Genomic DNA, 57671 nt, shown 5'->3' with positions numbered 1-57671 from the left:
GGTTTTGGTAATACCTAGTTGTGCAAATTGTTCTTGAATCTTTTGAGCGGTGGCTAGCGTGTCGGTTAGTACCAATAAACAACCTCCTCGGCCACCACCAGTTAATTTTGCGCCTAGTGCGCCATGGTTGATAGCTGTTAAAACTGCTCGATCTAATAATTCATTACTTACTGATAAGTATCTAAGTACATAATGGCTATCAGTCATCACCTTTCCTAATAGCGCTGATTGATTATGTATAATAGCCTGTTGGGCATGCTTCGTATTACGACCTAGACGATTGAGTGCCATATCAACAGTGTCAGGATCGACTTTTTTTAATTCAGCAACAGCTTTTACCGCTTCACGGGTGCGCCCTTTAATTTGCGTATCGGCAACTAAAAGATAAGCGTCGATATTTAGTGGAAAGTGCTGATAGGGCTGTCCTTTTTCAAATAAAATAGGATTTGTTCCACTAGTTGCAGCAGCATCAATTCCACTTGGATTGTCATGAGCAATTTGTTCAGAGAAGTTGACATAGCTGGTCAAAGCTTCATCCGTTAAGGTTTGCTCTTGCCAATCAAAGAAGGCACGAGTGATCGCTACAGCAACAGCAGCTGAAGAACCCATCCCGCGCTCGGCAGGGATGGTGCTTTCAATTTTTAAGGCAAAATTTGGCGCTTGCAGGTCATTTTTCAGTTTTTGAATTAAGCGATAGACACTTTGCATTTGCTCTGTATGCGCTAATTGATCGAACTTTCCAGTAAAATATGCCGAATCAAGCGTATCTATTGTCGCTTTTTGCACAGTAGCCGTCACACCAACGCCATTAAAAGGAAACGCAATGGCTGGTTGACCATAAACGACGGCATGCTCACCAATTAAGATGATTTTTCCTGTTGCTTGACCAATCCCATGTTCTTTCATAAATTCCTCACAATCATTTTACTTTTAACTAAAAAGCTTCCTTGCATATTATAAGGAAAAAACTAAAAAGTTTAAATATTTCAGCTTTAATTTTTAGGAAAAAAAAACTTTTTCTACATTCTTTAGCAATTTTTTCTGTAACCGATTAAATGTAGTGATGCAATTTGAGAATACAAGAGGTGAAAGCTTTGATTATTATTTCGGGTGTAGATGGCAGTGGTAAGACGACACTAGCGAATCATTTAGCGATGCACTATCATAGTCCTGGTTACTTGAAATCGAAATTGTCGAATCAGTCAATGTTTGGGCTGAAGGAGGATCAGCTGGCCTTGCGGTATGCGCTAGATTTTTTACGCGAACGGATGAATTTATTGGAAGAGCGACTAGATCATCCTAGTGCTATTTTTGATGCTTCTGTTTATGAGGATTTGATTCGGCTAAAGTTAATGGCTGATTTAGGCTTTATTGCGTCAAAAGAGGTTGATCAGTACGCACAAAATATTCATTATCGTATCAAACAATTGCCTTTTCAACGCGCGCAAAATACCCAGCATTTATTCGTCTATCTAAATCTTTCATTTGAAGAAATGCTGTCGCGTAAGCTAGCCGAAAAGACGAATTATCATCATTTTTTACACACACCCATCCTTTATGAATATTATAAAGAATTGCATCGGCGCTATCAGCTATGGTTCGAGCGTTACAGTTGTCTGCCTAAATTTAGCGTAGAGGTGAATCAATATGATTTGCACGACCCAAAGGATATTCAAAAGCTTGCCCAAAAGCTTGCCCAAAAGATTCAGCAAATCCTAACGACAACAGAACCCATTCATTTGACTACTGAAAAGTTGATAGCAAATGTGGAACAAGGTATTTTTCAAATCAATTAAGCAAGTTAACGAACAAAATAAACGAAATATGCTTGACAAGTTAAAGAAAATACGATATGATGATTGAGTTGAGAAATGAAAGTAGAGGCACCCGCTTCTCGCCTAAGGGATTTTGTCGCTGGGCAGAATATGACTAGATCGCTATTGTATTTAGTAGCAATCAGTATGTGCGGGTTCAAGAATGAACTCGTTTTTTTGTGTGTTTCACTTTTCTTCTTGCAAATAAACCTGGAGGTGAATGACCATAGCAAAGGATATGATGGTAAACGACGGCATTCGTGCACGTGAATTACGTTTAATTGATCAAGACGGAGAACAACTTGGAGTGAAAACAAAGGCAGAAGCTTTAAAAATTGCTGAGCAAGCCAATCTTGATGTGGTGTTGGTAGCACCAAATGCAAAACCACCAGTTGCCCGTATTATGGATTATGGAAAATTCCGTTTTGAGCAACAAAAGAAAGAACGCGAAGCTCGTAAAAAACAAAAAGTGATCAATGTCAAAGAAGTACGTTTAAGTCCAACAATTGATTTAAATGACTTCAATACTAAATTACGTAGTGCACGTAAGTTTCTTGAAAAAGGAGACAAAGTTAAAGCGTCAATTCGTTTTAAAGGCCGTGCCATTACTCACAAAGAAATTGGTCAGAAGGTTTTGGATCGCTTGGCTGAAGAAACAAAAGATATTGCTAGTGTTGAACAACAAGCGAAGATGGATGGTCGAAGCATGTTCTTAGTGCTTGCACCAAAAAATGATAAATAATTCATTTTAAAGGCTCACTGAAATATCAGTTGATAGTCAGATAGTAAAGATTTTTGAGGAGGAAATTAGATATGCCTAAACAAAAAACACACCGCGGATTAGCAAAACGTGTAAAACGTACTGGTAAAGGCGGATTAAAGAGATTCCGTGCTTTCACAAGCCACCGTTTCCACGGCAAAACTAAAAAACAACGCCGTCAATTACGTAAGGCTAGCATGGTACACAAGAGCGATTTCAAACGCATTCGTCAACAATTATCACAAATGCGTTAATTCGTTAGCATACTGAACTGAAATTTTCAAAATTAAAGATACATTCTAGGAGGAATTAAACATGGCACGTGTTAAAGGTGGAACTGTAACTCGTAAACGTCGTAAAAGAATGCTAAAATTAGCAAAAGGATACTACGGTTCAAAACATACATTATTTAAAACAGCTAAAGAACAAGTAATGAATTCATACAACTACGCATATCGCGATCGTCGTCAGAAAAAACGCGATTTCCGTAAATTATGGATTGCACGTATCAACGCTGCAGCTCGTATGAATGGCTTAAGCTACTCAAAATTAATGCACGGTTTGAAGGTTGCTGAAATCGACATCAACCGTAAAATGTTAGCTGACCTTGCAGTAAGCGATGCAGCTGCATTCACTGCTTTAGCAGAAGAAGCTAAAAAAGCTTTAGCTAAATAATTAATCTACAATGATACACTCCAGCGTTTCTGGAGTGTTTTTTGTTGGAAATGAAAATGGAGAAAGCATTATGTTAGAAACAATTGTCTTGGTGCGTCACGGTGAATCTACCTTAAATTATATCAATAAACAAAATATTGGTAGGATTTTTATAGGACAGGCTGATACACCGTTAACTTACCAGGGAGTCCAACAGGCAATAGCTTGTACTTCATATTTTGACCATCAATCATTTGATGCCTATTATTCTTCTTGCTTAAGTCGAGCGATAGATACGGCGAAGTATGCGACAGCTAATCGTGTACCAATCATTCAGGATGAACGCATTAATGAACGGAGTCTTGGTAAATTTGAAGGAAGCTTACTTGCAGATTTACGTTTGCAATATCCTGATTTTGATTTTAATCAGCCGTTTAATTTAGATGAACAATTAAAAGCGATAGATGGTGAAAATTTATGTGATGTGTACAAAAGAGTGCAGAATTTTTGGACAGAGATATTATCAAGTTATAATCGTGTAGCTGTGTTCTCACATAGTATTTGGATTAAAATGACTTTAGCTTTTTTATTAAAGCAACCGATTAGTGAGGCTAAGCGTTTATCAATTCCCAATGGTCAAATACTTGAATTGAAATATATAGACGGCCATTGGCAATATAAGCGAAGCTAAAATGACTTTATCAGGAGGGAGAAATAATGGAATTTATTTTTAATTTGTTAGTGATACTTATTGCTTTGGAATTTTTGTATATTATGTATCTCGAAACTTTTGCAACGACTTCGGATAAGACGGCCCAAACATTTAAAATGACAATAAAAGAATTACAAAATAAAAATGTGCAAACATTATTTAAAAACCAAGGAATCTATAATGGCTTGATAGGTGTCGGTTTGTTGTATGCGCAATTTATTGCAGCAAATAGCTTGGAGCTGGTACGCTTTTTGCTTATCTATATTCTTTTGGTTGCTGCTTATGGAGCATACTCAAGTGATCGATCGATTCTTTTTAAGCAAGGTGGATTAGCGTTTATTGCCTTACTGCTAAGTTTTTTCCTGAACTAGTCAATCAATTAGACTAGCCAAGGTGTAAGAACTTTGCTATACTAAAGATTAGAAATTGTCTATTCAAGAGAAAGTAGCTTATGAGGCGCTTAAAAGCGAGTCTGGGAGGGTGTAAGCCAGATAAGAGGCTATAAGCAAAACGCGCTTGTGAAAATTAGACACGGCAGCTACCGTTATAGCTTTGAGTAGGTGCTCTTAATAGAGTACAAGTAGAGTGGTACCGCGGAAATTGGCTTTCGTCTCTAGTGAATCTGTTTCACTAGGGGCTTTTTTTATGTAAAAGGTTCCATTACAAGTATAGAAAAAATGATAAAGAAAAAAATATTGGAGGGAATCAGATGAACAATCAAGCAATTGTTGCAAAAGTTTTATTTGACGCATTGAACGAGCATTTAACGTATGAGCAAATCGAAAATTTATTAGAAAAACCGAAGCATGCTGATCATGGGGATGTTGCTTTTCCAGTCTTTTCATTGGCAAAGGTTTTTAGAAAGGCACCTCAACAAATCGCCCCAGAGGTTTTAGCTCAAATTGATACGACAGCGTTTGAAAAGGTAGAAGTAGTGGGGGCTTATTTGAACTTCTTTATGGATAAGGCCAAGGTTTCTAGTCAGGTGTTAGCCCAAGTAGCGAAGGAAAAGAACCATTACGGTGATCAAACAATCGGCGAAAATCGTCAAGTACCAATTGATATGTCTTCACCAAACATTGCTAAACCAATGTCAATGGGACATTTGCGTTCGACGGTGATCGGTAATTCGATTGGTTTCTTATTAGAAAAAGTTGGTTACAAGCCCGTGCGAATCAATCATTTAGGTGACTGGGGAACACAATTTGGTAAATTAATTGTTGCTTATAAGCTATGGGGGACTAAAGAAGCGGTGGAACAAGATCCAATCGCTGAGCTGCTGCGTTTATATGTGGACTTCCATGAAAAAGCTGAAGAGCAGCCAGAGCTAGAAGATCAAGCCCGTGCTTGGTTTAAAAAGCTAGAAGATGGCGATGAAGAGGCGCTTGATTTATGGCGCTGGTTTAGAGAAGAATCATTAAAAGAATTTACCGATATTTATGATTTATTAGAAGTGAAGTTTGATTCTTATAATGGTGAGGCTTTCTACAATGATAAGATGGCCGAAATCGTTACAATGTTAGAAGAAAAACATCTATTAAAAGAAGATAAGGGAGCTGAGATTGTTGATTTATCAGCTTATGATTTAAATCCAGCCTTAATTCGTAAATCAGATGGTGCAACGCTTTATATCACTCGTGACTTAGCGGCGGCTTTATATCGCAAGCGCACCTATGATTTTGCACAATCCATCTATGTAGTAGGTAACGAGCAAAGTAATCACTTCAAACAATTAAAGGCTGTCTTAAAAGAATTAGGCTTTGATTGGTCAGAAGATATGCATCATGTACCATTTGGCTTAATTACCCAAGGTGGTAAAAAATTATCTACTCGTAAAGGAAAAATCATCTTATTAGCCGATGTTTTAAATGAAGCAATCGGTTTAGCAGCAGCGCAAATTGCTGAGAAAAATCCAACTTTACCTAACCAAGAAGAAGTAGCTCGTCAGGTTGGGGTTGGTGCGGTTGTTTTCCATGATTTGAAAAATGATCGTCTAAATAATTTTGACTTTACTTTAGAAGAAGTTGTTCGTTTTGAAGGGGAAACTGGTCCATATGTTCAATATACCCATGCGCGTTGTATGAGTTTATTAAATAAGGCTGACTTTTCTATTGAGCAAGTGACCAACTTTGATTTAAATGATGAAGCTAGCTGGGAAGTGATTAAGTTCATCCAAAGCTATCCAGAGGTGGTTATGCAAGCTGCTAAGCTATATGAACCATCTGTTATTGCGAAGCATGCGATTAAATTAGCGCAAGCATTTAATAAATACTATGCGAATAGCAAGGTCTTGCAAGAAGATGATCAACGGGATGCACGTCTAGCCTTAGTTTACGCCGTAGCTGTCTTATTAAAAGAAGATTTACGTCTATTAGGCTTACATGCACCAGATCAAATGTAATGGCTCGTAGCAGGATTCGTCGATTTTAACTGGGAGGGATCAAATGAAAAAAGCCCAACGTCATGAAATAATTAAAGAATTACTGATGCAAAATACTATTCGTACTCAAGAAGAACTTTTACAGCTCTTAAAGATGAAAGGCATTAATGCAACACAAGCAACGATTTCACGTGATTTAAATGATTTACAGATTGTTAAAATTACGAATGAAGCTGGCGAAAAGCAGTTTGCGCTTTTCAATGAGGCGGATAATCGTTCTGAAGATGAGGATAATCACCATTTTCAGCAAATGATTCATGAAATGGTTACTAAGGTGGATCGGGTGCAATTTATGACGATTGTTCACACCTTAGCCGATAATGCGCAAATGATTAGTGCGCTGATTGATGAAATGGATTTGCCAGAAAAGGTTGCTACCTTAGCAGGCTTTGATACCTTGGTGATTATTTCCAAGGATGAAGCCGATGCCCAAAAAATCACTGATTTACTACAATCTTACTTGTTTTAGCTAGTCGATAGCCTAATGGAAGGAGCGATGTATTTGGTAACTTGCTAAATACATCACTCCTTGCTTTTTAGCCTTTGAAATCAGGCTGCTGATTTTATAAGAAAGCACAAAATTTTAAAGAATCTAGCAAGGAGAGACTTTTCATTTTTTCTAAAGACTACTATAATAAGAAAGAATATTTTAGAAAAGAGAGAAGTAATGGAAAAACAAAGTAGAATGGAAAATAGCAATGAAAGTCGCATCGACTATGGGGTCATTCTACCCGTATTTTTACTCTGCTTAATTGGCTTAGCAGCATTATATGTGGCCTTATCTCAAGATCCAGCTAAGCCTAATGTGGTCAGAGGAGTAGGTTTTCAAGCATTGTGGTATGGTGTGGGAATTGTAGCCATTACCATTATCATGCATCTTAAATCTAAGGTTTTATGGAAGCTTACCCCAGTAGTCTATCTAGGTGGCTTGTTGGTGATGGCTTTATTATTAAAATTTTATGATCGCTCGATTGCTGCGGTAACTGGTTCAAAAAACTGGTTTAGCTTTGGTTCGTTTACCTTGCAGCCAGCTGAGCTGATGAAGATTGCTTTTATTTTGATGTTGGCCTTAGTCGTGACTAAGCATAATAGTCTGACCAAAGTGCGCACCTTACAAACAGATGGCTTGTTAATTGCCAAAATGCTAGCAGTCACGCTACCGGTATTATTACTGATTATGCTACAAAAGGATTTTGGGACTATGCTGGTCTTTTTAGCGATTTTTGGCGGCATTTTCTTGATGTCGGGTATCTCTTGGAAAATTATTGCGCCAGTTTTTGCCTTATTTGTGCTAGTTGGGGCTACGTTGATTTTCTTAGTGTTATCAGATGCTGGTCGAGAAATCTTATATCATATCGGCTTTAAGCCTTACCAATTTGCCCGGATTGATTCTTGGTTAGATCCGTTTCATGATTTGCAGGGTTCCTCTAGACAGGTTGCCTCCTCAATTGCAGCAATCGCCTCAGGTGGCATGCTCGGTAAAGGATTTAATGTCAGCGATGTCTATGTTTCAGTCAGAGAATCCGATATGATTTTTTCAGTGATTGGTGAGAATTTTGGCTTTATTGGTAGTACCTTTGTGATTGTCTTATATTTTATTTTGATTTATCAAATGATTCGGGTTTGTTTTGATACAAACAATGAATTTTATGCCTATATTTCAACAGGGATTATCATGATGATTTTATTCCACGTATTTGAAAATATCGGTGCAAATATCGGACTGCTACCACTAACTGGTATTCCACTACCCTTTATTAGTCAAGGGGGATCGGCATTACTTAGCAATTTAATTGGGATTGGCTTAATTTTGTCGATGCGCTATCAGTCAACTAGTCATCATCAATTAACAATATAGGGGGGATAGCCGATGTATACAATGTATTGGTATCCAAAATGTACGACCTGTCAAAAGGCCAAGAAATATTTAGAAGCTCACGGAATCCAGGTGCAAACCATTGATATTAAACTAACCCCACCTGCTGCTAAACAGCTAAAAGACTGGATGACAACAGGGGAGTTTCCAATCAAACGATTTTTTAACACTAGTGGAATAAAGTATCGTGAGTTAAATCTAAAGGATCAAGTACCACAATTTGATATCAACCAAGCGGCCGATTTACTAGCTACAGATGGCATGTTAATCAAACGCCCACTTTTATTAAAGGGGGATAAGCTAGTTGCGATTGGCTTTAAAGAGGAAGACTACGAAAAGGTGTGTGAATAACATGGGAACAAATTATTTAAAACAAAAAAATGATTTATGGGTTTTGTATAATGGAAAAGAATACTGTGTAGGTCTAACCAAAAAAGCGCAAGATGATCTAGGTAAAATTACCTTTGCTACTTTGCCAAAGGTTGGTGAAAAAATTGAGCAAGGGCAAGCCATCCTAGAGGTTGAAGCGGAAAAAGCTGTGTGTGAATTCCCAAGTCCTATTTCAGGTGTGGTGTCTTCAATCAATGAGCAGCTAGCTGATTTCAATCATGAAGATGAAATGCAAGCCTGGGTACTAAGCTTTAAAGAAGTAGACCCAACTGAATTCGAAGCATTAGCTTAAAGTGATAAGCTCAAAGGGATAGAAGCGTTGCGTTCTATTCCTTTTTTTGTGGTATAATAGGCGAGAATTATTATTTAAGATTGGAGATTAAGTCATGACTTATCATATTTCACTTGCTGAAATCCATCAATTATTATTAGAAAATCATTTATTAAAAGAATTAATTGTAGATAAAAACTGGTACTATACCTATCCTGAGACATTACCGACGAAGGAATTTACGCAGCTTTCTTATGATTCCAGAGTGGCTGATGGTCAAACGCTCTTTTTTTGTAAAGGGCTTAATTTTAAAGCTGAGTTTTTAGCGCAAGCGACCACTTTAGGCGTGCAAGCGTACGTATCAGAGGTATATTATGAGGAGAATACTGCAATTGCCTTTATTGTGACGGATATTCGAGCGGCGATGGCAATTTTAGCGCAGCATTTTTATCAATATCCTCAAGATCGATTGGTGAAAATTGCCATCACTGGGACTAAAGGCAAAACAACCACCGCTTATTTTACGCATCAATTACTCAGTGCAGCTTTAGGCGAAAGGGTGGCTTTGTTTTCTTCAGAGGAAACGATTTTAGATGGTAAAACCCGTCAGTCTTCCAGCTTATCGACGCCAGAAGCCCTGGTATTATATGAACAAATGGCTAAAGCAGTAGAAAATAATGTCACGCATTTGGTAATGGAGGTCTCTTCGCAAGCTTATAAAACGAAGCGAGTCTATGGCTTGACCTTTGAGGTGGGGATCTTTTTAAATATTGGTCATGATCATATTAGTCCGATTGAGCATCCAACCTTTGAAGATTATCTATATTGTAAACGACAATTAATCATGCATAGTCAGCAAATGATTGTGCACCAAGACATTCCTTACTTTGATTTGCTCGCCCAAACTTGTCAGCAGGCGCAAGTTGCGATGCTGACTTTTGGCGTGAAGCAAGGAGATTATCGCATTACTGGTAATAGTCAACATTCCTTTCAGCTACAAAGACAGCAAACAAGCACGATAGAAAGCTTTGAGCTAGCCTTATTAGGTACCTTTAACTTTGATAATGCTACGGCGGCGCTTTTGGCTGCGCGAAGTGTTTGTCCGATTGATACACTCACTGCCCAAAAGGCGCTAAAGCAAACGGTTGTACCTGGTCGGATGAATCTATTTCATTTACCAAATGGCGCAGTTGTTTTAGTCGATTATGCACATAATTATTTAAGCCTACAAGCAGTGAGTCAATGCGCACGTCAACTGCGACCAAGTGGCCAATTAATCATTGTTACCGGTAGTGCAGGGGGCAAGGCTTTATCACGCCGTCCGGATATCGGCAGAGCCTTAACCGAGTTTGCGGATATTGCCATTTTAACAGCAGATGATCCTAATTTTGAAGAAGTCAGTGATATTATCGCCGAAATCAAAGCGGTCATGCCAGCTAATCAAATAGTTTATGAAATTGAGGACCGTCATGAAGCTATTACCAAAGCCCTTTCTTTAGCTAATAGCGAGGATGTAGTTATTTTAGCCGGAAAAGGTAACGAGCAAACGATGAAAATCAAAGGCAAAGCCGTACCTTACCAAAGCGACATTCAATTTGTCCAACACTGGCAACAAAAAGGTTGAGAACTAGCTTGCCCAGCTACGAGAAAATTCGAGTGCTCCACACCCCTAGCAAGAATCAAGAAAGTAAGGAAGGAATGATTGCTAGAGGTGTGGCAAATTTTGTGAGTAGCTAGCGAAACAGTTATGTGACTTATTGAGCAAGCTTTGTTCAAACTTCTAAAAAAATTCCCAAAGTACTGATTGCTATTCGGGTCATTTGCGATTAAAATAATACGGTAAGACAAAAAAATAAGTGGATGGAGATTGTGAATGAGCGCAGAATATAAACAACCCTCAGCTCTAACCAATGAGGAAAAAATGGCGCGTGGCTCAGCTTGGATGACACTAGGCAATGTGGGCTCACGCTTAATTGGTGTGATATATATTTTACCATGGTACGCTTGGATGGGTACACATGGCAAAGAGGCGAATGCCTTATTTAATATGGGGTATAATGTTTATGCCCTGTTTTTAATGATTTCAACGGCTGGGATTCCAGCAGCCATTGCTAAACAGGTGGCTTATTATAATTCCAAGCAGCAATATGCTCAAAGCCAACAGCTATTTAAAAAAGCTTTGCAGTTTATGGGGCTGATTGGTTTGATTTGTGCGGCTATTATGTATCTAGCCTCACCATTGTTGGCGCGACTATCCGGTGGCGGCACTGAATTAATTCCCGTGATGCATTCATTGAGTGCGGCTATTTTGATTTTCCCATGCATGAGCGTGATTCGTGGGTACTTCCAAGGAAATCAAAATATGCAACCCTATGCGATGTCACAGCTAGTGGAGCAGGTTATTCGAGTATTTTACATGCTGCTAGCGACCTTTATCATTATCAAAGTGATGAATGGTAGCTATTTGACAGCGGTTGTTCAATCAACCTTTGCCGCTTTTATCGGTGCGATTGCCTCTTTAGCAACTTTATTTTATTTTTTAAAAAAGGCGCAGCTGACCTTTGAAGTGCAAAAGGAAATGAGTGTACCTGGTGAAAAGCTAGATACGAAAGCTTTAATCATCGATACGATTAGACAGGCGATTCCATTTACCATTGTAGGAGCAGGCGTTACGATTTATAAATTAGTCGATCAAGGCACCTATGTACATATGATGCAAAGTTTTACTAGCTATAGTAAAAATCAATTAATTGAACAAATGGCAGTCTTTGGTGGTAATCCAGATAAGTTAACTATGGTAGTGATTGGTTTAGCGACTTCGATGGCATTTACGAGCTTACCATTAGTTACCGAAGCGATTACGCAAAAACGTTATCGTGACTTAGCGAAACTAATCAACAATAATTTCCAGCTTTATGCGTTATTGATGTTTCCAGCAACCTTTGGCATGATTTTATTAGCCTATCCTTTAAATACTTTCTTTTATGAGCCAGATGTGCTAGGAAGTAAAGTATTAGTCGTTGCCTGTCTATCTGGATTATTTGTTGGGTTGTTCATGCTGACTTCTTCAACCCTGCAAGGAATGTATTACAATCGCTCAGCCGTTCGTTTCTTTGTTGCCGGTTTGGTTGTCAAAATTATTTTGCAATATCCATGTATTTTACTTTTTCAAGTATATGGTCCGCTAATTTCAACAACGATTGGGATGGGCGCTTCTTGCTATTTAAATATTCGCAAATTACAACGAGTTTCTCGCTTTAATTGGCGTTTTACACTAAGAAGAATTTTATTGATTGCGATTTTAACTATTTGCATGTTAATCGTAGCTTTGATAGCCAAAGCAATCGGAGGTCTAATCTTTAGTCCAGAACACAAGATTACAGCCTTTTTACTGTCAGCCTTTGTTGCCGGCTTTGGCGGGATCACTTATATTTACTTGATTTTAAAAACCCGAATCGCTGAAAAATTATTAGGCTCTAGCATGGTGCGTTTACGTCAACGTTTAAAAATTAAATAGCTTTTTGTGATAGCAAATGGATGGGGGCTTCCTCCATCCATTTAACATATAAGGATGTGAAGTAGCTTGCCCAGACATGAGAAAATTCGAGTGTTACTCTCCATTGAGAAAATTAAAAGATGTTGAGATTTTCCCAATGGAGAGGCGAATTTTCGCTATGTCTAGCTACTGAACACAGATTGCATAAAGGATGTCTAACGACTCGCACAGCTACGAGAAAATTTGAGTGTTACTCGCCGTTTGAAAAATGGGCAATTTTAAAATTTTTTTTCAAACGACGAGGCAAATTTTCCGAGTAGCTAGTCGTTAGCCACAGATTAAATAAAGGATGTCTAGCAAGTTGGTTAACTACGAGCAAATGTGATTTAGTATGACAGACGCAATTACTAGAGCATTTAGTACATAGGCTTAAATTTAGGAGGGATGAAATATGCGGTTAGACAAGTTTTTAGCAGACATGAATTTTGGCTCAAGGAAGGAAGTCAAAGCATTCATCAAAAAGGGATTGGTCCGAGTTAATGGAGAGATTGTGAAAAGCGATAAATTTCAAGTTAATGAATTGAGTGATGAAGTCTATTTTGAAGAGGAGCAAGTTGTTTATCAAAAATACTTTTACTATTTAATGAATAAACCTCAAGGGGTCATTTCAGCTACGGTCGATGATTTTGAAGAAACCGTTTTAGACTTATTTAGCGATGAAGATTATCGGGAAGATTTATTTCCAATTGGCCGCTTGGATAAGGATACGGAAGGTTTGTTAGTGATTAGTAATGATGGTGCGCTAGCGCATCAGCTGCTTTCGCCTAAAAAGCATGTGCCTAAGGAGTATTATGTAGAAGTTGAGGGGCTTTTGACTACTCAAGATGTGCAGGCTTGTGCGACTGGTCTAAAAATCGATGGGGGTGAGATTTGCTTACCAGCGCAATTACAGGTCCTTTCGACTGATGAACAGGCTGAATGCTCAACGGCTTTGCTTGTTTTGCATGAAGGAAAGTTTCATCAAGTGAAACGAATGATGCAAGCGCTAGGCAAAGAGGTTACTTACCTTAAACGGGTGCGCATGGGGCAATTGCTATTAGATGAGCAATTAGCCTTAGGAGAATATCGGACCTTAACGCCTGAGGAAATCCGTCTTTTACAACAAAGAGAGGCATAAGTCCCTTTAGTCAATCATGACAAAATTTATCCATTTAGATTACAATTTAGTAACAATCTAGCCAACAGCTTTTGATTTAAAAAATCTATGTTATAATTACTCCTTGAAAGACTATTAGAAAAGAGGCTTACTCATTGAAATATAAGCAACTACTCGCTTCCTTATTAATTGGGGGCGCGATTTTGACTGCCGGAGTGAATGTGCATGCCAGCAGCATTGATGATCAAATTAAACAAAATCAGACCCAATTAACCCAAGTCAAGCAACAAGAGCAATCATTAACTGCGCAATTACAAGCAGTGATGAATAAAATTACTGAAAATAAAACAAAAGAAGAGAATTTTTCTAAGGCGCTTTTGAAGGAAAAGCTAGATTATCAAGCACTAAAAGATAGAATTAGTGCTTTAACCAAACGCTACGAAAAGAAAAAGCAATCAATAGAAGCAATTTCTAATCCAACGACTTATTTGGCTGAGACCAATAAGATTATTGACCTAAAAGATCAAATCAATAATCTAAAGGCGATTTTACCTAAGTATGAACCACAAATTGCTTCCTTTGAGGTGAGCGTTGCCTATTATCAACAACAACGTTTAGCTAGTGAAAATCAACGGAATCAGCTAGCGACTCAATTACAACAAGTCAGCCAGCAAGATGCCAGTCTGCAAAGCACCTTGCAAAAGCTTGATCAACAAAAAGCAGAAGCAGAAAAGCAACAAGCCAAACAAGCCCAAACGCAAGCGACAGGCTTTGCTTCTCCTTTAGCTACAAATTTAGTGGTTTCAAGTGGCTTTGGTCAGCGTGAGGATCCAAACGGTGTATCTGGTACCCAGCATGATGGGATTGATTTGGTCGGTCAGCTTGATCAATCGGTCTTTGCTGCTCGTGATGGGAAGGTTGTTATGACTGGAACAGATAAGAGTGCGGGAAATTATATCATTATTCAGCATGATAATGGCTTTTACTCTTATTACTTACATTTAAATCATATTTTAGTGAAGACGAATGATTCGGTCTTAGTGGGCCAAGAAATTGGAAAAATGGGGACAACCGGTAATTCTACGGGCGTACATTTGCATTTTGGCTTAGCGCATACCGCTAATTGGAAGGAATTTGTCGATCCTGCGCCTTATTTAAAAATTAGTTAGTGTAAAGCAAAAAACATTGATGTCAAAATCGACATCAATGTTTTTTTTTAGAACAACGCATGTTTAGACGTGATTTTTAGTGTTTCTTGGGTAAATGGATGCGTTAGATACATTTCTTGCGCGTGGAGCATTAACCGCTTGGCTGGAATTTTTTGATAAAGTGGATCACCGACAATCGGATGCTGAATACTCGCTAAATGCACCCGAATTTGATGAGTTCTTCCAGTATCTAAAACACAATAAAGCTCCGTCGTATTGGCTAAAACCTTCGCAATCTCGACATGCGTAATGGCTACTTGTCCACCTTTTGCATCAATAATGCGTTTGCGGCGATCGTGGCGATCACGACCGATTTTTTTAGTGATGGTTTGATTCTGTAGTAATTTTCCATGAACAATAGCTTGATAACGACGGTAAATTTGCTTTTGCTCAAGTAACCGACCTAAGATGGGTAAGACCAGGGGATTTTTAGCGAATAAAATTACGCCACTGGTTTCCTTATCTAAGCGATGGACGACATGAGGATAGCAGTCTTGCGCGCTCAGGTAGCTTGCGACATCATTCAGGAGCGTCGCTGTTTCATTGGGCTGATTGGGATGTGTTTTTATTCCAGCTGGTTTATCGACTATGAGTAGATGTTCATCTTCGTATAAGACTTGGACATTTTCAGCCTTACCAGGCGCAATCGCTTGAAACTGATAATCCTCCTCTTGTAAAATCAACGTAATTTCATCTCCCGCATGAACCTCTTGATGAAACATGGCGGTCTGTTGATTTAATAAGACATTTTTGCGTACACGTAAGAAATGACGAACCTTACGTGGAACTAACCAGCGACTTTCTAGTAATTCACGAATCGTACAGCTAGTAAAGCTTTTAGGTAGAGTAATTGTATATTTCATAGACACCTCGAATGAGCGAATTTATAGTATTTTTAAACTTTTTTTATCCTATTATTAATCAGGCAATGGTAAAATGACTAAGAGAATAGACTGGGTTCAATCTCCAGTGAACACATTGCAATGGAAAGGAATTAGCATGGATTTTAAACAAATTGTATCAAAAATTCAATCATTTTTACATACAAGCTATGAAAAAAGTCGTCCCTATCTTCAAAAACTCTCAGCTTGGCGCAAACGGATTTGGCGTAAGTATCATATCAATAAAATCTTAATTTTGGCTGTTTTGCTCTTAGTTTTAGTGACGAGCATTTATTTATTCTTTGTGGCTAAGAGTACCAAGGTGTCTGAATTAGAGGCAGGGCTGAAGGAGTCAACGATTATTTATGATTACAAGGGCGATGAGGCAGGCAGTCTGCATTCGCAAAAGGGCAATTATGTTGAGCTGTCTGCTATCTCACCTTATGTGGTAGATGCCTTGATTTCTACAGAAGACCGTAGATTCTATGAGCATCACGGCTTTGATATTAAAGGAATCGGCCGTGCCTTTGTCAGAATGCTTATTAATCGCTCAACAGAAGGTGGGGGTGGGAGTACCATCACGCAGCAATTAGCTAAAAATGCGTATCTTACGTTAGATCAAACCTTCAATCGAAAAGCAAAAGAGATATTTTTAGCAATCGAAATTGAAAAGAAATACAGTAAAGACGAAATTTTGACCATGTACTTGAATACCTCCTATTTTGGTAATGGGGTATGGGGGATTCAGGATGCTGCCAAAAAATATTTTGGTGTGGATGCCAAGGACTTAAATTTAGCTGAATCCGCTACTTTAGTCGGCATGCTAAAGGGACCGTCGATTTACAATCCGCTTGATCATCTAAAAAATGCGACTAATCGTCGAGATACGGTCTTACAGCTGATGGTAGATAATCAAAAAATTACGAAGGCAGCTGCACAACAGGCGCAACAAGTCAATTTGGCTGGATTATTAAATGATACGTATACCCAAGATGAATCCGATTATCAATATCCGTATTATTTTGATGCTGTAATCAATGAGGCAACGAGTAAGTATGGGCTTAAATTACAAGACATTATGAAAAACGGCTATAAAATTTATACCTATCTCGATCAAAATTATCAACGTCAAATGCAATCAGTCTATGATGAAAATGGCTATTTCCCAGAAAATGCGGAGGATGGCACGATGGTTCAATCGGCTTCAATCGCCGTAAATCCTAAAAATGGTGGCGTAGAGGCGGTAGTTGGTCGTAGAGGGGAATATACTTTCTTAGGCTATAATTTTGCCACCCAGATGAAACGCTCACCGGGCTCAACAATCAAACCGCTAAGTGTCTATGCAGCAGCTTTGGAATCAGGCTATCAGCCAAGTAGTATGCTAAAAGATGAACCATTAAGCTTTTATGATGCCAAAAACTATGATGGCACTTATGCAGGTGAGGTACCTATGTATCAAGCCGTTGCACAAAGCTTAAATCTGCCAGCAGTTTGGCTATTACATGAAATCGGCTTAGATAAAGGGTATAAAAAGGCAGAGGAATTTGGCTTATCCCTTGATGAAAAGGACCGATACTGGGGCTTAGCACTGGGAGGTTTACGTTACGGAGAAAGTCCTCAAACGATGGCGAATGCCTATGCTGTCTTTGCCAATGGAGGGACTTATTATGAAAGTCATTTTATCGCCAAGATTATAGATGCCACAGGAGCGGTTATTGTGGATAATACTGGAAAGAAAGGCACACGTATCTTATCAGAAAAAACCACTGATGAGATGAATAGTATTTTGCTAGGAACCTTTTCTAATGGAACAGCTGTCAATGCACAACCTTATGGCTATCAAGTCGCAGGCAAAACCGGAACTACAGAAACGAATTTTGATGCAAGTAAGGTCAATGATCAATGGATTGTCGGCTATACGCCAGATGTAGTGATTTCCACTTGGCTTGGTTATGAAGAAACGACCAATCAACATTATCTCACCTCAACAAGTGGCCAAGGAGTCGGACAGGTCTTTAAAGCCGAAGCACAGGGGATTTTACCCTATACGAAAAATACTAGCTTTAATGTGGTAGATGCCTATCAGACAGATGGTAAGGTGATGACTCCAGAACAAGCCAATAGCCAAAAGCAAACCACTGAGCAAGAGGTCAAAGATAAGGTAAATGATTTCGCTCAAAAAGCGAAAGAAGGCTTGGACGACTTTGGACAGAAGGTAAAAAATGGCTTTGATCAATTAGTTGGTGGCTTAATCGATAAAATAAAGGGACAATAAATGCGTAAATATGTTAAAATAATAGTCAAACAGATCAATCTACGGAGGAACTAGTATGATTAACATTTATGACACAGCGAATCAATTAGAGCGTGAATTACGCCAAACAGAACAATTCAAAGCTTTAAAAGCCGCTTTTGAAGAATTAAAGCAAAACGAAGCTGCCTATGCTCTGTTCAAAGAATTCCAAGCTTTCCAACAAGCGATGCAACAAAAAATGATGGCTGGCGAAGAAATGAGTGATGAGGATGCGACTAAAGCGCAAAATCTAACAGAAAAAATTCAACAAGAAGCCTTAGTTTCAGCCTTAATGATGAAGGAACAGGCTTTCAGTCAACTAATTAATGAGCTAAACCGAATTGTTTTAGCTCCAGTTAACGAATTATATCAATAGCCGATAATTCATTTGTAAACGAACGAGAATCCCTACAAACAATGATTCAAAATGTTTGTGGGGATTTTTTCATACCGACCAATATTGATTCAGGAAGGATTTTTGCCATTTCAGGAAGTTTTTTCCTCCTTTCCTTAAGCATCTATTATGATAAGAGCATATCAATCATTGGAAGGATGAAGAAAATGAAAAAAATGGATTTAAAATGGAAAAAAATACTCAGAGAAAGAATTAATAAGGGTTATTGGTGGGAAAGACATTAAAAGCTCGGGAATTTTTGTTTCAGATTTATCTCAATATGTCTTTTCACTATTAAAAAGATACTGGTAATCCTATATTGGAGGGATTAGTTTGATATTAATTAATACAGAAGCATATTTATTGAGGATGTTTATAAATAATTTTATATTCGTCTTCCTTTTTTATGCCATAAACAATAATATCAGACAAAAAAAATATTGGTTAATGTTATTAATGGTAATATTGAATTTTATATTAAATATATTTTTCGATATTACAGACATTATTCCTGTTATCTTTGGCTACTTTATATTACGGAGAGAAGAAAAAAATAATACATTGATAATCAATAAATTATTATTCTGTTTGCTTACTAGGGATTTAATATTTATTGTTAGCTCGACCATTAGTGCCAATATTGCAAATTTTGATGGGGTAAAAGGATATAGTTATATTTTTAGAGAATTGATACTAGAGTATATATTTGTAGTTATAGTTATTTTTATTTATCAAAAATTTAAAGTGAATAACTTTTTTCTACGTTATGGCTCAAAATTTACTGCTATTTTTATGATTTATATTTTCGTCATGGAGACATTCATAGCCTATACTGCTCATAAGCGAGAGATTTTCGATCAATTTGTATTTGGCATCCTGTTATTTTTAATTATTCAAACGTTATTTGTAACTGTCTTATTTATCTGGATGACCATAAAGCAAAAAGAAAAATATGAACAAAAGGTAAAAGATAAGGAACTGATTTATCTAAAAAAATATACCGATTCTTTAGAAAAAGATCAGGAACAATCAGCCAGATTTAGACATGATTATAAAAATTTACTTCTAAGCTTGAAGGAACGTGCTACCTTTCATCAAGATTTAGCATTGAAGGAACAAATAGAATCACTGGAACATTACTCCCAGCCTTATTTAACTGATAAATTTGCCTATCGTTATTTAAAAAATGTGAAAAATGAATATGTTAAAAGTTTATTATTATCAAAAATGTATGAGGCAAGCCAACAATATATTCACTGCACCTTTGAATGTCCAAATGAGATTCAAAAGATACCGATGGATATCTTTGATTTTATTCGTGTATTAGGTATTTTAATTGATAATGCTTTGGAGGCTGTGGTAGGAAGTGATGAGAAGGAGGTTTCTATTGCTATTTATCAAGATGAAACACAACTAGAATTTACGATTATCAATCGTTTTGATAATGAAGCGATCGCACTTGAAAAAATGACACAAAAAGGAGTAACCACTAAAGCAGGGCATCATGGCTTGGGATTATCAAATATCGAAGAAATCAATAAAAAGAATAAAAATATGTTTGTAAATTATCGTGTTGAGTCTAAGCAGTTTTTAGCTCAGGTGGTAGTCTTATTTTAGAAGGGAGATTGTATGAAATATCCGATTATATTATGTGAAGATCAGCTTTTACAGTTAAATCAGCTAGAAAGGATTATTAAGAATTTTATTCTATTTCATGATGAAATCTTTGAAATAGTCCTGACCTCGCAGACACCTACAGAAGTAGAAAAATATTTAAAGCAATTTCATCCTACACAAGGTATTTATTTTTTAGATATTGACTTAAATGCAGCAATGAATGGTATTGAACTGGCAGAGCTTGTAAGAAAATATGATGTGCAAGCAAAAATTATTTTTGTTACTACACATGATGAAATGTTACCTTTAACTATCCAAAGAAGAGTAGAGACCTTGGGATTTGTTCAAAAGGATCAGGAGTTAGATGCGTATAAAAGTGAAATTGCTGAGTTATTGTTATTAGCTAAGGAAAGAATAGATGCAACAAAAGTGGCTAAAAATCAAGCATTTATTTTTTCGATTGGTTCACAAGTCTTTACGATTGATTTGGCAGATATTTATTTTTTGGAACCCTCAGAGATGCCACATCGATTAGTCTTGTATACTAAGAATGGTCAGTATGAATTTTATGGTAAACTGAATGAATTTGAACAAAAATATCCAAGTTTAACTAGAATTAGTCGTTCGACTTTAGTCCAAGTAAATAATGCTAAGGAAATTGACTTTAAAAAGCGCATGATTTACTTTACACCAGATTTATGTAAAAAATTTTCATTAGGAAAAGCAAATAAAATTAAAGAAATCTTCAATACACATTTTTAGTGGATACTATCGAGAAATGAATTAGCATTTCACGATAGTATTTTTTTGTTTTCATAGAAAAAGGAGAATATGCTCGCTTTAAATGCTGAGAAATTATTAGAAAAAATTGCGTTTATTCATTTCAGGAATAAAAAACCTATACTTCAGGAATGTTTTAACCAAAAATTTTGTTAGTATGGCATAATGCTGATGTCAGGAAAAGAGAATTAATGCAAAAGTATAAAGAATTATCCGCATGTGAAAAAGCGCGGGATTATACCACTTAATAGGAGGAAAGCATAATGAATCGTAAGAGAAGTCATTTTTTAAAATATTTTCTAGAAATAATATTATTTATGAGTTCTCTGGGGCATTTTATCTTATATATTTTGAATGATGCTAACATATACAGAGCACCAAGCTGGATACTTTCTATCCCAGTCCCGTATATAGCCTCTATCTTGTTTTTTATTCTTTTAATCTCTAAAGAAAAGAAAGATTAAACCAACAATTGAAATATTATTCTACTACTTTGGATACTTTTGACATAAGAGAAGTCGAGTTTATTTTTAATAAAATTGGAATCTTTTTTACACCAACCATCTTGCACGTATTATGGAAAAGTGTAGCTAGTTGAGTTGAAGGAGAAGCTGAGGCGGCTAACCAGTTAAAAATAGTTTTGATGAATATTTAATCTCTTTACTAGTGGCATATAACCCATTTAGCAACAAAGAACATTTTTTATTTATTTGTTTTTTGATTTATTAATCCCTAATAATACGACAAAAGAAGTGTTATCGTAGAGACAGTAAAGTGATGGAGAAGCATTGGTTGGATAGATGTTGAAGTTATAAGGGTGATTGGTTGTTGATCGTGTGTTAATCGATGATGTTATGAAGAAAGGGAATGGATGATGAACTTTAAATTAGATTACAAAAAAATCATTAAAGATTTTTTATTGAATGCAGTGGTTTTTATTCTTTTTATCCCAACAATTCAATTTCATTCATTTTCTAGCCTATTGCTTGCTTTTCTTATATGGGAAATAGATTGCTTTGTTATGTCAATTATTTGTTTCCGTGGCCCAAAAGGATATAAAAAAGAAGAGGAGTAGAAAGTCCTTTATATTCATTTCTAAACTGTTTATTTAATCGTATGTTTTTATTACATATTTTGTACTTGGATTACCGTATTTGTAGCAGAAAAATATTCTGTCTGTGGTTTGATGGGATTTCTAGTTATTTATGGATTAAATAAAATAAAAGTTAGATAACTTACTAGTCAGACTGTAAGCAAGGCATTATCTATCTTGAGTAATAAAGATAGGTTTATCCATATCAAATGAAAGTATTTCAGTTATAAGTAAGTAGATCAAAATGAATAGCTTTAAAAGAACCAATAAATCAGAATGACAAAATATTAATGGCAGACAAAAAGATTTCATCCGAGGAATTCTTGACGGATTGCATTTAGCCGGATTTGTAAAACATAAAAAATAAAGAAAGATCCTGCAAAATGGAAAAATTCAAAAAATTAGAAGAAAAACAACTTTATTCTATCAGCGGAGGCTCTTGTCTAGCATATAAAGTAGGACAAGCTGTTGGATTTCTGTAAGGGATTATTTTCGGATAATACCTAATTGTATCTGAAATTAATATATATATTTAGGAGGAATTTTATGAATGTAACAAAATTTAAGCAGTTGAAAGATGTTGATTTAGACCAAATTAATGGAGAATTATTGATTACGGAAACAATGATTGCAGAAAGGATTGGAATTTTTGTTGGAACTTTTGGAGTGGGAGTAGTCATCGGACAAGCAACAAAAAAGGTAGGTAAATAATATTGACACCAAAAAAAATAGTCAATTTCGTATTAATTACTAATATATTTATTCACCCAATATATATTATATATAATGTTTTATATAATCATTCAGTAAATAAAAATTATCTATTATTTACGCTACTAACTATCTCGTCAAGCTTATTACTATATTGTTTTATTAATAAAAAAGAAAAGAAGAATGACTATGAAAAAAAATAGTTTTGAATCATTACCTCTGGATGAATTAAAAAAATTGACGGTGGAATTGTTTGGATACCAATTCTAATTGGCTTAGATAAGATTTTTATTTGTTCAGCAATTACTGGATTTACTATAATTGCAATGATTGATTTAACAAAATAGGAGGTACTTAACTATGAAATATTTATTTAATAATATTTTAAAATTTAATTGGGATTTTAATAAACCTGGCACCTATTTAAAGATTTTCATATTCTTTTTTATAGCATCTTTTATTTTTCAATTTATTAAATCTTTTTTATAGAATTAGAGAGATGCGATACCCCTTGTTATTAGTCGTTTACAGAAACTACTAGAAAAAATAGCGTTTATTCATTTCAGGAATAAAAAACTATATTTCAGGAATGATTTAACCAAAAATTTTGTGAGTATGGCATAATGCTGATGTCAGGAAAAGAGAGCTGGAGGAGAATTAATGAATAAGTATAAAGAATTAGGAAAGCACGAATTAAATGGAGATGAATTATAAATATGAATAATATATATAAAGAACTATTAATTGCGCTATTTTATTTAATATCCCTTATAGCTACTTTTTATTTTATAAAAGAGAAAGAAAAAAGGAAAATAACGATAGTGGCTTTGACGCTAATATATTTGATGAGATTTATATAAACTAATTTTGAAATATAATCTATAACATACTAATAACCAACTTTAAGTCTATCAATATTAGGGAAATAATCCAAAAGTTTCTTCGATAGCAAAAAACCGAGGAAATAAATATTTTTTTATTTTCATAGAAAAAGGAGAATATGCTCGCTTAAAATGCTGAGAATTTACTAGAAAATTTGCGTTTATTCATTTCAGGAATAAAAAACTGTATTTCAGGAATGATTTAACCAAAAATTTTGTGAGTATGGCATAATACTGATGTCAGGAAAAGAGAGTTGGCGGAGAATTAACGAAAAAGTATCAAGTATTATCAACGCATGAATTAAATGAAGTGATAGGAGGGACTACATTGGTGAATAAATTAGAAAAAATAGCAGCTGTCTTTTATCCATATAGATATTGGATATTCTTTTCAATACTATTCATCATCGGATTCTTTGGTGGAATAGCAGTAGGCTTAAATCATATTAATAAATAATTACTGGATATAATCCTATAATTGTAAAAATGAATAGGAGTATTTTATGATGAAATTTTTATTTGGTTTATTATATTTAGTGTTTGCCATCGTTATTTTAGTACAGACGGCAAGAACAGAAAAAAAGTTTCTATATCTTAATGAACACTTTGTAATTTTTAGCGCTTTAAGCCTTTCAAAGAATTCAATTAGAAATTGGTGTTCCGCGTTCTTTCTAATAGGATAATTTTTCAGCAGATTTGTATCTAAAAAATCATCCATTAGACTGATTTGGCTGGCTGTTGCAAGGTATATACTATCGATAACGATTACTTAAAGAAGGTGTCAAACATGAAAGCGATTTATAAAGATAGAGAAGTTGCAGAGGTTTGGGAAATTAGTCGAACCAGCGAACGACCTGATTGGGTGATTGAGGGCTTTAAAAAGAATTATCTAGTGTGGGTGGATAACAAGTTAAGAATTCTTTTAACAGGATTGAACCCATCAACTAAAGAAATGTTAAAGCTAGGCTCGATGGGTTCGGCTGGCGGTGGCGGCTTCCTTGGCTATGCGATGTATTCAATAGGCTATGAAGGAGACATTATTGACTTCACACATCGCCGCTTGATTTCAAAAAAGAGATTTTTAAAAGAATATACGTTAATTTCTTGAGATAAAGAACTGCTATCTGAATATTAGGGGGTAGCAGTTTATTTGCATTTATTTTTCTATGCGTTGGTGAATGATAGTTAGCTTGCGTGACTAGAGCGTGGTAGGTAAAATATAAAAAGCATTGTTTTCATTCATTGGATAACAGGATGCTACTTTTTATTGTTTATGCTATACGGATAATAATATGGCTTACTAATATTTTGTGCCGATTATTGTAAAGCGATAAATTCATTTGGAGGTAATTTATGGATAGGATTGATGTATTGCTTATTTCACCATTGGGCTGGAGTGAGCATATTTGGGATAAAATAAAGCCTGAATTTAGAGAAAAGAAAATAGAGTATCTGACATTTTTAGATGATTCTTTCTCAGAGATAAAACAAGCTAAAATTGAAGCTACATTAGACGAGAAATTTTCTCGTATGCATGAAGAAAGTATAATCATTGCTGCGTCATTTGGAACAGTAGTCATATTACAATTTTTAGCTACGCATCATGTTTTATGTAATAGGCTCATACTAATTGATGGCTTTGCTGCTTTACCAACTATAACTGAACTTAGCTATTTACAAAATCATCCACAGCCAACGAATTTTTCTAGTAAGGCTGCATATTATGAGTATATGTTGAGTACTGATGAGCAAAATGATGAACAATTACTAACAATTTTAAGTTATAATTTGCTTCCAAATAATCAGGGATATCGGACTGTTTTAAGCAATGAAAAGATGCTGAGCTATTTGGCAAGCTATTCTGGTGTATCAACAAAAAGTAATCTAGAAAATAGCTATGCTAAGATTAAAAAAACAACTATCTTTTCAAGTGAGCCTTTGCCAGTGGATTATCAAGCAATTTCTCTCTCAGATCATTTACTCATGCTAACCAAACCAGAAAAGCTACGGACTATTTTAGCCCAAAATGAGAAGTAATTTGGTTAGATATGAAAATATGGGTATTACCTGCACGAAGAGACTAGGCTAACTAAGAATTATCTTAATTGTAAAAATACTTTTCAACATACTTTATTACTAAAGGCTATCGTCGGGGATAGTTAAGAAAAAAGAATTTACCATTAGTCTGTAAATAATTCAGTTAGGTAAAAAAAGCATTGTGTTAGGTAAAAAAAGCGGAAAAAACAAGCGAACGGTTTATAATCAAACTGTAAGCTTAGCTTGAGAGGGTTATCGAAAGCCTTTGGGGTTAAAAACAGAGTTAGAAGGAATGAATAATGAAAATTAATGAAGCATTAAATATTCGTCAATACAAAATTATTTTGGCAGAGGATACTGAAAAGCTGCCTTTAGATGAATTAAAAGAATTGGGGACTTGGATCAATCCGTTACCCAAGCATTATGTGGTCATGCTACCATCCAATGATTTACCGATTGCTAAGCCGGAAATTTTTGAAAAAGTTTTTAGAGAAAAAACCGGTTTATCTAGTGAAAAAGCACAAATCGAGGCAACATATGGACCGTTTAACTTGCAACGTGCAGTAGAGAAGGAATGGATTTAATCTTGATGATAGTATCTGTTATATTACCAGTAAGTTTATTGCTAGGTTTTTCTATTGGCTATCATTATATTTGGTTGACTATATTTCAGGATATTTCTCAGGTGAAATTTTCAAAATTGACTAGATTTGAAATGATAGCTGTTTATACAATAGTTATTTATATGTTTCTTGATAGTGCTGAACCTAAGCTATTAGGTATTTGTTTATATCCGATTATTAGTTTTGCTTTTCAATTTAAGAAAGAATACCGAAATATCAATAACCTTTCAGCTAAAATTTTTGATTCTTTTTATAGTTATAATCTTGGCTTTTTAATATTTTGGCTCTATGGCTGGATAGTCAAAGCGATGTTGGTTAATCAGCTTTATCATTTTGCTAAACCAGTAGCTGTAGGTATCCTTATGCTTATCGCAGGTATACTGACTATTTTTACGCATAAATGGGTTATTTTTATGAATCCAGCAAAGTCCTATTTAAACTATCCTTTAATAAAAAATAATATTAAAGAAGTAAATATCATTTTATTGATTATTTATTTTGTGACCTTAGTGTCTTATCTGAATGAGGTTACTTCATTAAATAGTGAGGGGATCAGTGAATACGCAAAGTACACTATGTTCATTTTTATTCCCATTTTGCTTATTATATTTTTCTATCTAACCTTTAAATCTCAATTAGCAGCTAAAGAAGAAATTAATCAACTGCAAAAAACGCAATTGGATAACTTAGCTGTATATACAGAAGAAATTGAGAAGATGTACCAGACTTTGCGTGGCTTTCGTCATGACTACCAAAACATTTTGCTTAGTCTACAAGAAAGTATTGATACTAAGGATATTGAACAAATAGAACAGGTTTATCAAGAAATTTTAGCCTCAGAAAATGTTCGCTTGGTTAGACAAATTGAAGCAACCAATATTAATGAATTAGCTAATATTCGTGATTCGGCGATTAAAAGCGTGATGTTTTGGAAAATCACGCAAGCTAGAGATCGAAAAATTGCGGTAGAGGTTGAAATCAAGGAGAAAATTCCTGATTTACCTATGGCTAGTCTGCATTTCATTCGGATTTTCTCTATTTTGATTGATAATGCAATGGAAGAAGCTAAACGCACGGTCAATCCTAGAATTTCTATTGCTTTTTTTGTTAATCAAGGGGATATTGTTTTTGCTATTAGTAACAGTACGTTATTGACTTCAATGAATATTAGCCAATTGAAAAAGCCAGGTTATACAACTAAAGGTAGAAATCGTGGTGTAGGGCTAAGTAACGTAGATGAAATTCTAAAGCAATATGATTTTTGCTATTTAGAAACAGAATTAGCGAATGGTGTGTTTTTACAAACCTTGACGATGGAGGAATAACTAAAAATTCTGAGTATCACCTATAACAATAGACCTGTTGGGTATAAAATTTGGCTAAATAGGTAAAACGTCTTTCAAGGCTTCTATGATATGCTAAGCTTGATTTGTAGGTTAAATAACCCTAAGAATTTTAGAGCTATTTACCTACTGAGCTGAATGACTTTGTATAATTGGAGGCTGTTAATTTTGAAACAATTCAAAAAAATCTTGCTAATGGTAATGCTGATTATTTTATATACCTTTACCAATTTTGAAGTATATTTTAATCTCAGTGCCAAAGCCCTATTTACGCAGCAATGGAAATGGCTAATCATAGATAGCTTGTTTGCTGTACTTCTGTTTATATTAATGCAGATGATTTATAAAAAAATTAGCCAGAAAAATGAAGCAATACCGGTTAAAAATAAGCTTTTGTTAACGCTGATTTTTATGATATTAGCTTTAGGAATTAATTTTATGTTTAGCTATTTGCCGACAACGGCTAATCAGCAAGTGCTTGATACAGCAGCGACTAATACACCCATTTTAGCGGCGGTACAGGTGAGATTGTTTGCACCGATTTTAGAAGAGTTTATTTTTCGTGGGATATTTATGAATTTATTTTTTACTAAAAATACTAATTTTTCGGCATTTTGCAGCATTTTTATCTCGGGATTTCTATTTGGATTCTTACATACTTTTCATTTGGATCTAGCATTAATCATGTATAGCATTATTGGCTGGTTATTGGGAAGTGTTTATTATTATACCAAGGATATCAGGTGTCCAATAGTCATTCATTTACTTTTGAATAATATTTAATTATGAGGAGAAAGGCTATGTTAGAAGATTACAAAATTAAGCTAGAAAAGCAATGGCTAGCTTGGGCGTTAATTATGATTATGACTAGATTAGGTAATAATAGTCCATTAGAAAAATTATGTTTGGCAGTTGCCTCAATTGTCCTAATTGTAAATGTGGTGAGATATTATCGATTAAGTGCGAATCAAGGAAAAAATAAACATTAATTACCTAGTGTCTGTAGGATGAGTATAGAAGGGTAGAAGGAAGATGAAAGTATTTGTACTAGAAGACCATTTGCTGCAGCGCCGGCGAATAGTGCGAATTATAGAAGAATATGCTCAGCGAAAAAAGATAGCAATTGCTTCCTTAGTTGATACGGCAAAGGTAGAGGAGCTGTTACAAAATATTGATTCAGAGGACTTTAATCAAATTTATTTTCTAGATATCGACATCAAGAATGAAACTAAAAAAGGCTTGGAGATTGCACAAGAAATACGAAAGCTAGATAGTCGAGGAACGATTATTTTTGTGACTACACATTCAGAGTTTGCGCCGATTACTTATAAATATAAGGTTAGTGCGCTAGATTTTATTGATAAAAGTGATCCTGAAATGATTAAACGTGTGGAAGAGGCTTTGCAGTATGTTCATGATAAGTATGAAGAAGCTACAGTTAGCGATGACTTTACCTTAGTATTGCCTAAACGAATAATCAAGTTACCCTATAAGGATATTTATTATTTTGAAACAGTTGAAAATCATCGAATCAAGCTCATTGCTAAAAATAAAGTATTGGAATTCTATGGTAGCTTGAGTGAAATTGAGAAAATGGATGAGCGCCTATATCGTTGCCACAAAAGTGCGATTGTCAATATAGTAAACATTTTGGAAGTCAGTCGACAGGGTAATTGCGTGTATTTTGAAAATAATCTTTCGTGTCCAGTCGCCAGAAAATATTTTAAAGGCTTACGAGCAAAATTAGTTTAGAAAATAAAATGAAAAATATATTTTGAAGGAAGAGAATAATATGCTCGAAACATTGGTAGGTCTAGTTCTAGTTATTTTGGGGGGTTATGAATTTTATGCGGTTTTAAAGGCTTTTAAATATACGAAAAAACACGGGAATAAAAATACCTCCCCCTTTTTACCTTTAGGGCTATATAGTGGCACAGTTTTTGGCTTGACCTTAGTAGGCTTTGGCGTGTCATTGATTTTCCATCTAATCTAAAAATTTTTTGTGTATTCATGTAATCAAAATTAGTAAACGATTGAATAGCTAGATTCAGTAAGGCTTTGGTAGAAAATTTGGCAAAATGTAGGCAAAACAATGTTTATACAGGAAAGATTAGTTGCTTATTTTTTCCCAATACAATCTGTGTTTCAGGAAGAAAAATTGACGGTTCAGGAATACTTTCACTACGATTAGTTGTTTTGTGGGATACTATTTTTAGTTAATATTGATTCAGAAGTGTTTTGGGAAAGGATAGTATTAGATGAAAAAGAGGAATGATTTTGCTCAGATGTCAAAAAAATTTCAATGGGCGGTACTAATCGTAGGGTTAATTGCGTTTTTTATATTGCAGCGTTGGTTAGTCAATGCAGTGGATCAATTAATAATGGATGCGGTAAATCATCTGGATCAAGTGGTAGCTGGTTTTGCTCAGGGGTGGGCGAATGGCTGATTATCAATAGCTAAATGAATTTAATTGAGAGTGAGTCAGGAAGTTATTTTCCTGGCTTTTTTAGTGTAGTCAGCTACCTTTGTTCAACGATGCGGTTATTTGATTATTACTTGCTGTAAAAAAATAAAATCAGTCAATTATTGCGTATTTTGATATTGAGCTAGACTAGTTGTGAGGATTCAGTTAAACTTAAGCCAAATTTTACAAAAAAGCGAACAAATTTTCGTATAAAAAATGCTATTTTAGCTATAACATGTTATGATAGAAGCAGTAGAAAAGTCAGATAAATGTAAGACTTTCGCTAATTTCGTTCAGAGAGGATAGATGATCGGTGCGATTTTTACATTGTGCAGATTTACATATTGATCGAGCTTTTGAAGGGTTACCAGAAAGCATTACGATGCAAAATCAGCTCATGCAGGCCAATGAGCAGACGTTACAAAATATTGTTGATTTGGCTTTAGCTGAGCAGGTAGATGCTGTATTGCTGGTGGGCGATACCTTTCATCAAAATATTCCTAGTTTATATATTCAGCATCAATTCAATCAACAGATGCAAAGATTAGCGCAGGCAGAGATTCCAGTGTTTTTGAGCTTTGGTAATCATGATTATTATACACCAGAGCGTTATTGGTTTACTTTTCCTGATAATGTATATGCGTTTACGAGTGAAGCGGTGCAAACCTTTACCTTGCAAACTAAGCATGGAGAAACTTATGCGGTGAGTGGGTTTAGCTATGAGCATCCTTGGCTAGAAAAAGAGATGGTTGCAGCTTTTCCTACGCGAATGGCGGTCGATTATCATATCGGTTTATATCATGGACAGCAAACAGGGAAACGTTATGCACCTTTTCAGCTAACGAGCTTGAAACAAAAGGGCTATGATTATTGGGCGCTAGGGCATATTCATGTACCGACTGTTTTATCGGAGCAAAAGCCAGTGATTCTCTACCCGGGTTGTCCACAGGGGCATACGCGAAAAGAGCAGCAGACAGGTGTGGTTTTAGTCGAGCTAACCAAGCAGGGTTGCCAGTATGCTTATCGAGAAGTGGCGGCGTTGCCTTTTAAGCAGATAACTATTTCTCTAAAGGATGTTTTAGAGCAAAGGGCGGTGCCACCTGTTTTAATGCAAACTTTACAGACCGTATCTTCTGGGTTATATCAAATTCGCTTGACCGATACTGCGGCATTACCGGAGCAATGGCTGCAAGCAAGTAACCAAGCAGAGTTATTGCAGCATTGTAATTGGCAATTGAGTCAGCAAAATCAAGCGATTTATGTTTATGATTGTATAGAAGAAAATGAAGTGGCAAGCTTTTATCCGTTGTTAACCGAAGAGGATTATCAAAAATTAATCACTGAAGCGCCAAAAGAAGCACTAGAACAATTATTGATCAATCGCTTGGGTGCAGTGAATCATTTAGGACAGTGGGCAGCAGAAAGCTTTGATGAGATTTATCAGGCTTATCTCAAAGAATTAAAAAAATACCTTCAAAATACTCCTACTAGCTTGGACTAGTAAATCGAAAAATTTAAGCAAAGGATACAAGTGATGAAAATACTTCGAGTAGAAATTGCGGGATTTGGCAAGTATCGTGATTTTCATTTTGATTTTACGACTGGCAATCAACTGCTTTATGGTGCAAATGAAGCAGGCAAATCAACGCTTTATCATTTTATTTTGGCGATGCTTTTTGGCTTTCCGAAAAAAAGCAAGCGAAAAAGAGATTATACGCCGGAAAATCATAGTCAATATGGTGGACGGTTGTTTATCGAGCATAATCAGCAAACCTTTTGTATTGAGCGCTATAAGCTAGTGAATCGTGGAAAGGCGCAAATTACGTCTGGCAATCAGCAGTATAGTGAAGAAGCGTTTTACCAACTCATTCGGCCACTTAATGAAGCTTTGTTTAGACAGGTGTTTACCTTTGAGCAGGAGCAATTAAACGATTTGGCTCATTTGGAGGCAAAAGCCTTGCAGTCCGCCTTAGTTTCGCTGGGGATTACGGGGAGTCAGCAGTTATTTCAGCAGGTGAGCGCCTATGAAAAGGAAAATCAAAAGATCTATGCAGATCGTGGCCAAAAGCTACCAATTAATCAAAAGCTAGCGGAATACGATCAGCTAGCGCAAACCATTGCCGTAGCAGAACAGCAGCAGGCAGCTCTAGCTAAGGAGTACCAACAATTACAACAATACAAAGACGAGCAGGCCCAGCTTTTAGCTAATCAGCAGGCTTTATTAGAAAAAAAGCAAGCCTATCAGCAACAGCAGCTCCATTTTGCCTTATATGAGGAGTATCAGGAGCTACAAAAACAGCCGTTGACGGTGGTGGATGCTCAGGATATGCAGGATTTACAGCATTTTTATCAAGCATACAGTCAATTACAGGAGCAGATTCAGCACAACGAAGCTAAGCTGGCTAAGCTAGAGCAAGGGCAGCGTTCCCAACGCTATTTGTTTTTCTTAGAGCATGAAGCGGCTATCTATCAGCTATTAAAGGATGAAGCGCAGGTTTATCAAGCAACCACTGAAAATGAACGTCTAAAGCAACGATTGCAGGTAACCCAACAGGCCTTAGCCAAGCTGCCAGCAACTACGCTAGCTAGCGAGGCGGTAAATGCGGATGATTTAACTAAATTACGCCAAAGTGAACAGGAATTAGCGTTACTGGCTGACCGTAGTGCTTATCTTGAACAGCAAAAGCTGCAAGCTGAGACGACTTTGAACCAATTTGAGGCGGCTCATCCCGAAATTTTTCAAACGACAGCTCCTAAACCAGCTTATCTGGGAATACTTAGTTTGGTATTCTTGGGTTTAGCTAGTGTGATTAGCTTTTTCTTTCAACCGTGGCTTTCATTGCTATTTGTGGTAGCAGCGCTTGTCGTGGGTGGTTATCATTATTATAGACAGCAGCAAAAGCAGCCTGGTGATTTGAAGCCCTTGTGGCAACAGCATTTGCAGGCTTTGGATGAAGTGAGTGACCAATATCAGCAAATCGTTGAGCAATATGCGCGCGCTAAGCAAAAAAATGCCCAGCTTCGACAGCTTTTACCGACTGATTGGCAAGAGCAAACGGTGGAGCAACTAGCTATTTTGGTTCAAGAAGCCAGCTATCAAGTACAAGAAAAGGCGCGGCTGATGGATCAACAGGCGCAATTACAGGCTGAATTGAATCAGCAGGCAGCACGCTTAGCACATTTCCAACAAGCCTGCAGTCCTTATTATGAATGGCTGGCGATTGCTAAGCTGCCTGTACTAGAGCAATATCAGCAATTACGTAGCTTTTATGAAGAACTGCAAGCCGAAAAATTACAACGCTCGCAGCAGCCGGTGACCCAAATTGCCGAAGCCCTGCGTTTAGCTCGTCAAGAAGTGGAACGGTTATTTACTCAGCAAAAACCGCTATTACAAAAATATCAGATTGAACAAATGACTGATTTACCTTTATGGTTTCGCCAGCAAGCCACTAAGCAAAAAATGGCGCAGCGCTTATTAGAGCTAAAGCCGATTGTTGCGCCTTTATTTAAGCAACCAATCACTAAAGCGCAATTACAGCAAAAGCTTGAAGCAGTCAATCAACAGCTCACTCAAAGCCAACAAGCGATTACGGAGCAATTAAAGCAAATAACGCAAATTGAGTTGACGATTAAACAGCAAAGCAATGACCGGAGCCTTTTAGAATTGTATCAAAAGCAAAGTCAATTAAAGTTTGAAATTGTACAATTACTAAAACAATGGAGTGTGAATTATCTGGTTAGCTACCAGCTTCAAAGCTTTGCCAAGCACTTATCACAAGATCAGCTACCACAGCTCTTGCAGCTAGCTAGTGAATACTTGGCGATTTTATCGAATCAAGCTCATCAGCAATTAAGTCTACAATCAACGGAATTACAGCTAGATAATCAAGCGCTGTACCAATTATCTACCGGCACCAAGGATCAGCTAATCATGGCTTTACGCTTTGCTTATTTAGCGCTGCAATTACCGACTGTGCTTTGTCCGATTATCGTGGATGACGGCTGGCTCCATTATGATTCAAAACGCAAAAAAGCTTTAGCCCAATTATTTCAACGTTTTGGCAAAAATTATCAAGTAATTTGTTTGTCTTCAGATAAAGAAATGGTAAGCTATTATCAGGAGCTAAACGAAAAGGTTCATACATTATAGAAAAGGATGTGAATCTGATTGCTTAAGGATAAGTAATCAAGCCGATATGAAAAAAATCAAAGAATATCAAGTCGATGAAGAAATGCAATTATTTACTTTAATTAAAAATGCAGATGTTCGCATGGCGAAAAATGGCAAGAAGTTTATTGCCTTTACCTTTCAGGACACCTCTGGAACCATTGATGGTAAATTTTGGGATGCTTCAGAAGAAGAAATTCAAAAATTTGAAGCAGGTAAAGTGGTGTTTTTAAACGGTAAAAGAGAGCTTTACCAAGGAAATCCACAGGTGAAGATTTTGCATCTGCGCCTAGCTAAATTAGAAGAGCCCTGTGATCCACAGCTATATATGGAAAAAGCGCCTATTAAAAAAGAAGAGATGGAAGCAGAAATCCAGCAGATTCTTTTTGAAATTACGAATCCTAACTGGAACCGCATCGTCCGCTATTTATTAAATAAATATCAAAAAGCCTTTTTTGAATACCCAGCAGCTAAACGAAATCATCACGCCTTTGCTGGTGGCTTGGCTTTTCATACATTATCTATGCTACGGATTGGTAAGGCGTTGGTGCGTGAATACCATGAGTTAAATGCCTCGTTACTTTATGCGGGAATTATTTTGCATGACTTGGGTAAGGTTTTAGAGTTAAGCGGGGCGATGACTACCGAGTACACGCTTGCTGGTAATTTAATCGGTCATTTGGTGTTGGTGGATGAAGAGATTACGCAAGCCTGCCTCGCCTTAAAAATTGATCAAAGCCGTGAAGACATTATCGTATTGAAGCACATGGTCTTGGCACATCATGGTTTATTAGAATATGGTTCGCCCGTTCGACCAAAGATTATGGAAGCCGAAATTCTTCATCAAATTGATAATATCGATGCGTCTATGCAAATGATGCTCACCTCTATTCGCCAAACGACACCAGGGGAATATACTGATCGCATTTTTGGCTTAGATAATCGTAATTTCTATGTTCCTAAAGAAGTGTAATGCTCACCTGAAATAACGAATTTGATTATGAAATTTTTATGAATTCTCTATTTTCATCACAACTTTTATCTAATTTGTGGTATAGTTAGGGGTGTGAACTCGAAAAAATTTTAGGAGTGTATTTTTACATGAAGAAAAAAGCTTTATTAGCCACTTTGGCAGCTGTTAGTGTACTTGGTTTAGCAGCATGTTCAAATGGCTCTAACCAAACCATCGCCTCAATGAAAGGCCAAACAATTACTGTGGAAGACTTCTACAATGAAATCAAATCTAACTCTACTAGCCAAAGCGTTGTTCGTAGCATGATTATCTATGATGTATTTACGAAAGCTTATGGCGATAAAGTAACTGATAAAGAAGTCGATGCAAAATACAAAGAGCAAGCTAAACAATATGGTGATACTTTTGAATCACAATTAAAAGCAGCTGGTTATACAAAAGCAAGCTTTAAGAAAACGATTCGTCAACAATTAGCACTTGATGAAGGCTTACGTGCTCACGTAAAATTAACAGATGCTGACTACAAGACTGCTTGGGAATCTTTCCACCCAGAAGTAACAGCGCAATTAATTCAAGTATCAACTGAAGACGAAGCGAAAACAGTGATTGCTGATGCCCAAAAAGACGGTGCTGATTTCAGCAAAATTGCTAAGGAAAAATCTCTAGCAAGCTCAGCGAAAAAAGGTGGCGAAGTGAAATTCTCTTCAACAACAACTGATGTGCCTTCAGAAGTGAAAACAGCAGCCTTTGCCTTGAAGAATGGTGAAATTTCGACTACACCAATTGCAGTAACTGATAGCTCAACTTACCAAACAACTTACTATGTGGTGAAAATGGTGAAAAACCAAGCCAAAGGTAACGACATGGATAAGTATAAGAAAGAATTAAAACAAATCGCTATCGATAATAAATTAAATGATTCTACTTTTGTAACGAAAGTCATCGGTCAAGAATTGAAGAAAGCGAATGTGAAGATTAAAGACAAGACCTTTGCAGATGTATTGACTACTTACATGGATGCTACTAAGACTTCATCAAGCAGCTCAAGCAAGAAATCTTCATCTTCTTCAAGCAAATCAGAATCAAGCACTTCTTCAACTGAAGCAAGCAGCTCAAGCACAGAAGCATCTTCTAGCTCAACATCTGAATCTAAATAATGATTGATTAGAAAATAGTGCTGACGAAAAAGTTTTAAAACAAAAAAATCGAAGGAATCTTTAATAGATTTCTTCGATTTTTTTAGTCTAAATGGTCATTTTTTCTTTTTTTAACCAAAGCGTAGATACCTTCAAGAAGAAAATACACATATACTGCCAAAAAAACTAGGGCGAAAACTTGTAGCTTTTTTCCAAGCTCGTAGTTAATTGTTCCTTCCTGCATTAAATAATCTATTTGTTGTGGTGTTAAATCTTTGGGGTTTACGGGAAGGAAATTGACAGATAAAAGTGTGCCGATTAGTCCCAAAATAATTGCCATACACAAAAGAAGTGAGCGCTTTTTCATGCTATGAACCCTCCTATTTACACTAACCTTCTACACATGTTTCATCTATTTTTTAATATAATGCTCACCAATTGAGTCTCTGATTCGACCAGAGGAAATTGCTCGTTTAGCTGTCTTTGTGGCCAGTCCTTATGCTACGGCGTTTTCAGGAGCAGCCCTTCGAGTAGATGGTGGCCTAGTTCCGACTATTTTCTAGCGCTAAAGCATTCTTGTCTCACTGATTGCCTATTTAAAGCAAAAAAGAACAGATTGTATCTGGTATCAGGTAAATCTGTTCTTTTTATTGAGCTGTAACCTTATTTTCCAAGATGTTTTTGCAGGGTACTTACCTGTTCTTTGATGCGCTCAATTCGTGGCTTAGTTTGAAATTGAAACTTTTCAATATCTTTAGCCAAGGATTCTTGAAATTCAGGGACCAATGTTTGTACGGTTTCGGTAAGTCGTTGCTGTTGTTGTGTAAATTCCTGATAACTATCTTTGACATCGGCGATTTTTTCAGTTGTTGCTTTGAGCTGAGCTTTTAATTCTTCACGTTGCGTTTTACCTGGTTTTTTAGTAGTGAATAAGGTGATTAATCCACCAATCGTTGAACCAACGAGCAAGCCTTTCATAAATCCCTTCATTGTCTATCCCTCCTAGGCTTCAAACTGTGCTTGAATACGTTTGGCGATTGCGCTAAGTAATTCAGGGTTGTACTGATCTGTATGATTGCCAAAGTGCATAGAGAAATCATCATGCTGACTATAACGTGGAATCAGATGAATATGTGAATGAAAGACCGTTTGATAGGCGACTTCTTTGTTATTGTTGATAATATTTAAGCCTTGCATTTCTGGATAGGCTGCTTGTAGCGCTTTAGCAATCTTTGGCACCCGCGCAAATACCTCGCTAGCTAATGCTTCGTCGTATTCAAAAATATCCTGTGCATGCTTTTTTGGAACGATGAGGGTATGCCCAGGTGTTACCTGACTGATATCTAAAAAGGCATAGACAACCTCGTCTTCATAAATTTTATAACTAGGAATCTCTTGGTTGATGATTTTACAAAAAATACAATTATCCATAAATGAAACCTCCTTTTATTTAACTCTACTTTAACATATTTTTAGCATAATCGTTAGTAAAGAATCAGAATATTTGCTGGATTGAGTTGTTCACCTTTAGATTATTTATTTTTTCTTATTTTTTTGAGAAAGTGATAAATAATCATTGATAGAATATATTTAATTTTATGTATATTGCTGATATATAAATATTTATAATAATTTTTCGTTTCGGAGATAGTTATATAAAATTTTAAAGATTCAATTTGGAAAAATGAAAGGCTTGTGATTAATTGATTTTTAGCCTCATATTTCTTGCGATAATTGCTATTTCTAAGTAAAATAATTGGGGATAATATAGGGAGGAATTGACAGTATGTCTTTATTTAGTTTTGATCCATCGGCGCAATTAAGTGTGGTAGCTTTGCGGGTAAAAGATCGAGATCGTATGATTGATTTTTATTGTAAGATGTTAGGCTTTAAATTAAAAACAGAGGAAAATGAATTGGCTATTTTAGCCGCCGCTGATGCGAATAATGAGCGCATTTGGCTGGAAGAATCACCACGAGCAAAAGAGCATTTCGGTGAGGTAAAACGGTTAAATCATTATCATATCGAGGTGCCAAGTTTAGCTGAGTTAGCAGCAGTTTATTCACGTTTAGTCCATGCTGAATATCCAATTATTGATGCTGATTTTACCTCTGAAAATTGCAGCTTTACAATTATCGATCCGGAAGAAAATCGTTTAGTATTAAGTACGACTGAAGCGATTAAAATGGATGAGGCTTCTTTATTAACTGGCGCTAATCCAGCTTTACCTTTGTCAAGTGGCGCACGAATTTCAGGCTTAGGCTTGCATGCCTTGGATGTAAATGAAGAATGTCGATTCTTGAAGGAAACACTAGGCTTTGATTTTAATGCGCAGCAAGTGGCTAGCCAAGCGTTAGTGGATGGTTCCTTCCATTTGTCAGTTGTTGCTAGTGATACGGAAAATGTGAAAGTACCTAGTCATCAAATTTTAGGCTTAGACTTTTTAAAATTTACATTAACGGATGAACAATTTGAACGCTTAATCGAGCATTTAGTCAGTCAGCAACAGGAATACTATTTAGATAGCAAAAAACGAATTTTAACCATCTATGATCCAGTAGGGGTAGAATGGTGGTTTTTACGTTAAACAGGCGATCGAGTAGAGTATTACCATGTTCATTGTGAAGATGGTTGGCTTTACTCGATTTTTTTGTTATTGAGAGGAATGTAGGAATAGATGTATACAAAAACAAGACAGACAATTCATCAATTTTTAAAACAGGGCGTTTTTTCTGGTGTAAATTATTGGTTATTTGATCAAGGAAAAATCATAAGCGAGAGTATCGGACAAATGGCTGTTTTACCAAAGACTGAGCCAATGGATGAGCAAGCATTATTTGATGTGGCTTCCTTAACCAAGGTGGTTTGTACGACGAGTGTTTTACTGAAGCTTTATGAACAAGGTCAGCTTGATTTTGACCGGCCTTTAAAAAGCTATTTACCCACCTTTCAGGATGAGCGCATAACGATTAGACATCTACTCACGCACACCGCAGATATTCAAACCTATATTCCTAATCGTGACCAGCTCACCGCCGAACAGCTTCGTGCGGCTTATTTAACTATGCAGGCTGGCCAGCAATTAGGTCAAGTCGTGAAGTATACAGATGCAGGGACGATTTTGCTAGGCTTTATGCTAGAAGAAATCTACCAGCAACCAGTTACCACGATTTTTAAGCAGGTTGTATTAACGCCACTAAGTATGCAAGCTAGTGGTTTTCCACCCAAGCTTAGTAATTTACCGATTGTGCCTACTGAGCAGTTAGCTAGTGGAGAAATTTTAAGAGGAATGACGCATGATCCTAAGGCGCGCGTTTTGGGTAACCATGCGGGTAATGCTGGTCTATTTACGAATATGGATGATTTGATTCGTTTTTGTAAAATGTATTTGGATTTTGGAGGCAATTACTTACAGGAATCGACTGTTCGGATGCTTTTACAAGATCAAACGCCAACTGGTAGTGGGGGTCGGTCATTAGGTTGGGATTTAAAAGGAGCAAGCGAGCAAGCCTTTTTATTTCATACGGGTTATACAGGGACTTTTTTGGCAATTGATCCATTAGCACAGCAAGCTTTTCTTTTTTTATCGAATCGGGTGCATCCAGTTGATCATCGGCAAGCTTATATCAATAAGCGAGATGAATTATTAGCCATTTATCAGCAAGAAAAAACACAGAATAGCTAGTAAAAAGCCTAGTCATTTATGCTATAATGGAAACGATTAATTTGAAAGGGGCAGTTCTGTAATGCAAGAACCTTTATTTATGCAACCAGTATTTCAAGAAAAAATATGGGGAGGCAATCGGCTAAATACGGTCTTTGGCTTTGAGCTACCTAGTGATAAAATTGGAGAAGATTGGGCCATTAGTGCACATCCACATGGGAAAAGTGTTATCCTAAATGGTCCTTATCAAGGAATGACCTTGGATCAACTATGGGCAGAACATCAAGAATTGTTTGGGCATCAAAGCGAAGAGGTTTTCCCATTATTGATTAAAATTTTAGATGCTGAGGATGATTTATCGGTGCAAGTCCATCCCGATGATGCCTATGGTAAACAACATGCTGGCGAGTTAGGGAAGACTGAATGCTGGTATATTATTGATGCCAATCCAGGCGCTGAAATTATTTATGGACACCATGCTCAAACCAAAGAAGAATTAACGCAGATGATTCAAGAGGGCCGCTGGGATGATTTATTGAAGCGTGTTCCGGTGAAAAAAGGCGATTTCTTCTTTGTTCCAAGTGGCACGATTCATGCTATTGGTAAAGGAATTATGATTTTAGAAACCCAACAAAGCTCAGATACGACTTATCGAGTATATGACTATGATCGTAAAGATGATCAAGGCAATACCCGTGAATTACACATTCAGCAATCGATTGATGTAACGACGGTCCCTGCGGTAACACCACAGTTAGCGGTGAAAGAAGTACGCAAGGGTAACAGTGCAGTAACGACTTATTTAGAAACTGAATTTTTCAATGTTTATGAATGGCAGGTCAAAGGAGAATTAACGATTGCTGCCAAGGGTCCATATACTTTGATGACAGTAATTGAAGGTTATGGCTATTTAGTTGTAGGTGACAAGGAATACGAATTGAAGATGGGCACGAGCTGTATTTTGCCAAACGAAATAAAAGAATGGCAAATTAAAGGTGATGTGAAAATCATCGCTTCCGATACAGCAAAATAAGGAGAGTTTACACCTAAACGTTTAAAGTAGGAACAAACGTTTAGGTGTATTTGCATATAAAATTGTCCTCAGCATACTTTGGATAACTGCCACATTTTAAAATTTTTATATGATCAATCGAAGTTTATTCTTTTAGCAATGATAAATCCGAACGAATCAGAAAAAAATTAAATAGTCAAGGTAATTTGTTGTTGAATTCGGTGATAATAGGTATAAAATAAAGTCATAAGAAAGAAGGGATAACAATGGCAGATTATCGTAGAATTTTAATACCAGTAGATGGTTCAATTTTAGCTGACTTAGCTTATCAAAAAGCCAAACGTTATGCGATGCAAACCAATGCACGTTTGATTGTACTTTCGGTAGTGGATACTTCTGGTATTGCAATGCATGATTACGGCGGTGGCTTTGAAATTGATCCTTTGATGGCAACTGCTAAAGAATTTTTAGACGATTATGCAGAAGATGCAGCGAAAGATCAAGTAAGTTGTGAAACAATTTTAGAAGTTGGTAGTGCCAAAAATGCTATTTTGGAAATTGCTAAAGATCAAAATATCGATTTAATTATGATGGGAGCAAGTGGTACAAACTCCTTTACCCGTTTATTTATCGGTTCAACCACTGATTTTATCGTGCAAAATGCAAATGTGGATGTTTTTGTCGTCAAAACCCATATGGATAATACGACACGTCCAACCCACTAATTTTGAACGTATCAAGTTTTTGTAATTGTTTACTTGAAAGAAAGCTAGGTCACATCGACTTAGCTTTTTTCGTACGCTTTGAAATTATTTAAAAAAAAGGTAGAGTAATTGGGAAGCTTTAGCGAACAATACACGCTCTTGCTGTAGATAGTGCTATTTGTAATTATGCAAAGGCTCTATTATACTGAGGGAAATAAAGTAAGGAGGGAACAGCTATGATTGTTAAATCTAGGAAACAAGAGGGTTGCTTGGTGCTTCCTATTCCAAGCTATCTGAATATTCCAGAGGGAGCTGAATATGAGGTGAGCCTTTCCGAAAAGGGTGAGTTGATTTTTTCGCCTGTTGTAAATATCCAAGGAGAATTTGTAACAAATGATGAGCTATCTGTTATAACGGAGGATATTTTTAAAGAATACGATGATGTTTTTAGAGAGTTGGTGGATAAATGACAAAGTATTTGACAGAAAAACAGGTGGTCCTTAGTAATCAAAGAGTAATTGAGCATTATTCACCATTAGAACATTCTAGGCTGGTTAGCTCATCAGCTTTAAATATGATTGCCAACTTACCTGAGCAGTATGTTTTTGGAAAAGAATTATATCCAACTTTAATAGAGAAGGCGGCAGTTATCTTTGTTCATTTGGTTAAAAAACATGCTTTTGAAAACGCTAATAAAAGGACAGCGGTATTTGTTTTGATAGCCTTTTTAAAGCTGAATCATGTAAAGTTGGTAGTGCGTACGCAAGAACTAGTTGATTTTACGGTTTTGGTAGCTGTTAATCCGTTAACAGACGAAAGCTTTAAGGGATATTGTGAATGGTTAAATGAGCGAACTGAGCCGTTGTAAGTAAGTCGACAATCAATGATTTAGTAGCAAAAGCGCTTAGATGGATTCTTTGACGCAAGTGAGATTGAGCAAAAATATAGGTTAACTATGTTACTTGCTCAATCACTACTTTGTTCATCTTGCCAAACATAATCAGCAAAATATTTGGCGATGATTGCTTCCTGACTACAATCAAAATCATCAGCAAAATAACGACTATAGACCTCAATCGGAGTTTTAAGTGGCACAGAAATATCCTCTGCTAATGCAAATACATCGATAATTTTTATTACTTTCCAAACAACTTCTGTGCCATCAGCGACAGGATAAGCTTCTTCTTTTAGGTGCTGTTGACAGTAATTGATAATCGTAGCGTAACTGGGTTTTTCTGGTAATTGGACTAAAACAATCCGATGCTCATAGCTTTTTCGAGGCTGCTTGGTTTGTGCATCAAAAGCTTCAAATAATAAGCTAAGTGAGAAATACGCCATTTATTTATCCCCTTTTAAACGATTTATTTTTATTTTAGTGAATCATTTGGATGAAGTCTATAGCATAGGGCTTGATAAGTAGTTCCTTTCTTTCGTTTTTTTCGTTATAATGAGCGTATGTTAAAAAAGGAGTTGGTAACATGATTACTGCAATTTGGGCGCAGGATAGGAATGGATTAATCGGTAAAGATGGCTTGTTGCCTTGGAAATTGCCGAATGATTTAAATTTTTTTAAAAGCCAAACAATGAATGGTACGTTGGTTATGGGACGTAAAACATATGAAGGATTAGGCAAACGCTCTAAAGCCTATAAAAAAATTTATGTTTGTACGCGCCAAACGGATATTCCTTTATTTGAGAATGCTGAGCTGATTCATTCACCTCAAGAGGTATTATCTGTAGACAATCTGCATATTGGTGGTGGTGGCGATATTTTTCGTTTGTTTTTACCTTATACTGATGTGATTTATCGTACCTTAATTGATGCAGAATTTACGGGAGATGCTTATATCGGCGAAATTGACTTTAGTGACTTTGAATTGGTTGAAGAAACGCCAGGTGTGATGGATGAAGAAAATATTTATCCGCATGTCTTTCAAAAGTGGGTTCGTAAAAAATAATTTTTGATGCAAAATGAATCATAGAAAGCCTCGCTCTATGGTTGATTTTGTATTTTTTTACACATATCATTTGTTAAATTTACCTATTTCGTGGTAAAGTAAGTTATCCGGATAATTTGAAGATAATAGCCAAAGTACTATCTTTCTTCAATAATTGATGCACCAATTTCTCCTCTCTTTTTACACATCCTTAACAATCTTAAAAAATAATTAGCCTCGTAGAAATGCATTTCTACTTTTTCATGTAATGAATTCTTCTCAAATCTTTTTTGTAAATCTCCCAGTATACTGAATAACCAATGAATCGTTAGGAAGTTGAAAGTATGTTAGAACAAAATGTAATGATTCCTTTTTTGAAAAAATTTGATCAATACCCTTTTCGGATTATGATAAATAATCATGAATACATCATTGGTCAAGGTCAACCAGAATTTACTGTTCATTTTAATCGAACAATTCCCGTCAAGTCATTAGTCACTAGCACCTCGCTTGCGCTGGGGGAAGCTTATATGGATAAGACCTTAACGATTGATGGCGACTTATACTATGCTTTGGATCATTTTTTAGGTCAAATGGATAAGTTTTCGACCGATCAATCGGCATTAAAAAAATTAATTTTTACCTCAGTGGCGAAAAATAATCAGCAAAAGGAAGTTCAAAGTCACTATGATATTGGTAATGACTTTTATCAATTGTGGTTAGATGATACATTGAGCTATTCTTGCGCCTATTTTAAACATCCTGAAGATAGTCTTTATCAAGCACAGGTGAATAAGATGGATTATATTTTAGAAAAATTAGCCTTAAGACCAGGGATGGAATTGCTAGATATTGGCTGTGGCTGGGGCTTTTTATTAATTGAAGCAGCTAAAAAATATGGTGTAAAGGGAACAGGAATTACACTAAGTCAAGAACAATATCGTATGGCAAATGAAAGGATAAGGCAGGAAAACCTTGAAGATTTAGTACGTGTCGAGTTATTAGATTATCGCGATTTAGCGAATCGTTCGTATCAGTTCGATCGTGTGGTTAGTGTGGGAATGTTAGAGCACGTTGGTCGTGATAATTATGCTTTATTTATTGATTGTGTGAAGCAGGTCTTGAAGCCAGGTGGTTTATTCTTATTACATTTTATCAGTGGGCTAAAAGAACACCCTGGTGATGCTTGGATTAAAAAATACATTTTCCCAGGTGGTGTGATTCCTTCTTTACGAGAAATCTTGAGTGATGCCGCTGAGCAAAATTTCCATACATTGGATGTGGAAAATCTACGGTTACACTACAATAAAACGTTACTTTGCTGGCAGGATAATTTCAATCAACATCGTCAAGAAATCCTAGCGATGTTTGATGAACGCTTTGTGCGGATGTGGGAATTGTATCTAGCCAGCTGTGCAGCCGCTTTTCACAATGGTGTGGTGGACATCCATCAAATTTTATTTTCCAAGGGGATTAATAATGAGCTGCCACTGGTTCGTTGGTATTAGTTGCCGTAAGGGTAAGCTTTTTTGTAAAAGTCCCATTTAAAATAAAAATCTATAACCCCCTAATTAGTTTTTTTATATTTTAAGGTGTTGGTGGTTCAGTACAACTTTTACTGACCATCAACACTTTTTGTTTAGTCATTGCAAGCCTGATTGTTTTAAAACATTCTATTTAAAAAAAATGCGGTTTTGTGCTAAAGTAGGTTATCCGGATGATTAGGGAATTTCCCTAGTAACAATGATGCATCATTTTCCTCGCAAGTTCTCTTGTTAAACACTTTATCCCCCCTCAGAAATGCAGTCTGATATGTAAACAACATTTGTGATAGGCATAATTAGATTTTTTTTAACAGAAAACTCAGTATACTGAATTTAATTTTATAGATGAAAATTTCTTGAAAATTAAATGAAAGTAAGGAAGTTGAAAGTATGTTAGAACAAAATGTGATGATTCCTTTTTTGAAAAAATTTGATCAATATCCTTTTCGAGTAGTAATGAATGAAAAAGAATATACGATTGGTGAAGGTAAGCCTGAGTTTACCGTTCATTTTAACAAAAATATTCCTTTAAAATCCCTCTTAACAAGTACTTCTTTAGCGCTAGGCGAAGCGTATATGAATAAGGATTTAACGATTGACGGTGATTTGTATTATGCTTTAGATCATTTTTTAGGTCAAATAGATAAATTTTCAACCGATCAATCGGCGTTAAAGAAATTAATTTTCACCTCAGTGGCTAAAAACAACCAGAAAAAAGAAGTGCAAAGCCACTATGATATCGGTAATGATTTTTATCAATTATGGTTGGATGATACGATGAGTTATTCTTGTGCCTATTTTAAACATGCTGAGGATAGTCTCTATCAAGCACAGGTCAATAAGGTCGATTATATTTTAGAAAAATTAGCCTTAAAACCTGGGATGGAATTGTTAGATATTGGTTGTGGTTGGGGCTTTTTATTAATGGAAGCAGCTAAAAAATATGGGGTTAAGGGTACAGGAATTACCTTAAGTGAAGAACAATATCGCAAGGCCAATGCTCGAATCAAGGAAGCAAACTTAGAAAATCTTGTAAAGATAGAATTGATGGATTATCGTGATTTACCAGGTTATCATCATGTCTTTGATCGCGTGGTTAGTGTGGGAATGTTAGAACATGTTGGTCGTGAAAACTATGCGCTGTTTATCGAAAGTGCCAAAAAGGTCTTAAAACCAGGGGGCGTTTTCTTACTTCATTTTATTAGTGGATTAAAGGAAAATCCTGGTGATGCTTGGATTAAAAAATATATTTTTCCAGGTGGGGTGATTCCTTCATTAAGAGAAATGCTAAGTGATGCAACCGATCAAAACTTTCATATTCTAGATGTAGAAAATTTACGCCTGCATTATAATAAGACGTTATTGTGTTGGCAAGAAAACTTCAACCAACATCGCCAAGAAATTCTCGAAATGTTTGATGAACGTTTTGTACGTATGTGGGAATTATACTTAGCTAGTTGTGCAGCAGCTTTTCATAATGGGGTTGTCGAACTCCATCAAATATTAATGACAAATGGGATTAATAATGATTTACCAGTCGTGCGTTGGTATTAATCTATTTTAAGCTGAGCATAGAAGTTGTCGGTAATCATGCTATCTGTTACAGTTGACTTGAACTAAATCTAAGAAAGTGAGCGTAGCGAATGATGATTGAAATTCAAGCGATGGTACACCAGCCGATAAAAAAAGTTTGGCAATATTGGAACGAACCTGCGCATATTGTTAAATGGAATACAGCTTCAGAAGATTGGCATACTACAAAAGCGACTAATGATTTACGAGTTGGTGGGAAAATCCTATCAAGAATGGAAGCCAAAGATGGGAGTATGGGCTTTGATTTTGGAGGTATCTATGACGAAGTGACAGAGTATCAAAGAATTGCCTATACGTTAGGTGACGGTCGCAAGGTGGAGATTGATTTTATCGAATTATCACCCACCGAAACTAAAATTATTGAAAAATTTGAACCAGAGCAACAAAATGATCCGGCTATGCAACAAGCTGGTTGGCAGGCAATTTTGGATAATTTCAAATCCTATGCAGAAGCTTTATAAATAAACAATAATAGACAAAACGAGTGAGAAGCAGGCTAGCGCTCACTCGTTTTTTTATTCAAGGATGCTGGTCAGTCGGCTAGCTGTGAGCAAGTAAGCTTTATTTTAGCAATAAATGCGTAATCTTAAAAATTTTACTGATAAAGCGACTTAGTTAGTGACTTAATTACTTATTTTGACAAAGTAGGCTTAAGCGCCCTACAGCCGTTTTTTGTTTTTCATCCAAGTAGATTTCAGCTTGCCAGACTTGGCGTGTTTTGCCTATCTTATCTGGGGTAGCGATTACGGTTAGGATTCCTTGTTGGGCACTACTTAAATGACTAACCTGTAAATCTAGGCCGACACAAAATTGATTCGGCTTGACATGGAGATTTGCTCCTAGACTACAAGCAGTTTCGATTAACACCGCATTGATGCCCCCATGCACATAGCCAAAGGGTTGTTTGTGCTCATCTTTTATCGGCATGGTTAAAATGACCTTTTCAGGCGATTGTTCCTGAATTTGAATAGCTAAATGGGTCAGTAAATCCATAGAAGATACCTCGCTTTTGATTGTTTCCTTTTTAGTAGGGTAGCTAAAAATTTTTTCTAACTTTACTATAAGTGAAAAATGAAGCTTTGAAAAGTTAAGAAAAGTTCTCCTAAGGGAATTCTTAGGTAAATTTTAAGCGTTTTTTTCATAAGTTGTGTATAATCTAGATTGTATGAAAAATTAGCGTATAAAGGAGCAGATTTAATGCGAGAATGGACGACCATTAAAACCTATGATGAAATTTTATTTGAACAACATGGCAAAGTAGCCAAAATCACTATTAACCGCCCACATGTGCATAATGCATTTACCCCAAAAACCGTGGCCGAGATGATTGAAGCGTTCAATATTTGTCGTGATCGTGCAGATATTGGGGTGATTATTTTAACTGGTGCAGGTGATTTAGCCTTTTGTTCTGGTGGTGACCAAAAAGTAAGAGGACATGGTGGCTATGTGGGTGAAGATCAAATTCCTCGTTTAAATGTATTAGATTTACAGCGTTTAATCCGAGTGATTCCTAAGCCAGTGATTGCGATGGTGAAGGGTTGGTCAATCGGTGGCGGAAATGTTTTACAATTAGTTTGTGATATTACGATTGCTGCGGATAATGCTAAGTTTGGGCAAACGGGTCCTAATGTGGGTAGCTTTGATGGTGGCTATGGTTCTGGCTATCTAGCGCGCGTCATTGGTCATAAAAAAGCGAAGGAAGTTTGGTTTATGACGCGTCAATACACCGCGCAAGAAGCTTTAGCGATGAACTGGATTAATACAGTCGTTCCGTTAGCACAGGTAGAGGATGAAACGATGGCTTGGGCTGAGGAAATGTTGAAGAAAAGTCCGCTTGCTTTACGGATGATTAAAGCTGCGATGAATGCTGATACAGATGGCTTAGCAGGAATTCAACAGCTAGCTGGCGATGCGACATTGCTTTACTATACCATGGATGAAGCAAAAGAAGGGCGCGATGCCTTCAAAGAAAAGAGAGAACCAGATTTTGACCAATTTCCAAAATTCCCATAAACATATCTTTAGCTGGCTGCAACAACAAGCAAAAGCGCAGCCGGACAAGCTCGCCTTGTATGCTGAAAAGGCGCAATATACCTTTGAAGAATTAAATCAACGTGTGCAAAAGCTTGCACACGTTTGGTTTGATTGCCTACCTCAGTCAGCTACACATAGGTTTATTGCGATTTTAGGTGAGAATCAACTGAATTATATCGAAAATACGCTCGCTTTTTGGGAGATAGGTTGGGCGATTCAGTGTCTAAATATTCGACTAAGTGTAGAAGAAATCATTACCCAGCTAAAGGATAGTCAGTGTGTTTATCTTTTAGATTTATCGTCAAATACTGCTAGACGCTCTAGACTTGCTCAAGCCTTACCTGAGCTAACCATCTTTACCGAAAGTATGCTGACACAGGCTAACCAAGTGCAAGTAAGGCAGCCAATTGATTTGGGCTATCGTCTGGATCAAGTGGCTTCTTTAATGTATACCTCTGGAACGACAGCCGCTGCTAAGGGGGTACCACAAAAATTTAAACAGCATTTGGCTAGTGCGACGGCTGCTCAACAAAGCCTATCAGTTACACCGGCTGATTGTTGGTTATGTGCAGTGCCTTTATTTCATATTAGTGGGCTATCGATTTTATTACGTAGCTTGGTGATTGGTCATAGCTTGCGCTTATACCGTAAGTTTAATCCAGAAAAGATTCATCAGGACTTACTAGCAGGTAAGGGGAGTATTTTTTCAGCTGTGACCAAGATGCTACAAGATCTTTTGCCGTATGTTCCAAAGCAAGGTTATCCGAATAGCTTTAAGGCGATTTTATTAGGTGGTGGGCCGGCAAGTATCGAGCTATTAAATGCATGTCAGCAAAAACAATTACCGGTGATGCAATCTTATGGGATGACTGAAAGTTGTTCGCAGGTCTTTGCGCTTCCTTTTTGCGATGCGTTAAGAAAAATTGGTTCAGCCGGTAAGCCGTTAGCCAATATTCAATGCAAAATTGAAAAAAATACTGCCTCTCAGCAAACTGGCGAGATTTTAATCAAGGGGCCTAATATTGTTGAGTCCTACCTACATCAGCGTTCAAGTGAGAGGTGGTCAGCAGATGGCTGGTTTCATACAGGGGATTTAGGCTATTTGGATGATGAAGGCTTTTTATATGTAGTCAGTCGTCTCAGTGAGCTTATTATCTCAGGCGGTGAGAATATCTATCCAAATGAGATAGAACAATGTTTGTCGAAGCATCCAGCGATTAAAGAAGCCGTTGTGGTTGGCAAAGAGGATGCTACCTGGGGCCAAGTGCCAATTGCCTTTTTGCAATTACAGGCAGGCTTTGATCAAACTAGCTTTAATCCTGAGCAGCTGACTGAACAGCTACAGGCGCTTGCTCGTTATAAATGGCCGAAAGCCTTTTATTTTGTTAAAGATTTTCCACGAACAGCCAGTGGAAAAATTCAAAAGAGAAAACTGTTAACCAAAGAAAGAGTGAATGTTCTTGAGTAAATCTGTTGTGTATTCAACTTCCAGATCAAATGAACAAGAAATTTATTATTATAGCTTTAGTGAAATAGCTTCAGCGCCAGATTGCTTAGCGCTCTTCAGGCAGGCTGAACAAGCTGAATTGATCAAATGCTTTTGGCAAACACCCGATCAAAGCTTGCAGTTTTTAGGAATCGGTGCGCTTGAAAGCTATCAAGCAGTTACCCTTGATTCGCTAAAGCAAATCAAGGCAAACTTAGCTAGTCGTTGGCAGCAAGTAGCCAATCCCAATACTAATGCTTTACAAGGACTATTACAGCCAGCCATCTTATTTGGTGGCTTGGCTTTTGATGAATCCATGCATGAAAAAAGCGTTTGGCAAGAGTTAGCCAATGGTTATTTTGTTGTGCCGGAAATCCTGCTTCAAATTACCCCAACTGCCAGCTTGGTGCATTATAATGTGCGAGCGACTCATTTAGCGCAGGCTGAGGAAAAACATCAACAACTAAAAGCGCAATTTGAAAAACTAGTTGCGGCTAGTTCATTTGCGCAATCGTCTAATCAACAGCTTGAGCCAGCTTTAGCTGCACCGCTTAACTGGCAGTATGTCAATGAAGCCTCTTGGTTAGAGTTAGCTGAAAAAACGATTGCCAAGCTTTGTCAGCAGCCTAGTCCATTGAAAAAAGTTGTTTTGGCGCGACGTTTACAATTTGAAGCAGCCAGTTTACAAGCTAGTAGCTGGTTAGCCAACCTGATTGCCCAACAGCCCAATACCTATCGTTTCTTTTTAGAAGGGGAAAGTCGGATTTTTGCTGGGGCTACTCCTGAACGTTTATTAAAGGCTACGGCTACGCATTTTGAAACAGCGAGTGTTGCTGGCTCTATTCGTCGCGGCACGACCAAAAAAGAAGATCAAGAACTAGCTGAGCAATTATTAAATGATCCTAAAAATACCCAGGAGCACCAAATTGTTGTTGCTAGAATCGAAGCGCAATTAGCTGCGTTTATCGAGGGAAGCTTAGTGCTCGGTGAACGAACGATTTTAAAAAATCAAATGATTCAGCATATTTATCTGCCACTAGCTGGTAAGCGTCAGCAAAATATTGATTTTTTAAGTGTGATTGCTGCGTTACACCCAACCCCTGCTTTAGGTGGGGAGCCTAAAGAGTTGGCACTAGCGTGGTTAAGACAATATGAAGGTTTTAATCGTGGGCTATATGGCGCTCCGATTGGCTGGCAGTCCATTTTAAGTGATGAAGGTGAATTTGCAGTAGGCATTCGCTCAGCAGTGGTTGCTAAAGAGAAAAAATCTGTTAAAGGGCAGTTATTTGCTGGTTGTGGTATTGTTGCCGATTCTAAGGCAGTTGAGGAATTGGCAGAAACAGCCTTAAAATTTGAACCAATGAAAAGGAGCTTAGCAATCGATGAACCATCAACAAGTCATGACTGAATATCTACTTTCTTTTATTGAAGGATTAAAACAAGCGGGCGTTTGTCAGGCAGTGATTAGCCCAGGCTCACGTTCCACACCGTTAGCCTTATTATTGCATCGAGAAAAGACCGTTACTTGTCATATTGATGTCGATGAACGTTCAGCAGCTTTTTTTGCCTTAGGTTTGGCTAAAGCAAGTCAAACAGCCGTTGTATTGCTTTGTACTTCTGGTACAGCAGCAGCTAATTTTTATCCGGCTATTTGTGAAGCGTATGAATCAGCGGTCCCATTAATTGTATTGACGACCGATCGCCCACCTGAGCTGCATCATGTAGGAGCGGCACAAACGATGTCACAAAATCATCTTTATGCCGATCATGTGAAGCTTAGCTATCAAATGGCCTTGCCAGAAAATACGCCTAATCTTTTGCGTTATAGTTATTGGCAGGCCTATCAATTAGCCTTGACTGCTCAACAGCTACCCTTTGGTCCGGTCCATGCGAATTTCCCATTAAGAGAGCCTTTGTTACCAGATTTAGCCTTACGTTTAAGTGAGGAGCAGCGCCAAACTATGCAAACCCAATATATTCCACTGCCTAAGCTAGTCCTAGCAAATCAGCAGCCAATAGCTTTGTTGCCAGAAGAGTTAAAGAGTTTACTGCAAGCAAAGGGCGTAATTGTTGTTGGTGGCGAATGTACGCTCAATCAAGCTAAGGCCTTACATCAGCTCTCACAGCATTTATCTTGGCCAATTATCGGTGATCCATTGACACAATTAGCTGCGACAGGAAAGGACAATCCGCTTTATCTGAAACAAGCTGAGATTATTTTTCAAAAAGTGCAGGATTTACCTACGCCACAGGTGGTGCTGCGCTTTGGTAAATTACCTGTTACTAAAAATGTGATGCTATATCTGCAAAGTCTCACCCAACAAGCGATTCCACAAATCCTAGTAGACGAAACGCAGCGTTGGCCAGATCCTTTACATATTTGCAAGTATTTATTGCCTTGGTCGATACTTGATTTTGTCCAAGTAGCAAAAGCAGTGCGACCAAGCTCAGCTCCAGTGATTTCGTCTGCTTTGTCAGCTTGGGCTGCTTTTTGGCAAAAACGCCAACAAATCGCTCAGCAAGTCGTAGCTTTACAACTAGCTAAGCAAGACTTTGATGATTCAATTGCAAGTGTGGCACTAGCTGATTTTATCGCAGAGGATGAAGTTTTATTTGTCGCCAATAGTAATGCAATTCGTTTGGTTGACCGACTAGCGCCTAGCTTGCAACAGGGCTTTCAGACTTTTGGCAATCGTGGGGTCAATGGCATTGATGGGATTATCTCTACGGTAGCCGGACTTGCTAGTGCTAAGCGCCAAAGAGTGTATTTGTTGGTTGGCGATTTAACCCTTTTCCATGATATGAATGGCTTACAAATGATCCAAAAATATCAATTACCCGTAACGATTGTATTATTAAATAATAATAGTGGAGGGATTTTTTCATTCTTATCCCAGCGCCAATTGTCCCCTAGCGATTTTGATCCTTTGTTTGCCACAGCACTAGACATATCGTTTGAAAAAGTCGCACAATTATATCAAATGAGCTATGTGCAGCCGACGACAAAATCAGCCTTCATCGCTGCTTTAGCAAACAGCCGTCAGCAATCTACAGCTAGCCTAATCGAGGTGAAAAGTACGGCTGAGCTCCCTGTAGCTTTGTGGCAAAGGGTGCTGGCAGCTTATCAGCAAAGTATTTTAGAAGAAAAGGAAGCCAAGCATGAAAATAACTATTCGTAAGGCAAGCTATGCATATGAGTGGCTAAATGGTTATGAACCCAAGCGACCGACTTTAATTTGTCTGCATGGCTTTATGGGCTCTAAGGAAACTTTTGCTAATTTAGCACAACAAGACCAAGTCAATCTCTTGGCGCTAGATTTACTAGGGCATGGGCAATCGAGTATTTATCTGCCGGCTTATCGCTATACGATGAGTGAGCTGATTAAGGATTTACAGCTATTGGCACAGCAGCTTAGGCTAACAAAGTTTTATTTATTAGGCTATTCGATGGGCAGTCGGGTGGCTTTGGCTTGGAGCTTAACTTATCCAGAGTCAATAGCTGGCTTAATTATGGAAGCCGGCACTCCAGGGATTATCGGTGCAGAAAATAGAGCCAAGCGCCGCGTGCATGATAAAAACTGGTGCCAAATGTTGCAGGAATGTTCGCTGACACAATTTGTCCAAAGCTGGCAAGACCAAGCGTTATTTGCCAGCCAACGCCTGCTGCCTATTGAGCAACAGCAAGCCATCTTCCAAGCCAAGAGCCAACAAGTGTCTTATGGTTTAGCGATGAGCTTGCAAAACATGGGGACAGGCGCTCAGATGAATTATTGGTCTAGCTTAACTACTAAGGGAAAGTTTCCGTTATTGTATCTAGCTGGTCAGCTTGATCATAAATATCTAAGCCTTGGCCAGCAAGTTGTGCAAGCTTGGGGGCATCCTCAAGCAACTTTAACAATAATTGAAGCAGCCGGTCATTGTACCCATTTAGAACAACCGTTATTGTTTCAAACAACTGTCCTAAATTGGCTGGCTAGTTTAGAAAAGTGAGGGAAAGTATGCGCATTTGTCGAGTGGATTACTATCAGGTCAAGCTACCCTTTAAAAAAGCTGTTCAAACGAGTTATGGAAAATTAACGGCTAAGTACGCAGATATCTTAGTTTTAGTTAACGAAGATGGGCAAATAGGCATCGGTGAGCTTACGGCTTTACCACATCCGGATTATGTTGAGGAGTATCTTTTAGGCGAGCGTCAAATTTTACAGCATTATTTGCTTCCTTGGTTGTTGGCAAAAGAATGGGTGACACTAGATGCGTTTTGCTTGGAGATGACGAAAATTCGTGGACATCTGATGGCCAAAGCGGCGATTGAAATGGCTTTATTTGATTTAGCTGCCAAGCTAGCCGAAAAGAGTGTAGCTGCCTATTTACCTAATGCGCAGCCCTCTTTAGCGGTCGGGATTAGCTTAGGCATAGAGCCTGATTTGGCCAAGCTAATGGATCAGGTCGATCAAGCAATTGCCCAAGGCTATCAACGGATCAAGCTAAAAATCAAGCCCGGCTATGATTATCAAGCACTAGCACAAATTCGCCAAGCTTATCCTGAAGTGTGTCTGATGGCTGATGCCAATTCAGCTTATCAAAGTCAAGCCGCAAGTTTAAAGGCTTTAGATGAATTATCCTTGGCAATGATTGAACAACCCTTAGCAGTCGATGATTTTGTCGCACATGCCAAATTACAAGCGCAGCTAAAAACACCGATTTGTCTGGATGAAAACGTTCGTAGCCTAGCCGATTTACAAACAATTGTCGCGCTAGGCAGTGCCCAAGTCATCAATCTAAAGCTTCCAAGAGTAGGAGGCTTATTGGCGGCTAAAAAAATGCTCAACTTTTGTCAGCAGCACGATTTAAAGGTTTGGATGGGAGGCATGTACGAAACGGGCGTTGGTCGCGCGTTTCACCTGCATTTTGCAGCCCAAACGTGTTTTGATTTTCCAACGGATTTGGCAAGCTTTGATCATTACTTTGTAGAAGATATTGTTACTAAGCCAATGCAGCTTCACGCTGGCAAAATTAGTGTACCGACGGGCTTGGGCATCGGTGTGGTGTTAGATAAGCAAAAGGTGAATAAATATTGTTATGCCAAACAAAGCTTTAAGTCGAAAAAATAATAAAAAAGCGTATTCATTTTAGTGGAAAAGTGCTATGATTAGCTTGTTCGTATAAAATTGCACAGACAAATATTATTTTGAGGTGGAATGTGAATGGATAGTTTAGCCTATCAACCCTTAAATTTGTATACCAATTATCAACAAGCCTGTCAAAATTTTCCTGAAGTGCCGATTATTTTGGATGAAGTATTGCCGGCCTTTCCTGAATTAGGCTTAACTAGCACTTATCAACTCAGTCATGAAGTGATTTTAAAACGGGCTTACCAGCTGGCTGCGTTAGGCATTCAAGCGCGTGATAAGGTCATCATGTATAAAAGTCCTAAGTTTGACACTTATTTACTAGCAGTTGCTGCTTCTTATCTCGGTGCGATTCCGGTGATGATTTCCTATCATTTTCCAACTGAGACGATGGAAGTATTTGTTGAACGTTTAGAACAGCCCTTTATTATTTATGATGATGAAACCAAAGCGCGTGTGTTAGCGATTGACAATTTAGCTGCCGAGCGTAAAATAGCCGTTCAACAGCTTTTAACCAGCCCAGCTACGCCAGTTGAGCAGGTGACTTTAGCTCCAGATGAAATTGCCTATATGACACACACATCTGGTACTACAGGGATTCCTAAATTAATTTGTCATTCCTATCATTCAATGGGGTGGCGTACCAAATGGCAAAGAACTGTCTTTACGAAAATAGCCGAGAAAAAATTGGTGGCATTTCATATTTCGCCGGTTCATTCTCGCTTTAATATCGGTGTGTCTTCTTTAATGGCGATGGCTTTTCCAATGATGCCTCTAGCGACTGCTGATGGTGAAAAGGTTGCCCAGCTTTTGGCTAAACATCAACCGATTGCTTTAGAAACGCATCCTAATAATTTTGTCCAATGGAGTTTTACTGCCCAAAAACAACCGGCAAGCTTTGCAAGTATTCGTTACTATCACTCAACCTTTGATGCAATTAATAACAAGACGATGTATACCTTTTTAAAAGCGAGCGAAATGGTTGACCCTGTTTTCTTACAGGTGTATGGCCAAAGTGAATGTGGACCGATGATTTTAAAGGCCCACACCCTAGCTAGTCTACCGACAGATAATGCGCGTGATATGGGTGTTGGGTTAGGCGATTTGACTAAAGCATGTATTGCGGATGAAAAGGGGAATGTTTTACCAGCTAATCAAGATGGCCATATTCATTTTCTATCTAAAGGGCGTGCTTTGACCTATTACAAAGAGGAGCAACGTTTTAACGAAAATGTTTATGATGCTTGGTGGGATAGTGGTGATTACGGTTGTATGGATGAACAAGGTCATCTTTACTTAAAGGATCGTCAGGTGGACTTGATTGAAAACATTGACAGTAATTTGGCGTTAGAGGATTTCTTGTTAGATCATCTAGATTTCTTATCAGAAGTCGTTTTAGTTCGCGATAAACAAGGTCACGCCCAACCAGTAATTGCCTTAGCTCCTGATTGTGAGATGGATTGGGAAGCTTGGTGGCGACAAGTAGAGGACTTGCCTCATTTAAATGCGCCAATTATCCGTGATTTTGAGGATATCCCGCGCACCGCTACGATGAAGGTTCGCCGTTTATACATTGAGGAATTATTCAAACAAGAGCAAAATTAAATCTATCAAATCAATACATCCGTTAATCAACGTATTTTTAGCGGGTGTATTTTGTTTACATCGTAAGCCTTGCACGTAGGTAAAAATATGCTAAAATGTTAAAACAATGACCTAAGGAAGTGAAGCAAATGAATATCTCACAAGTGGCTGAAAATTTTGATTTAACACCGGCGACCTTACGCTATTATGAAAAAATTGGCTTAATTCCTGATATCCAGCGCAAAAATGGCGTTCGTAATTATAATGCCCAGGATTTAGATTGGATTGAATTTATCAAGTGCATGCGCAGTGCAGGTCTATCGATAGAAAGCTTGATCGATTATACGCGTTTATATCACGAAGGTCCACAAACGGCTGATGAACGAATGAAAATATTGATCAAAGAACGTGAATTGCTGTTTGAACGTTATCAAGAATTAAAGGATACTTTAGAACGCTTAGATGAAAAAATCGACAAATATCGTCGTGGAGAATTTTCAAAATAAAAAAACAAAGCGCTGAACCACAGAGATGAAAGTGGTCTAGCGCTTTATTATTTCATAAAAAGGGTAAGTGGTATTTGCTAAAATGCCCCCATGATTAAAATCACGGGTATTCTTGACTGGTTTATAAAAAATAGTCAGTATGAATGGCTCAGTTTGCAATCATACTGGCTATTTTTTACTCTTTGATAGCAATCACTGTTTCGCGTTTGATTAATTGGTGTGGAACAACCATTCGCGCACTAGTCTGTTCATTGTTATTCAGCTTTTCAATCAGACTTTGAGTGGCCATTTTACCTAAGGCGGCCA

Annotated in this window: 62 protein-coding genes, 1 pseudogene and 2 other annotated features (2 of these 65 only partly in view); of the genes and pseudogenes, 55 read left to right on the top strand and 8 right to left on the bottom strand. The window is 37.1% G+C overall.

Annotated features, from left to right (window positions below; all coding sequences use genetic code 11):
- Positions 1–906 carry the 5' portion of a mevalonate kinase gene (mvk, locus tag RK02_RS11930; protein WP_016184491.1) on the bottom strand. 36 nt of this gene lie to the left of the window's left edge, so 906 of the gene's 942 nt are visible here — the first part of the coding sequence; the start codon lies at positions 904–906; its stop codon lies off the left edge, out of view.
- 188 nt (positions 907–1094) lie between these two features.
- Between mvk and RK02_RS11925 the strand changes: the two genes are divergently transcribed.
- From RK02_RS11925 to RK02_RS11855, 15 genes are all read left to right on the top strand, one after another.
- On the top strand, positions 1095–1796 hold the full coding sequence (locus RK02_RS11925) for a deoxynucleoside kinase (protein WP_016184490.1): 702 nt from the start codon (positions 1095–1097) through the stop codon (positions 1794–1796).
- Between the two features lie 73 nt (positions 1797–1869).
- Positions 1870–2001, top strand: a sequence feature (ribosomal protein L20 leader region).
- Positions 2002–2034: 33 nt separating this feature from the next.
- A complete protein-coding gene (gene infC, locus RK02_RS11920) occupies positions 2035–2556 on the top strand; it encodes a translation initiation factor IF-3 (protein WP_016184489.1) in 522 nt (173 codons plus the stop codon).
- Positions 2557–2627: 71 nt separating this feature from the next.
- Entirely contained in the window at positions 2628–2828 is a 201-nt protein-coding gene (rpmI, locus tag RK02_RS11915; RefSeq protein ID WP_016184488.1) for a 50S ribosomal protein L35, read from the top strand.
- Between the two features lie 61 nt (positions 2829–2889).
- Positions 2890–3249, top strand: a complete 360-nt coding sequence (rplT, locus tag RK02_RS11910) for a 50S ribosomal protein L20 (RefSeq protein WP_016184487.1) — start codon at positions 2890–2892, stop codon at positions 3247–3249.
- A 70-nt stretch (positions 3250–3319) separates the two neighbouring features.
- Positions 3320–3919, top strand: coding sequence for a histidine phosphatase family protein (locus RK02_RS11905; protein WP_016184486.1), 600 nt, complete (start codon positions 3320–3322; stop codon positions 3917–3919).
- A gap of 26 nt (positions 3920–3945) precedes the next feature.
- Positions 3946–4311 (top strand): DUF1304 domain-containing protein, encoded by a 366-nt coding sequence (locus RK02_RS11900; protein WP_016184485.1) that lies wholly within the window; start codon positions 3946–3948, stop codon positions 4309–4311.
- A 49-nt stretch (positions 4312–4360) separates the two neighbouring features.
- Positions 4361–4558: a binding site (T-box leader), on the top strand.
- 91 nt (positions 4559–4649) lie between these two features.
- Positions 4650–6341, top strand: a complete 1692-nt coding sequence (gene argS / locus RK02_RS11895) for an arginine--tRNA ligase (protein ID WP_016184484.1) — start codon at positions 4650–4652, stop codon at positions 6339–6341.
- 43 nt (positions 6342–6384) lie between these two features.
- Entirely contained in the window at positions 6385–6849 is a 465-nt protein-coding gene (locus tag RK02_RS11890) for an arginine repressor (protein ID WP_016184483.1), read from the top strand.
- Positions 6850–7047: 198 nt separating this feature from the next.
- A complete protein-coding gene (locus tag RK02_RS11885; RefSeq protein WP_016184482.1) occupies positions 7048–8238 on the top strand; it encodes an FtsW/RodA/SpoVE family cell cycle protein in 1191 nt (396 codons plus the stop codon).
- Positions 8239–8250: 12 nt separating this feature from the next.
- Complete coding sequence (locus tag RK02_RS11880; protein ID WP_016184481.1) at positions 8251–8607, top strand: arsenate reductase family protein; 357 nt, start codon at positions 8251–8253, stop codon at positions 8605–8607.
- A gap of 1 nt (position 8608) precedes the next feature.
- Positions 8609–8938 carry a glycine cleavage system H family protein gene (locus RK02_RS11875; protein ID WP_016184480.1) on the top strand — a complete coding sequence of 110 codons (330 nt, stop codon included), beginning with the start codon at positions 8609–8611 and terminating at the stop codon, positions 8936–8938.
- 94 nt (positions 8939–9032) lie between these two features.
- Entirely contained in the window at positions 9033–10541 is a 1509-nt protein-coding gene (gene murE / locus RK02_RS11870; protein ID WP_016184479.1) for a UDP-N-acetylmuramyl-tripeptide synthetase, read from the top strand.
- 249 nt (positions 10542–10790) lie between these two features.
- Positions 10791–12434, top strand: a complete 1644-nt coding sequence (locus tag RK02_RS11865; protein ID WP_016184478.1) for a putative polysaccharide biosynthesis protein — start codon at positions 10791–10793, stop codon at positions 12432–12434.
- Positions 12435–12864: 430 nt separating this feature from the next.
- A complete protein-coding gene (locus RK02_RS11860; RefSeq protein ID WP_016184477.1) occupies positions 12865–13590 on the top strand; it encodes a pseudouridine synthase in 726 nt (241 codons plus the stop codon).
- 134 nt (positions 13591–13724) lie between these two features.
- The gene (locus RK02_RS11855; protein WP_016184476.1) at positions 13725–14738 is read left to right on the top strand and encodes a M23 family metallopeptidase; all 1014 of its coding nucleotides are present in this window, start codon (positions 13725–13727) and stop codon (positions 14736–14738) included.
- 47 nt (positions 14739–14785) lie between these two features.
- Here the strand turns inward: RK02_RS11855 and RK02_RS11850 are convergent, their stop codons facing one another.
- Entirely contained in the window at positions 14786–15640 is an 855-nt protein-coding gene (locus RK02_RS11850; protein ID WP_016184475.1) for an RluA family pseudouridine synthase, read from the bottom strand.
- 136 nt (positions 15641–15776) lie between these two features.
- On the opposite strand from RK02_RS11850, the gene RK02_RS11845 reads away from it, so the two are divergent.
- The 21 genes from RK02_RS11845 (at position 15777) to RK02_RS11750 (ending at position 36193) form a co-directional block, all read left to right on the top strand.
- Positions 15777–17933: a PBP1A family penicillin-binding protein gene (locus tag RK02_RS11845; RefSeq protein ID WP_018451790.1), complete on the top strand. Its 2157-nt coding sequence runs from the start codon at positions 15777–15779 to the stop codon at positions 17931–17933.
- A 55-nt stretch (positions 17934–17988) separates the two neighbouring features.
- Positions 17989–18327, top strand: coding sequence for a YlbF family regulator (locus RK02_RS11840; RefSeq protein ID WP_016184473.1), 339 nt, complete (start codon positions 17989–17991; stop codon positions 18325–18327).
- A gap of 351 nt (positions 18328–18678) precedes the next feature.
- A complete protein-coding gene (locus RK02_RS11835; protein ID WP_016184472.1) occupies positions 18679–19962 on the top strand; it encodes a sensor histidine kinase in 1284 nt (427 codons plus the stop codon).
- Positions 19963–19974: 12 nt separating this feature from the next.
- The gene (locus RK02_RS11830; RefSeq protein ID WP_016184471.1) at positions 19975–20724 is read left to right on the top strand and encodes a response regulator transcription factor; all 750 of its coding nucleotides are present in this window, start codon (positions 19975–19977) and stop codon (positions 20722–20724) included.
- Positions 20725–21005: 281 nt separating this feature from the next.
- Complete coding sequence (locus RK02_RS11825; protein ID WP_016184470.1) at positions 21006–21206, top strand: hypothetical protein; 201 nt, start codon at positions 21006–21008, stop codon at positions 21204–21206.
- Positions 21207–21613: 407 nt separating this feature from the next.
- Complete coding sequence (locus tag RK02_RS11820) at positions 21614–21817, top strand: hypothetical protein (protein ID WP_016184469.1); 204 nt, start codon at positions 21614–21616, stop codon at positions 21815–21817.
- Positions 21818–22381: 564 nt separating this feature from the next.
- On the top strand, positions 22382–22546 hold the full coding sequence (locus RK02_RS12415) for a hypothetical protein (protein WP_016184468.1): 165 nt from the start codon (positions 22382–22384) through the stop codon (positions 22544–22546).
- A 1212-nt stretch (positions 22547–23758) separates the two neighbouring features.
- On the top strand, positions 23759–23884 hold the full coding sequence (locus RK02_RS12505) for a hypothetical protein (RefSeq protein ID WP_281168777.1): 126 nt from the start codon (positions 23759–23761) through the stop codon (positions 23882–23884).
- Between the two features lie 330 nt (positions 23885–24214).
- Positions 24215–24535 carry a hypothetical protein gene (locus RK02_RS11810; RefSeq protein ID WP_016184465.1) on the top strand — a complete coding sequence of 107 codons (321 nt, stop codon included), beginning with the start codon at positions 24215–24217 and terminating at the stop codon, positions 24533–24535.
- A 245-nt stretch (positions 24536–24780) separates the two neighbouring features.
- A complete protein-coding gene (locus RK02_RS11805) occupies positions 24781–25464 on the top strand; it encodes a hypothetical protein (RefSeq protein WP_016184464.1) in 684 nt (227 codons plus the stop codon).
- A gap of 299 nt (positions 25465–25763) precedes the next feature.
- Positions 25764–26048: a hypothetical protein gene (locus RK02_RS11800; protein ID WP_016184463.1), complete on the top strand. Its 285-nt coding sequence runs from the start codon at positions 25764–25766 to the stop codon at positions 26046–26048.
- Between the two features lie 5 nt (positions 26049–26053).
- The gene (locus RK02_RS11795; protein ID WP_245555726.1) at positions 26054–27412 is read left to right on the top strand and encodes a sensor histidine kinase; all 1359 of its coding nucleotides are present in this window, start codon (positions 26054–26056) and stop codon (positions 27410–27412) included.
- 186 nt (positions 27413–27598) lie between these two features.
- Positions 27599–28213, top strand: a complete 615-nt coding sequence (locus RK02_RS11790; protein WP_016184461.1) for a CPBP family intramembrane glutamic endopeptidase — start codon at positions 27599–27601, stop codon at positions 28211–28213.
- 17 nt (positions 28214–28230) lie between these two features.
- Positions 28231–28419 (top strand): hypothetical protein, encoded by a 189-nt coding sequence (locus RK02_RS11785; protein ID WP_016184460.1) that lies wholly within the window; start codon positions 28231–28233, stop codon positions 28417–28419.
- A gap of 43 nt (positions 28420–28462) precedes the next feature.
- On the top strand, positions 28463–29182 hold the full coding sequence (locus tag RK02_RS11780) for a LytR/AlgR family response regulator transcription factor (RefSeq protein WP_016184459.1): 720 nt from the start codon (positions 28463–28465) through the stop codon (positions 29180–29182).
- Between the two features lie 40 nt (positions 29183–29222).
- The gene (locus tag RK02_RS11775; RefSeq protein WP_016184458.1) at positions 29223–29423 is read left to right on the top strand and encodes a hypothetical protein; all 201 of its coding nucleotides are present in this window, start codon (positions 29223–29225) and stop codon (positions 29421–29423) included.
- A 292-nt stretch (positions 29424–29715) separates the two neighbouring features.
- Entirely contained in the window at positions 29716–29877 is a 162-nt protein-coding gene (locus RK02_RS11770; RefSeq protein ID WP_245555724.1) for a hypothetical protein, read from the top strand.
- Between the two features lie 331 nt (positions 29878–30208).
- A complete protein-coding gene (locus tag RK02_RS11765) occupies positions 30209–31396 on the top strand; it encodes a metallophosphoesterase family protein (RefSeq protein ID WP_016184456.1) in 1188 nt (395 codons plus the stop codon).
- Between the two features lie 33 nt (positions 31397–31429).
- Positions 31430–34045 carry an ATP-binding protein gene (locus RK02_RS11760; protein WP_016184455.1) on the top strand — a complete coding sequence of 872 codons (2616 nt, stop codon included), beginning with the start codon at positions 31430–31432 and terminating at the stop codon, positions 34043–34045.
- Positions 34046–34091: 46 nt separating this feature from the next.
- On the top strand, positions 34092–35036 hold the full coding sequence (locus RK02_RS11755; protein ID WP_016184454.1) for a 3'-5' exoribonuclease YhaM family protein: 945 nt from the start codon (positions 34092–34094) through the stop codon (positions 35034–35036).
- A 128-nt stretch (positions 35037–35164) separates the two neighbouring features.
- The gene (locus tag RK02_RS11750; protein WP_016184453.1) at positions 35165–36193 is read left to right on the top strand and encodes a peptidylprolyl isomerase; all 1029 of its coding nucleotides are present in this window, start codon (positions 35165–35167) and stop codon (positions 36191–36193) included.
- 82 nt (positions 36194–36275) lie between these two features.
- On the opposite strand, the gene RK02_RS11745 is transcribed toward RK02_RS11750, so the two are convergent.
- Positions 36276–36539, bottom strand: a complete 264-nt coding sequence (locus RK02_RS11745; protein ID WP_016184452.1) for a hypothetical protein — start codon at positions 36537–36539, stop codon at positions 36276–36278.
- Between the two features lie 64 nt (positions 36540–36603).
- On the opposite strand from RK02_RS11745, the pseudogene RK02_RS12205 reads away from it, so the two are divergent.
- Positions 36604–36735, top strand: a pseudogene (locus RK02_RS12205) (SDR family oxidoreductase); the annotation flags it as partial.
- A gap of 100 nt (positions 36736–36835) precedes the next feature.
- On the opposite strand, the gene RK02_RS11740 reads toward RK02_RS12205, so the two are convergent.
- Together RK02_RS11740 and RK02_RS11735 are read right to left on the bottom strand one after the other, a co-directional pair.
- Positions 36836–37162: a YtxH domain-containing protein gene (locus tag RK02_RS11740; protein ID WP_016184451.1), complete on the bottom strand. Its 327-nt coding sequence runs from the start codon at positions 37160–37162 to the stop codon at positions 36836–36838.
- Between the two features lie 12 nt (positions 37163–37174).
- Entirely contained in the window at positions 37175–37603 is a 429-nt protein-coding gene (locus tag RK02_RS11735; protein ID WP_016184450.1) for an HIT family protein, read from the bottom strand.
- Between the two features lie 355 nt (positions 37604–37958).
- Between RK02_RS11735 and RK02_RS11730 the strand changes: the two genes are divergently transcribed.
- The 6 genes from RK02_RS11730 (at position 37959) to RK02_RS11705 (ending at position 42420) form a co-directional block, all read left to right on the top strand.
- A complete protein-coding gene (locus RK02_RS11730; protein WP_016184449.1) occupies positions 37959–38759 on the top strand; it encodes a VOC family protein in 801 nt (266 codons plus the stop codon).
- A gap of 90 nt (positions 38760–38849) precedes the next feature.
- Positions 38850–39857 (top strand): serine hydrolase domain-containing protein, encoded by a 1008-nt coding sequence (locus RK02_RS11725; protein ID WP_016184448.1) that lies wholly within the window; start codon positions 38850–38852, stop codon positions 39855–39857.
- A 61-nt stretch (positions 39858–39918) separates the two neighbouring features.
- The gene (gene manA / locus RK02_RS11720) at positions 39919–40869 is read left to right on the top strand and encodes a mannose-6-phosphate isomerase, class I (RefSeq protein WP_016184447.1); all 951 of its coding nucleotides are present in this window, start codon (positions 39919–39921) and stop codon (positions 40867–40869) included.
- Positions 40870–41114: 245 nt separating this feature from the next.
- Positions 41115–41573 carry a universal stress protein gene (locus RK02_RS11715; protein WP_016184446.1) on the top strand — a complete coding sequence of 153 codons (459 nt, stop codon included), beginning with the start codon at positions 41115–41117 and terminating at the stop codon, positions 41571–41573.
- Positions 41574–41788: 215 nt separating this feature from the next.
- Positions 41789–42022: a hypothetical protein gene (locus RK02_RS11710; RefSeq protein WP_016184445.1), complete on the top strand. Its 234-nt coding sequence runs from the start codon at positions 41789–41791 to the stop codon at positions 42020–42022.
- Positions 42019–42420 (top strand): type II toxin-antitoxin system death-on-curing family toxin, encoded by a 402-nt coding sequence (locus tag RK02_RS11705; protein ID WP_016184444.1) that lies wholly within the window; start codon positions 42019–42021, stop codon positions 42418–42420. The genes RK02_RS11710 and RK02_RS11705 overlap by 4 nt, the downstream gene beginning before the upstream one ends.
- A 98-nt stretch (positions 42421–42518) precedes the next feature.
- Here RK02_RS11705 and RK02_RS11700 read toward each other — a convergent pair whose 3' ends face one another.
- Complete coding sequence (locus RK02_RS11700) at positions 42519–42890, bottom strand: hypothetical protein (protein ID WP_016184443.1); 372 nt, start codon at positions 42888–42890, stop codon at positions 42519–42521.
- A gap of 140 nt (positions 42891–43030) precedes the next feature.
- Here RK02_RS11700 and RK02_RS11695 point away from each other — a divergent pair, with 140 nt between their 5' ends.
- From RK02_RS11695 to RK02_RS11680, 4 genes are all read left to right on the top strand, one after another.
- Complete coding sequence (locus RK02_RS11695; protein ID WP_016184442.1) at positions 43031–43510, top strand: dihydrofolate reductase; 480 nt, start codon at positions 43031–43033, stop codon at positions 43508–43510.
- Between the two features lie 323 nt (positions 43511–43833).
- Entirely contained in the window at positions 43834–44997 is a 1164-nt protein-coding gene (locus RK02_RS11690; protein ID WP_016184441.1) for an SAM-dependent methyltransferase, read from the top strand.
- A gap of 426 nt (positions 44998–45423) precedes the next feature.
- Positions 45424–46587, top strand: coding sequence for an SAM-dependent methyltransferase (locus tag RK02_RS11685; protein WP_016184440.1), 1164 nt, complete (start codon positions 45424–45426; stop codon positions 46585–46587).
- An 89-nt stretch (positions 46588–46676) separates the two neighbouring features.
- Positions 46677–47087 (top strand): SRPBCC family protein, encoded by a 411-nt coding sequence (locus RK02_RS11680; RefSeq protein WP_016184439.1) that lies wholly within the window; start codon positions 46677–46679, stop codon positions 47085–47087.
- A gap of 166 nt (positions 47088–47253) precedes the next feature.
- On the opposite strand, the gene RK02_RS11675 is transcribed toward RK02_RS11680, so the two are convergent.
- Positions 47254–47619, bottom strand: coding sequence for a PaaI family thioesterase (locus tag RK02_RS11675; RefSeq protein ID WP_016184438.1), 366 nt, complete (start codon positions 47617–47619; stop codon positions 47254–47256).
- A gap of 204 nt (positions 47620–47823) precedes the next feature.
- On the opposite strand from RK02_RS11675, the gene menB reads away from it, so the two are divergent.
- The 8 genes from menB to RK02_RS11635 all read left to right on the top strand — a co-directional run bounded on the left by menB (position 47824) and on the right by RK02_RS11635 (position 57365).
- Positions 47824–48639 (top strand): 1,4-dihydroxy-2-naphthoyl-CoA synthase, encoded by an 816-nt coding sequence (gene menB, locus RK02_RS11670; RefSeq protein ID WP_016184437.1) that lies wholly within the window; start codon positions 47824–47826, stop codon positions 48637–48639.
- The gene (gene menE, locus RK02_RS11665; protein WP_016184436.1) at positions 48584–50128 is read left to right on the top strand and encodes an o-succinylbenzoate--CoA ligase; all 1545 of its coding nucleotides are present in this window, start codon (positions 48584–48586) and stop codon (positions 50126–50128) included. The genes menB and menE overlap by 56 nt, the downstream gene beginning before the upstream one ends.
- Entirely contained in the window at positions 50121–51554 is a 1434-nt protein-coding gene (locus RK02_RS11660) for an isochorismate synthase (protein WP_018451785.1), read from the top strand. The genes menE and RK02_RS11660 overlap by 8 nt, the downstream gene beginning before the upstream one ends.
- Complete coding sequence (gene menD, locus RK02_RS11655) at positions 51529–53325, top strand: 2-succinyl-5-enolpyruvyl-6-hydroxy-3-cyclohexene-1-carboxylic-acid synthase (protein WP_016184434.1); 1797 nt, start codon at positions 51529–51531, stop codon at positions 53323–53325. Before RK02_RS11660 ends, menD begins: the two co-directional genes overlap by 26 nt.
- Positions 53306–54136 carry a 2-succinyl-6-hydroxy-2,4-cyclohexadiene-1-carboxylate synthase gene (gene menH / locus RK02_RS11650; RefSeq protein ID WP_016184433.1) on the top strand — a complete coding sequence of 277 codons (831 nt, stop codon included), beginning with the start codon at positions 53306–53308 and terminating at the stop codon, positions 54134–54136. Before menD ends, menH begins: the two co-directional genes overlap by 20 nt.
- An 8-nt stretch (positions 54137–54144) precedes the next feature.
- Entirely contained in the window at positions 54145–55257 is a 1113-nt protein-coding gene (gene menC, locus RK02_RS11645; protein ID WP_016184432.1) for an o-succinylbenzoate synthase, read from the top strand.
- A gap of 93 nt (positions 55258–55350) precedes the next feature.
- Positions 55351–56880 (top strand): AMP-binding protein, encoded by a 1530-nt coding sequence (locus RK02_RS11640; protein WP_016184431.1) that lies wholly within the window; start codon positions 55351–55353, stop codon positions 56878–56880.
- 128 nt (positions 56881–57008) lie between these two features.
- Positions 57009–57365, top strand: coding sequence for a MerR family transcriptional regulator (locus tag RK02_RS11635; RefSeq protein WP_016184430.1), 357 nt, complete (start codon positions 57009–57011; stop codon positions 57363–57365).
- A 175-nt stretch (positions 57366–57540) separates the two neighbouring features.
- Here RK02_RS11635 and RK02_RS11630 read toward each other — a convergent pair whose 3' ends face one another.
- A protein-coding gene (locus RK02_RS11630; RefSeq protein WP_016184429.1) for a LacI family DNA-binding transcriptional regulator crosses the window boundary here: on the bottom strand, positions 57541–57671 show its end. The gene runs 883 nt beyond the window's last position; only the last 131 of its 1014 coding nucleotides appear in the window; its start codon lies off the right edge, out of view; the stop codon is at positions 57541–57543.

The organism is Enterococcus columbae DSM 7374 = ATCC 51263 (assembly GCF_000406925.1).
GTDB lineage: Bacteria > Bacillota > Bacilli > Lactobacillales > Enterococcaceae > Enterococcus_E > Enterococcus_E columbae.
The sequence above is the reverse complement of the archived record's forward strand: the minus strand, read 5'-3'. Positions and strand labels throughout refer to the sequence as shown.

Excerpts from the sequence above, each read along its gene's own strand:
- RK02_RS11760 (WP_016184455.1), top strand. The coding sequence starts at position 31,430 with ATGAAAATACTTCGAGTAGAAATTGCGGGATTTGGCAAGTATCGTGAT.
- rplT (WP_016184487.1), top strand. The coding sequence starts at position 2,890 with ATGGCACGTGTTAAAGGTGGAACTGTAACTCGTAAACGTCGTAAAAGA.
- RK02_RS11865 (WP_016184478.1), top strand. The coding sequence starts at position 10,791 with ATGAGCGCAGAATATAAACAACCCTCAGCTCTAACCAATGAGGAAAAA.
- manA (WP_016184447.1), top strand. The coding sequence starts at position 39,919 with ATGCAAGAACCTTTATTTATGCAACCAGTATTTCAAGAAAAAATATGG.
- RK02_RS11800 (WP_016184463.1), top strand. The coding sequence starts at position 25,764 with ATGAAAATTAATGAAGCATTAAATATTCGTCAATACAAAATTATTTTG.
- menD (WP_016184434.1), top strand. The coding sequence starts at position 51,529 with ATGAACCATCAACAAGTCATGACTGAATATCTACTTTCTTTTATTGAA.
- RK02_RS11785 (WP_016184460.1), top strand. The coding sequence starts at position 28,231 with ATGTTAGAAGATTACAAAATTAAGCTAGAAAAGCAATGGCTAGCTTGG.
- RK02_RS11695 (WP_016184442.1), top strand. The coding sequence starts at position 43,031 with ATGATTACTGCAATTTGGGCGCAGGATAGGAATGGATTAATCGGTAAA.
- RK02_RS11725 (WP_016184448.1), top strand. The coding sequence starts at position 38,850 with ATGTATACAAAAACAAGACAGACAATTCATCAATTTTTAAAACAGGGC.
- RK02_RS11905 (WP_016184486.1), top strand. The coding sequence starts at position 3,320 with ATGTTAGAAACAATTGTCTTGGTGCGTCACGGTGAATCTACCTTAAAT.
- RK02_RS11780 (WP_016184459.1), top strand. The coding sequence starts at position 28,463 with ATGAAAGTATTTGTACTAGAAGACCATTTGCTGCAGCGCCGGCGAATA.
- RK02_RS11640 (WP_016184431.1), top strand. The coding sequence starts at position 55,351 with ATGGATAGTTTAGCCTATCAACCCTTAAATTTGTATACCAATTATCAA.
- RK02_RS11735 (WP_016184450.1), bottom strand. The coding sequence starts at position 37,603 with ATGGATAATTGTATTTTTTGTAAAATCATCAACCAAGAGATTCCTAGT.
- RK02_RS11700 (WP_016184443.1), bottom strand. The coding sequence starts at position 42,890 with ATGGCGTATTTCTCACTTAGCTTATTATTTGAAGCTTTTGATGCACAA.
- RK02_RS11745 (WP_016184452.1), bottom strand. The coding sequence starts at position 36,539 with ATGAAAAAGCGCTCACTTCTTTTGTGTATGGCAATTATTTTGGGACTA.
- murE (WP_016184479.1), top strand. The coding sequence starts at position 9,033 with ATGACTTATCATATTTCACTTGCTGAAATCCATCAATTATTATTAGAA.
- RK02_RS11690 (WP_016184441.1), top strand. The coding sequence starts at position 43,834 with ATGTTAGAACAAAATGTAATGATTCCTTTTTTGAAAAAATTTGATCAA.
- RK02_RS11805 (WP_016184464.1), top strand. The coding sequence starts at position 24,781 with ATGGATAGGATTGATGTATTGCTTATTTCACCATTGGGCTGGAGTGAG.
- RK02_RS11840 (WP_016184473.1), top strand. The coding sequence starts at position 17,989 with ATGATTAACATTTATGACACAGCGAATCAATTAGAGCGTGAATTACGC.
- infC (WP_016184489.1), top strand. The coding sequence starts at position 2,035 with ATGACCATAGCAAAGGATATGATGGTAAACGACGGCATTCGTGCACGT.
- rpmI (WP_016184488.1), top strand. The coding sequence starts at position 2,628 with ATGCCTAAACAAAAAACACACCGCGGATTAGCAAAACGTGTAAAACGT.
- argS (WP_016184484.1), top strand. The coding sequence starts at position 4,650 with ATGAACAATCAAGCAATTGTTGCAAAAGTTTTATTTGACGCATTGAAC.
- RK02_RS11900 (WP_016184485.1), top strand. The coding sequence starts at position 3,946 with ATGGAATTTATTTTTAATTTGTTAGTGATACTTATTGCTTTGGAATTT.
- RK02_RS11810 (WP_016184465.1), top strand. The coding sequence starts at position 24,215 with ATGAAAGCGATTTATAAAGATAGAGAAGTTGCAGAGGTTTGGGAAATT.
- RK02_RS11740 (WP_016184451.1), bottom strand. The coding sequence starts at position 37,162 with ATGAAGGGATTTATGAAAGGCTTGCTCGTTGGTTCAACGATTGGTGGA.
- RK02_RS11860 (WP_016184477.1), top strand. The coding sequence starts at position 12,865 with ATGCGGTTAGACAAGTTTTTAGCAGACATGAATTTTGGCTCAAGGAAG.
- menE (WP_016184436.1), top strand. The coding sequence starts at position 48,584 with ATGCCTTCAAAGAAAAGAGAGAACCAGATTTTGACCAATTTCCAAAAT.
- RK02_RS11795 (WP_245555726.1), top strand. The coding sequence starts at position 26,054 with ATGATAGTATCTGTTATATTACCAGTAAGTTTATTGCTAGGTTTTTCT.
- RK02_RS11830 (WP_016184471.1), top strand. The coding sequence starts at position 19,975 with ATGAAATATCCGATTATATTATGTGAAGATCAGCTTTTACAGTTAAAT.
- RK02_RS12415 (WP_016184468.1), top strand. The coding sequence starts at position 22,382 with ATGAATGTAACAAAATTTAAGCAGTTGAAAGATGTTGATTTAGACCAA.
- menC (WP_016184432.1), top strand. The coding sequence starts at position 54,145 with ATGCGCATTTGTCGAGTGGATTACTATCAGGTCAAGCTACCCTTTAAA.
- menH (WP_016184433.1), top strand. The coding sequence starts at position 53,306 with ATGAAAATAACTATTCGTAAGGCAAGCTATGCATATGAGTGGCTAAAT.
- RK02_RS11770 (WP_245555724.1), top strand. The coding sequence starts at position 29,716 with ATGTCAAAAAAATTTCAATGGGCGGTACTAATCGTAGGGTTAATTGCG.
- RK02_RS11680 (WP_016184439.1), top strand. The coding sequence starts at position 46,677 with ATGATGATTGAAATTCAAGCGATGGTACACCAGCCGATAAAAAAAGTT.
- RK02_RS11685 (WP_016184440.1), top strand. The coding sequence starts at position 45,424 with ATGTTAGAACAAAATGTGATGATTCCTTTTTTGAAAAAATTTGATCAA.
- RK02_RS11635 (WP_016184430.1), top strand. The coding sequence starts at position 57,009 with ATGAATATCTCACAAGTGGCTGAAAATTTTGATTTAACACCGGCGACC.
- RK02_RS11710 (WP_016184445.1), top strand. The coding sequence starts at position 41,789 with ATGATTGTTAAATCTAGGAAACAAGAGGGTTGCTTGGTGCTTCCTATT.
- RK02_RS11885 (WP_016184482.1), top strand. The coding sequence starts at position 7,048 with ATGGAAAAACAAAGTAGAATGGAAAATAGCAATGAAAGTCGCATCGAC.
- RK02_RS11850 (WP_016184475.1), bottom strand. The coding sequence starts at position 15,640 with ATGAAATATACAATTACTCTACCTAAAAGCTTTACTAGCTGTACGATT.
- RK02_RS11755 (WP_016184454.1), top strand. The coding sequence starts at position 34,092 with ATGAAAAAAATCAAAGAATATCAAGTCGATGAAGAAATGCAATTATTT.
- RK02_RS11880 (WP_016184481.1), top strand. The coding sequence starts at position 8,251 with ATGTATACAATGTATTGGTATCCAAAATGTACGACCTGTCAAAAGGCC.
- RK02_RS11705 (WP_016184444.1), top strand. The coding sequence starts at position 42,019 with ATGACAAAGTATTTGACAGAAAAACAGGTGGTCCTTAGTAATCAAAGA.
- RK02_RS11730 (WP_016184449.1), top strand. The coding sequence starts at position 37,959 with ATGTCTTTATTTAGTTTTGATCCATCGGCGCAATTAAGTGTGGTAGCT.
- RK02_RS11875 (WP_016184480.1), top strand. The coding sequence starts at position 8,609 with ATGGGAACAAATTATTTAAAACAAAAAAATGATTTATGGGTTTTGTAT.
- RK02_RS11750 (WP_016184453.1), top strand. The coding sequence starts at position 35,165 with ATGAAGAAAAAAGCTTTATTAGCCACTTTGGCAGCTGTTAGTGTACTT.
- RK02_RS11775 (WP_016184458.1), top strand. The coding sequence starts at position 29,223 with ATGCTCGAAACATTGGTAGGTCTAGTTCTAGTTATTTTGGGGGGTTAT.
- RK02_RS11820 (WP_016184469.1), top strand. The coding sequence starts at position 21,614 with ATGATGAACTTTAAATTAGATTACAAAAAAATCATTAAAGATTTTTTA.
- RK02_RS11845 (WP_018451790.1), top strand. The coding sequence starts at position 15,777 with ATGGATTTTAAACAAATTGTATCAAAAATTCAATCATTTTTACATACA.
- RK02_RS11825 (WP_016184470.1), top strand. The coding sequence starts at position 21,006 with ATGAATCGTAAGAGAAGTCATTTTTTAAAATATTTTCTAGAAATAATA.
- RK02_RS11675 (WP_016184438.1), bottom strand. The coding sequence starts at position 47,619 with ATGGATTTACTGACCCATTTAGCTATTCAAATTCAGGAACAATCGCCT.
- RK02_RS11890 (WP_016184483.1), top strand. The coding sequence starts at position 6,385 with ATGAAAAAAGCCCAACGTCATGAAATAATTAAAGAATTACTGATGCAA.
- RK02_RS11715 (WP_016184446.1), top strand. The coding sequence starts at position 41,115 with ATGGCAGATTATCGTAGAATTTTAATACCAGTAGATGGTTCAATTTTA.
- menB (WP_016184437.1), top strand. The coding sequence starts at position 47,824 with ATGCGAGAATGGACGACCATTAAAACCTATGATGAAATTTTATTTGAA.